General features: G+C 68.7%; 40 protein-coding genes and 1 pseudogene. 23 read left to right on the forward strand and 18 right to left on the reverse strand.

Features of this window, described 5'->3' with window-relative positions:
* Positions 1-194: 194 nt before the first annotated feature.
* From GPX89_RS42125 to GPX89_RS42155, 7 genes are all read left to right on the forward strand, one after another.
* Positions 195-677: a MarR family winged helix-turn-helix transcriptional regulator gene (locus GPX89_RS42125; protein WP_328602949.1), complete on the forward strand. Its 483-nt coding sequence runs from the start codon at positions 195-197 to the stop codon at positions 675-677.
* A 164-nt stretch (positions 678-841) separates the two neighbouring features.
* Positions 842-1,735, forward strand: a complete 894-nt coding sequence (locus GPX89_RS42130) for an STAS domain-containing protein (RefSeq protein WP_157393370.1) — start codon at positions 842-844, stop codon at positions 1,733-1,735.
* Between the two features lie 14 nt (positions 1,736-1,749).
* Positions 1,750-2,139 (forward strand): STAS domain-containing protein, encoded by a 390-nt coding sequence (locus GPX89_RS42135; RefSeq protein WP_157393371.1) that lies wholly within the window; start codon positions 1,750-1,752, stop codon positions 2,137-2,139.
* Positions 2,129-2,542: an ATP-binding protein gene (locus tag GPX89_RS42140; protein ID WP_328602950.1), complete on the forward strand. Its 414-nt coding sequence runs from the start codon at positions 2,129-2,131 to the stop codon at positions 2,540-2,542. Before GPX89_RS42135 ends, GPX89_RS42140 begins: the two co-directional genes overlap by 11 nt.
* Positions 2,535-3,188 (forward strand): SpoIIE family protein phosphatase, encoded by a 654-nt coding sequence (locus GPX89_RS42145; RefSeq protein WP_328602951.1) that lies wholly within the window; start codon positions 2,535-2,537, stop codon positions 3,186-3,188. The genes GPX89_RS42140 and GPX89_RS42145 overlap by 8 nt, the downstream gene beginning before the upstream one ends.
* 13 nt (positions 3,189-3,201) lie before the next feature.
* Positions 3,202-5,496 carry a SpoIIE family protein phosphatase gene (locus GPX89_RS42150; RefSeq protein WP_328602952.1) on the forward strand — a complete coding sequence of 765 codons (2,295 nt, stop codon included), beginning with the start codon at positions 3,202-3,204 and terminating at the stop codon, positions 5,494-5,496.
* Positions 5,497-5,693: 197 nt separating this feature from the next.
* Positions 5,694-6,023, forward strand: coding sequence for an STAS domain-containing protein (locus GPX89_RS42155; RefSeq protein WP_157393423.1), 330 nt, complete (start codon positions 5,694-5,696; stop codon positions 6,021-6,023).
* Positions 6,024-6,207: 184 nt separating this feature from the next.
* Here GPX89_RS42155 and GPX89_RS42160 read toward each other — a convergent pair whose 3' ends face one another.
* Complete coding sequence (locus GPX89_RS42160) at positions 6,208-7,245, reverse strand: LLM class F420-dependent oxidoreductase (RefSeq protein ID WP_157393372.1); 1,038 nt, start codon at positions 7,243-7,245, stop codon at positions 6,208-6,210.
* Between the two features lie 124 nt (positions 7,246-7,369).
* On the opposite strand from GPX89_RS42160, the gene GPX89_RS42165 reads away from it, so the two are divergent.
* Positions 7,370-8,008: a cyclodeaminase/cyclohydrolase family protein gene (locus GPX89_RS42165; protein WP_157393373.1), complete on the forward strand. Its 639-nt coding sequence runs from the start codon at positions 7,370-7,372 to the stop codon at positions 8,006-8,008.
* 204 nt (positions 8,009-8,212) lie between these two features.
* Positions 8,213-8,959: a L,D-transpeptidase gene (locus GPX89_RS42170; RefSeq protein ID WP_157393374.1), complete on the forward strand. Its 747-nt coding sequence runs from the start codon at positions 8,213-8,215 to the stop codon at positions 8,957-8,959.
* A 72-nt stretch (positions 8,960-9,031) separates the two neighbouring features.
* Here GPX89_RS42170 and GPX89_RS42175 read toward each other — a convergent pair whose 3' ends face one another.
* Positions 9,032-9,880 carry a bifunctional 5,10-methylenetetrahydrofolate dehydrogenase/5,10-methenyltetrahydrofolate cyclohydrolase gene (locus GPX89_RS42175; RefSeq protein WP_328602953.1) on the reverse strand — a complete coding sequence of 283 codons (849 nt, stop codon included), beginning with the start codon at positions 9,878-9,880 and terminating at the stop codon, positions 9,032-9,034.
* A 230-nt stretch (positions 9,881-10,110) separates the two neighbouring features.
* Between GPX89_RS42175 and GPX89_RS42180 the strand changes: the two genes are divergently transcribed.
* The 3 genes from GPX89_RS42180 to GPX89_RS42195 all read left to right on the forward strand — a co-directional run bounded on the left by GPX89_RS42180 (position 10,111) and on the right by GPX89_RS42195 (position 12,678).
* Positions 10,111-10,977 (forward strand): YdcF family protein, encoded by an 867-nt coding sequence (locus GPX89_RS42180; RefSeq protein WP_328602954.1) that lies wholly within the window; start codon positions 10,111-10,113, stop codon positions 10,975-10,977.
* A gap of 64 nt (positions 10,978-11,041) precedes the next feature.
* On the forward strand, positions 11,042-11,986 hold the full coding sequence (locus GPX89_RS45220; protein WP_328602955.1) for a methyltransferase: 945 nt from the start codon (positions 11,042-11,044) through the stop codon (positions 11,984-11,986).
* Positions 11,983-12,678: an HAD family hydrolase gene (locus GPX89_RS42195; RefSeq protein WP_157393375.1), complete on the forward strand. Its 696-nt coding sequence runs from the start codon at positions 11,983-11,985 to the stop codon at positions 12,676-12,678. Before GPX89_RS45220 ends, GPX89_RS42195 begins: the two co-directional genes overlap by 4 nt.
* 3 nt (positions 12,679-12,681) lie before the next feature.
* Here GPX89_RS42195 and GPX89_RS42200 read toward each other — a convergent pair whose 3' ends face one another.
* From GPX89_RS42200 to GPX89_RS42215, 4 genes are all read right to left on the reverse strand, one after another.
* Positions 12,682-13,182, reverse strand: coding sequence for a hypothetical protein (locus tag GPX89_RS42200; protein ID WP_157393376.1), 501 nt, complete (start codon positions 13,180-13,182; stop codon positions 12,682-12,684).
* Between the two features lie 24 nt (positions 13,183-13,206).
* A complete protein-coding gene (locus GPX89_RS42205) occupies positions 13,207-14,244 on the reverse strand; it encodes a hypothetical protein (protein WP_198347847.1) in 1,038 nt (345 codons plus the stop codon).
* 1,213 nt (positions 14,245-15,457) lie between these two features.
* Positions 15,458-16,663: an SPFH domain-containing protein gene (locus GPX89_RS42210; protein WP_157393377.1), complete on the reverse strand. Its 1,206-nt coding sequence runs from the start codon at positions 16,661-16,663 to the stop codon at positions 15,458-15,460.
* Positions 16,664-16,785: 122 nt separating this feature from the next.
* Entirely contained in the window at positions 16,786-18,021 is a 1,236-nt protein-coding gene (locus tag GPX89_RS42215; protein WP_235949320.1) for a glycosyltransferase 87 family protein, read from the reverse strand.
* A gap of 363 nt (positions 18,022-18,384) precedes the next feature.
* On the opposite strand from GPX89_RS42215, the gene GPX89_RS42220 reads away from it, so the two are divergent.
* On the forward strand, positions 18,385-19,125 hold the full coding sequence (locus tag GPX89_RS42220) for a TIGR00266 family protein (RefSeq protein ID WP_328602956.1): 741 nt from the start codon (positions 18,385-18,387) through the stop codon (positions 19,123-19,125).
* Positions 19,126-19,170: 45 nt separating this feature from the next.
* Here GPX89_RS42220 and GPX89_RS42225 read toward each other — a convergent pair whose 3' ends face one another.
* From GPX89_RS42225 to GPX89_RS42245, 5 genes and pseudogenes are all read right to left on the reverse strand, one after another.
* Entirely contained in the window at positions 19,171-19,923 is a 753-nt protein-coding gene (locus GPX89_RS42225; RefSeq protein ID WP_157393378.1) for a hypothetical protein, read from the reverse strand.
* Between the two features lie 195 nt (positions 19,924-20,118).
* Complete coding sequence (locus tag GPX89_RS42230) at positions 20,119-20,556, reverse strand: hypothetical protein (protein WP_157393379.1); 438 nt, start codon at positions 20,554-20,556, stop codon at positions 20,119-20,121.
* A gap of 135 nt (positions 20,557-20,691) precedes the next feature.
* On the reverse strand, positions 20,692-21,606 hold the full coding sequence (locus tag GPX89_RS42235) for a hypothetical protein (protein WP_157393380.1): 915 nt from the start codon (positions 21,604-21,606) through the stop codon (positions 20,692-20,694).
* 140 nt (positions 21,607-21,746) lie between these two features.
* Positions 21,747-22,106 (reverse strand): MmcQ/YjbR family DNA-binding protein, encoded by a 360-nt coding sequence (locus GPX89_RS42240; RefSeq protein ID WP_328602957.1) that lies wholly within the window; start codon positions 22,104-22,106, stop codon positions 21,747-21,749.
* A gap of 106 nt (positions 22,107-22,212) precedes the next feature.
* Positions 22,213-22,698: pseudogene (locus GPX89_RS42245) on the reverse strand (zinc-binding dehydrogenase); the annotation flags it as partial.
* Here GPX89_RS42245 and GPX89_RS42250 point away from each other — a divergent pair.
* A complete protein-coding gene (locus tag GPX89_RS42250) occupies positions 22,610-22,825 on the forward strand; it encodes a hypothetical protein (protein ID WP_235949359.1) in 216 nt (71 codons plus the stop codon). The pseudogene GPX89_RS42245 and the gene GPX89_RS42250 sit on opposite strands and share 89 nt — an antisense overlap.
* A gap of 102 nt (positions 22,826-22,927) precedes the next feature.
* On the opposite strand, the gene GPX89_RS42255 is transcribed toward GPX89_RS42250, so the two are convergent.
* Positions 22,928-23,755, reverse strand: coding sequence for an SDR family oxidoreductase (locus GPX89_RS42255; RefSeq protein WP_157393382.1), 828 nt, complete (start codon positions 23,753-23,755; stop codon positions 22,928-22,930).
* Positions 23,756-23,789: 34 nt separating this feature from the next.
* Positions 23,790-25,361, reverse strand: coding sequence for a succinic semialdehyde dehydrogenase (locus GPX89_RS42260; protein WP_157393383.1), 1,572 nt, complete (start codon positions 25,359-25,361; stop codon positions 23,790-23,792).
* Between the two features lie 78 nt (positions 25,362-25,439).
* Here GPX89_RS42260 and GPX89_RS42265 point away from each other — a divergent pair, with 78 nt between their 5' ends.
* Genes GPX89_RS42265 through GPX89_RS42275 form a run of 3 tightly spaced genes read left to right on the forward strand, consistent with a single transcriptional unit; the run spans position 25,440 to position 26,785 of the window.
* Positions 25,440-26,162 carry a TetR/AcrR family transcriptional regulator gene (locus GPX89_RS42265; protein ID WP_328602959.1) on the forward strand — a complete coding sequence of 241 codons (723 nt, stop codon included), beginning with the start codon at positions 25,440-25,442 and terminating at the stop codon, positions 26,160-26,162.
* Positions 26,163-26,211: 49 nt separating this feature from the next.
* Entirely contained in the window at positions 26,212-26,574 is a 363-nt protein-coding gene (locus GPX89_RS42270) for a cupin domain-containing protein (RefSeq protein WP_157393384.1), read from the forward strand.
* A gap of 13 nt (positions 26,575-26,587) precedes the next feature.
* Positions 26,588-26,785 carry a hypothetical protein gene (locus GPX89_RS42275; RefSeq protein ID WP_157393385.1) on the forward strand — a complete coding sequence of 66 codons (198 nt, stop codon included), beginning with the start codon at positions 26,588-26,590 and terminating at the stop codon, positions 26,783-26,785.
* 300 nt (positions 26,786-27,085) lie between these two features.
* On the opposite strand, the gene GPX89_RS42280 is transcribed toward GPX89_RS42275, so the two are convergent.
* The 5 genes from GPX89_RS42280 to recC form a co-directional block, all read right to left on the reverse strand.
* Positions 27,086-27,700, reverse strand: a complete 615-nt coding sequence (locus GPX89_RS42280; RefSeq protein WP_157393386.1) for a class I SAM-dependent methyltransferase — start codon at positions 27,698-27,700, stop codon at positions 27,086-27,088.
* A 72-nt stretch (positions 27,701-27,772) separates the two neighbouring features.
* Positions 27,773-29,236, reverse strand: coding sequence for a flavin-containing monooxygenase (locus tag GPX89_RS42285; protein WP_157393387.1), 1,464 nt, complete (start codon positions 29,234-29,236; stop codon positions 27,773-27,775).
* A gap of 67 nt (positions 29,237-29,303) precedes the next feature.
* Positions 29,304-31,196, reverse strand: a complete 1,893-nt coding sequence (recD, locus tag GPX89_RS42290; protein ID WP_328602960.1) for an exodeoxyribonuclease V subunit alpha — start codon at positions 31,194-31,196, stop codon at positions 29,304-29,306.
* The gene (locus tag GPX89_RS42295) at positions 31,193-34,795 is read right to left on the reverse strand and encodes a UvrD-helicase domain-containing protein (protein ID WP_157393388.1); all 3,603 of its coding nucleotides are present in this window, start codon (positions 34,793-34,795) and stop codon (positions 31,193-31,195) included. Before GPX89_RS42295 ends, recD begins: the two co-directional genes overlap by 4 nt.
* Before the next feature lie 121 nt (positions 34,796-34,916).
* Complete coding sequence (recC, locus tag GPX89_RS42300; protein ID WP_328602961.1) at positions 34,917-38,276, reverse strand: exodeoxyribonuclease V subunit gamma; 3,360 nt, start codon at positions 38,274-38,276, stop codon at positions 34,917-34,919.
* A gap of 503 nt (positions 38,277-38,779) precedes the next feature.
* On the opposite strand from recC, the gene GPX89_RS42305 reads away from it, so the two are divergent.
* From GPX89_RS42305 to GPX89_RS42330, 6 genes are all read left to right on the forward strand, one after another.
* Positions 38,780-39,676, forward strand: coding sequence for a serine hydrolase (locus GPX89_RS42305; RefSeq protein WP_328602962.1), 897 nt, complete (start codon positions 38,780-38,782; stop codon positions 39,674-39,676).
* Positions 39,677-39,845: 169 nt separating this feature from the next.
* Positions 39,846-41,294, forward strand: coding sequence for an NAD(P)/FAD-dependent oxidoreductase (locus GPX89_RS42310; protein WP_157393389.1), 1,449 nt, complete (start codon positions 39,846-39,848; stop codon positions 41,292-41,294).
* 165 nt (positions 41,295-41,459) lie between these two features.
* Positions 41,460-42,437, forward strand: coding sequence for a hypothetical protein (locus GPX89_RS42315; protein WP_157393390.1), 978 nt, complete (start codon positions 41,460-41,462; stop codon positions 42,435-42,437).
* Positions 42,438-42,620: 183 nt separating this feature from the next.
* Positions 42,621-43,400: a hypothetical protein gene (locus tag GPX89_RS42320; RefSeq protein WP_157393391.1), complete on the forward strand. Its 780-nt coding sequence runs from the start codon at positions 42,621-42,623 to the stop codon at positions 43,398-43,400.
* A 255-nt stretch (positions 43,401-43,655) separates the two neighbouring features.
* Positions 43,656-45,326 carry an APC family permease gene (locus GPX89_RS42325; RefSeq protein ID WP_157393392.1) on the forward strand — a complete coding sequence of 557 codons (1,671 nt, stop codon included), beginning with the start codon at positions 43,656-43,658 and terminating at the stop codon, positions 45,324-45,326.
* Positions 45,327-45,380: 54 nt separating this feature from the next.
* Positions 45,381-46,763, forward strand: coding sequence for an L-serine ammonia-lyase (locus GPX89_RS42330; protein ID WP_157393393.1), 1,383 nt, complete (start codon positions 45,381-45,383; stop codon positions 46,761-46,763).
* The last annotated feature ends 322 nt before the right edge of the window (positions 46,764-47,085 follow it).

The following is a 47,085-nucleotide window of genomic DNA, read 5'->3' on the forward strand; positions in this document are numbered from 1 at the left end:
GATCACTCCCCACGTTCGCTCATTTGCAATTGCATTCGAACATGTGCGATCCCGGGTAGCGGGCACCATGGGGCGAGAGGCCGTCGCCTCCAGGTACAGGTTGCACCTTCAACCGAGCAGGTGTTACCTGTGCATGATGCGCTTGTCGGCGGCGGGGAGGACCTAGCATGACATCGGAACCCGGGAGTGGAACTGTGGCCGAACCCCGTTGGCTCGATGATGTCGAGATGCGCGCGTGGCTGGGATATGTGTTCACCCGCGATCTCATCGCCGCCGCCGTCGGGCGTGACTCACTACGCGAATCCAATCTGACCTACGTCGAATACACCGTGCTGGCCCGGCTGGCCGACGCGCCCGACCATCGGCGCAGCTTCGCCGAACTCGCGGCGGTGCTGGAGTGGTCGCAGTCGCGGCTGTCGCATCAGATCACCCGGATGGAGAAGCGCGGGCTGGTGGCCCGGGAGTCGATTCCCGACGATGCCCGCCGCACCGCGGCCGTCCTCACCGAAAAGGGCGCGGCGGTCCTCGATTCCGCCGCCCCCTCGCATGTCGACAGTGTGCGCCGTCACATGGTCGATGTGCTGGATCGTGGCCAGCTCACCGCCCTGGCCGACATCTACGACACGCTGCTGGCCCATCACCGAAGACCGGAAACCCGCGGCGAGCACAGTGCTTGACATTCGGCACGTTCACCTTGGTTTGGTTTGGCACCCATCGGGTAGTGGGTAAGACTAGGCTCGGCACCGGCTTCCGACGGCGGTCGGCACCGAGCACACGGACGGTTATCCGGCCGTGGAAGTGAGCACCCGACCTGGCCTTAGCGAAAGGGGCAGGAATTTCCATGTCCGACGTGTCCATCGGTCTCTCGGCGGATTCCCTGCCCGCGGGTCCCGTCGACAACCTGCTGCCGCAGCTTGTCGAACACCTGCGGCAGAACCGCACCGAACTGCGCGAGGAGTGGGCCCGCCGCATCACCGATGCCCAGCTGCTGACCGCTATGACCCCCGAGGAAATCTTCTCGGAAGCCACCTCCGTCTACGACAACTACGTCGAGGTACTCGAGACCGGTAGCGTCGAAGCCCTGCAGACCTACGCGCGCGACCTTTCCGAACGCATCATCCCCCGGGGCGTCGAGACCGACGAGGTCGTCGGCATCGTGCTCCTGCTGCGAGACGTGCTGGCGCGCAGCCTCTTCGAGAAGTACCAGTCCGACTTCGAGCTGCTCAAGCTCGTGCTCGACGCCTACGAACCGGCCGCCAACCGCATCGCCAACACCGTGTCGGTGTCCTTCGTCCAGGAGCGCGAGCGCGTCATCCGCCAGCAGCAGGAGGCGATTCGCGAGCTGTCGACGCCGGTGCTGCAGGTGCGCGAGCAGCTGCTCATCCTGCCCATCATCGGTGTGCTGGACTCCCAGCGCGCCCGTCAGCTGACCGAGCAGTTGCTGCGCGCCATTCGCGCCAACCGCGCCAAGGTCGTCGTCATCGATATCACCGGTGTGCCCGCGATCGACTCCACGGTGGCCAACCACCTCGTGCAGACCGTCGACGCGTCCGGCCTCATGGGCGCCAATGTCATCATTACCGGCCTGTCGTCGGAGATCGCGCTTACCCTTGTCACCATCGGCCTGGATCTGTCGAAGATGAATGCCGTCGGTGACCTCCAGGGTGGCATCGAGGAAGCGGAGCGTTTGCTCGGCTACGAGGTGTCGCGCGTCACCGATCGCGACGGACGGTAATCAGGGCGGGGCAGATGCCGGTACCCATCCTCAAACAAGGCACATATCTGATCGCGTCGGTGCAGTCAGCGCTCACCGACGCCGATACCGAACGCCTGCAAGACGATTTGATGACCTACGTCAGCAGGTACCGTGCCCAGGGCATCATCGTCGATGTCACCGCAATCGACGTAATGGACTCCTTTGCCGCCAGATCGCTGCGTACCATCGCCCACATGACCAAGCTGCGCGGGGCGGAAACGGTCATTGTGGGCCTGCAACCCGAAGTCGCTTTCGCCATGGTGCAATTGGGACTTACCTTCGAGGACATGCACACCGCGCTGGATCTCGAAGAGGGTCTGTCGTGGCTGAACAAGAAGACCCAGAGTCGCAGCCAACGAGACGGTCGTGATCGTGGCCGCTGACGACGTGGTGATCGCGGTGAACGTGTCCAACGACATCGTGACCGCTCGGCAAGCGGGGCTGGAGTTGGCTGCCAAACTCGGCTTCTCGCTCTCCGATCGCACCATGATCGCGACGGCCATTTCCGAAGTGGCGCGCAATATCACGAGTTATGCGGGCACCGGGGAGATCCTCCTGGGCGTCCAGGATCGCGACGGCCGGCGCTCGATGGTGGTGCAGGCCAAGGACAATGGGCCCGGCATTCCAGACATTCCACGCGCCATGGAGGACGGCTTCTCCACCGGACGCGGTCTGGGACTGGGCCTTCCGGGCGCCAAGCGCCTGATGGACGGCATGCTGATCACTTCCCAGCCGGGGCACGGCACGCTCGTCGAAATGTGGAAGTGGGTGCCCACCGGTGCGTGAGGACGGTTTCATCGGCGCGGTCGAGTGGGCCGTCGCCGGTCGCGCACTACCCGGGCAACGAGTTTCGGGTGACCGGTCGGTCGTTCTGGATGCGGGCGGCGGCTCGGTGCTCTTCGCCGTGCTCGACGGCCTGGGCCACGGCGCGGCCGCCGCGGACGCCTCGGATCGGGCCGCGCAGGTGTTGTCCGAGAACCGCGCCGAGCCACTGGATGTGCTGTTGCTGCTGTGCCATCGGGCCATGTCCGACACGCGCGGCGCGGCGGTCTCGCTGGCGCTGTTCGACTCTCGCGACCGCGTGCACTGGCTCGGCGTCGGCAATGTCGAATCCCGCATCGTCGCAGCCGCTCCCGGCAAACCGGCCGTTCGGGCCACGGCCTTGCTCTCGGGCGGGATCGTCGGCTATCTGCTGCCGCCGAACCTGCAGCCGCAGACCGTGCCGGTGCGTCCCGGCGATCTGCTGCTGATGTCGACCGACGGCATCACCAGCAATTTCACCGACTCCATCGACCTGGGCAAGCCCACCGCGGAGATCACCTCCGAGATCCTGGCACGCCACGCCAAGGACACCGACGACTCGCTCGTGCTGGCCGCCCGGCATCGCGGGCATTCCCATTCCTCCCAGCCGATTCCGACGGTGAAGCCATGAGTGAGACAACGGCGTGAGTGCGGTACTGGCCGCTTTCCGCGAGGCGTACGCCGCCGCGCTACGGCTGCACCTGCGCGCACCCAACCAGAACACCCTCGCCGAAGGCTACGAGCTCGGACGGCGCGCGCTGGTCGAGGGCGTGAGCATTCTCGATCTCACCGAACACCACTTCCGGCTGCTCGAACACGACGGCATCATGCCCGCGCCCGACGGCACCGACCGCTCCGAGGCGGCGCTGGAATTCCTGCTGCAGACCATGGCGGCACTGGACGTGGCCACCCGCGGCTTCCTCGACGGCACCCGCCGCTACGAGCAACAGCGTTCACGGGCAGACGATCTCGAAGGCCGCGACGCCTTCCGCACCGCGCTGGTGGAGTCGCTGCAGGACGGATTCTTCGTCGTCGACTCCCAAGGCACGCTGATCGAGGTGAATTCGGCGTTCGGCGCGCTGACCGGCTATGGGCCCGACGGCATTCCGTACGCGCTCCCCCACCCGTGGACCGCGCCCGAGGCGCCGCGCTACCCGGACCTGGGCACCGATGCCGCCCGCTTCGTCATGCCCATCCGCCACCGGGACGGGCGGCGGCTGTGGCTGGCGGTCTCGACCAGCTCACTGGTGAAACCCGAGGACGGCGAACGCATTTTCGTCGGCACGCTGCGCGACGTCACCGCCGAGCACGACGCGCAGGCCCGCGACCAGGCGGTGTCGCGGCTGGCCACCGAGGTGGGCGCGGCCACCAGCGTGGTCGAGGTGCTCACCGTCGGTCTCGAGGAGCTGCGGCGGGCGGTCGGGGCCGAGGCGGCGGTCGTCTCGGTCTGGCCCAACCGGCACACCGGGCCGGAACTCTATGTCTCCGAAGACAACCCGTACACCGGCGCGGGCGTCGCACCCCACGACACCCAGCCGATTCCGCTGCCCGGGCACGACAACGGCCGCGAGTCCCGGCAGGTGCTCGACGCGCGGGCGCGGGCCTTACTGGATCGTGCTCGGCTGCAGCCCGGCCGGACCATGTTCGCCATCCCGGAAGGGGTGACCAGTTCCGAGGGCATCGTCGCGCCGCTGGGCGAGAGCGGCGACTCGGCGCTGTGGCTGCGTTTCGCCGCGCCCCGCGTGATCACTCCCGGTGACTGGGCGCTGTTCTCGCTGCTGGTCGGGCATCTGAGCCTGGCCGTGCAGCGCGCACGGAACTTCGATCAGGCCCGCTCCACCTCGCTGACCCTGCAGCGCGCCATGCTCGGGCCGATCGAACTGCCGCCGCGCTTCGCGGTGCACTACGAGCCCGCGCTGCCGCCGCTCGAGATCGGCGGCGACTGGTACGACGTGGTCCGCCTCGAGGACGGCACCATCGGCGTGGTCGTCGGCGACTGCGTCGGCCGTGGCCTGTCCGCCGCCGTCGTCATGGGCCAATTGCGCACCGCCGCACGGGCACTGCTGCTGCGCGGCGCGGGCCCGGCACAGTTGCTGGCCGAACTCGACACCGTCGCCTCCCGCATTCCCGGAGCCATGTGCACCACGGTGTGCGCGGCCATCCTGGACCCCGTGCGCGGATTGGTGCGCTACTCCAATGCCGGGCACATGCCGCCGGTCCTCGCCGAACCCGGCAAACGCGGGCGGCTGCTCGAGGGCGGTCGCGCGTTTCCCTTGGCCACCTTCGATATTCCGCGCCGCCCCGAGGCCACCACCGCCATGGCCCCCGGCTCCACGCTGGTGTTGTTCACCGACGGCCTGGTCGAACAGCGCAATGTGGACATCGCCGACCGCTTCGACGAACTGGGCGACGAATTGGCCCGCGTCGCCGCGCAATTGCCGCGCGAGGTCGCCGATTCGGTGCTCTCACGGCTGCGGCCCGCGGGCGGCTACGACGACGACGTCGCCATGGTCGTCTACCGGCAGCCGCCCAAGACCCTGCGCCTGGAGGTGCCCGCCGAAGCCCGTGAGCTGTCCGGTCTTCGGCGCGCCCTGCGCACCTGGCTCTCGGCGGCCGCGGTCCCGCACGACACGGCCGTGGACCTGGTGTCGGCCGCGAACGAGGCCTGCAGCAACAGCATCGAGCACGCGTACCTCGGCAGCGAGCCCGGCCGCGTCCGCCTCACCGCGGACTGCGGCGTGGACACCCTGACCATCGAGGTGAGCGATACCGGCGCCTGGCGGCCGCTGCCGGCGGATCCGGGCCATCGCGGGCGCGGCATCGCCATGATGCGCGCGCTCACCGATCATCTCGACATCGACTCCTCCGGACCGGGCACCCGGGTACGGATGTCGGTGCGACTACTGGCCGTTTCATTTTCAGCGGCCGGGCGCATGTGAATTCGGGCCCGCCGGCGCACCCGCGGCGGGCGGTTTCGGAATCCTCCGAAAGAGTGCGGTAGCTGGGAGTTTCGCTATAACGCCGACTACCGAACCAATACCGATCTGGCAGACGATGCAGCACGAACGGACGGATCATGGCAGATTTAACAAACGTGACCAACACTTCCGGAGACGGCTATCCCTTCGCCGAGTCGATGACCACCTCGGTCACCCAGCACGACACGGCAACCGTGCTCACCGTGGCCGGTGAGGTCGATCTGGCGACGGCCCCCGCACTCGAGAACGCGATAGACGCGGCCCTGACCGCCAAACCCGCCGCCTTGGTGATCGACCTGTCCGAGGTGAGCTTCCTGGCCTCGGCGGGCATGGCGACCCTGGTCGCCGTGCACAAGCGGGCCGGTGACACCCGCATCGCGGTGGTCGCCGACGGGCCCGCCACCAGCCGCCAGCTCAAGATGACCAGCCTGGACCAAGTGTTCTCGCTGCACTCCACGCTGGATCAGGCGCTGTCCGCGCTGGGCTGAAAGACCTATCCCCGGCCCGGCACTTGTCGGACCGGGGATTTTTCTGCCGCAGCAACTGATCTCGTAAGCTCCGGGTAACTCGTCGGGGACGACCAGAATCGGTTCGGCACCCAACCGCCGGCACGCGTGCGTGATCGGCAACGGCTCTCAGCCGGGCGCCGAAGTCACGGGGAGGCGGGGGAGCTCAGATCAGCTCGCGCAGCTGCTCGATGAGCTTCACGCGCTCGGCCGGGGTGGCGGCCATCGGGACCACGTTCAGGGCCGTGACACCGGCCTCCTTGAACGCGGCGACACGCTCCTTGACGAAGCCCGCCGAACCGATCAGGCAGACATCGCGCACCAGATCGTCCGGAACGGCCTTGGCGGCGGCGTCCTTCTCGCCCTTCAGATACAGCTCCTGGATGCGGTCGGCCTCCGCGCCGTAGCCGTACTTGGTGGCCAGGGTGTGGTAGAAGTTCTTGCCCTTCGCGCCCATGCCGCCGATGTAGAGGGCCAGGTGCGGCTTGACCCATTCGCGCAGGCCCTCGACATTGTCGCCGATGGCCAGCGCCGGTCCGGCGAAGATCTCGAGGTCGCCGCGGGCCGGATCACGCTTGGCCAGACCGGCTTTCACCGATTCGCCCCACACCGAGTCGGCCTTCTCCGGCAGGAAGAAGATCGGCTGCCAGCCCTCGGCCAGCTCGGCGGCCAGCTCGACGTTCTTCGGGCCGAGCGCGGCCAGCAGCACCGGGATGTTCTCGCGCACAGGGTGATTGATCAGCTTGAGCGGCTTGCCCAGGCCGGTGCCCTTACCCTCGGGCAGCGGCACCTGGTAGTACTTGCCGTTGTATTCGAGCTTCTCGCGCTTCCACACCTTGCGGCAGATCTCGAGCGCCTCGCGGGTGCGACCGATCGGGGCATCGTAGGGCACGCCGTGGAAGCCCTCGATCACCTGCGGGCCCGAGGCGCCCAGGCCCAGGATGAAGCGGCCGTCGGAGACGTAGTCCAGGCCCGCCGCGGTCATGGCGGTCAGGGTGGGCGTGCGGGTGTAGAGCTGCAGGATGCCGGAAGCCAGCTGCACCCGTTCGGTCTTCGCGGCCAGGTAGCCGAGCGCGCTCACCGCGTCGAACGAGTACGCCTCGGGCACGAACACGATGTCGAGGCCGGCCCGCTCGAGGTCGGCGACCTCGGCGGCGATCTCCTTGAAGCCGTCGGTGTAATTGATCGACAGTCCGATACGCATGCCCGGACCTTACCCAACTAATTGAATAGGTCGGCGGGTGGGTTGCCTCACCGGGCCTCGCGGTCGCTAGGGTAGGCGGCGAAATCACTCGAATTCCCGGTACTGCCAACGGAGGCCATCACTCATGACTCAGGACGCCACCAGCTTCGGTGACTCGACACTGCGGGGGTACCTGGATGAGCTGGCCGCCAAGGTGCCCGCCCCCGGCGGCGGCGCGGTCGCCGCGCTGCACGCGGCCCAGGGCGCGGCGCTGGTGGCCATGGTCGCGCGCTACACCACCCGCGCCAAGGACGCCGACAACCGCCCGGTGATCGACCGCATCATCGCCGCCGCCGACGCCGCCCGCGAACGCTCACTGGCGCTGGCCGACGCCGACGCCGCGGCCTTCACCGGTGTCGGCAACGCCTACAAGCTGCCCAAGGAGACCGAGACCGAGCAGGCCGCCCGCGCCGAGGCCATCACCGCCGCCCTCCTGCAGGCCGCCCGCGTGCCCGCCGCCGTGGTCGCCGAGGCCGACGAAATCGTCTCCCTCGCAACCGAACTGCTGCCCATCGGCAACCCGAACGTGGTCACCGACATCGGCGCGGCCGCCGACTGCGCCCGCTCGGCCGCAGGCAGCTCGCAACTGAACATCGCCATCAACGTCGCTTCCCTCGACGGCACGGCCGGCGCCGAATTCGCCCCCGTGCTGAAGCAGATCGAGGAAGTCATCGCCCGCGCCGACGCCCTGCACAACGACGTGGTCGCGGCCATCACCCGCTGAGTAGACGAAACAGTCTGCCCTGTACCCCGTTCCGTTATGGAGCGGGGTACAGCCCTTTTCAGGGCCACTACCTGGCGACACGAACTTTCGCATAGCGCCCACGCCGTGACAATGGTTACGAACCGGGAACATTTCCGAATGGGACAGATGATCAAGTCATAGGCTGAGGAACCCAGGCCCACACCCTCTCGAAGGGATGGAACGATGCGGAAAGCGATTCGCTATCTGTTCGTCGCAAGCTTCGTCGCGGCGGCAGCCGCTTTCGGAACCGGAGCCGCCGGTGCGGCAGTGACGGCGCCGAGTCTCCCAGCGGTACAGGCGATCACGCCGAGTTCAGGTCAGAAGGTCGGCATCGCGGCCCCGGTGACCATCCAGTTCGCGTCCGCGGTCACCGATCGTGCGAAGGCCGAGCGCACGGTCGATGTCCGGGCCGGGAATTCCCTCGCCGGACACTTCACCTGGCTCGACGACCGGCAATTGATGTGGCAGGCCGATAAATTCCTGCCCGTCTCGTCGCCGATCACAGTCCTCGCCGGACGCCAGACCCTCAAGTTCGAGACCAATGGCGGCACCACCGCCGACGCGGACATGTCGGCGCACACGTTCACCGTGTGGATCAACGGCGTCGCGCGCACCATGCCCGCCTCCATGGGCAAACCGGGGCGTGAGACGCCGGTCGGCACCTTCCCGGTGCTGTCACGCGAGCGCTCGGTCACCTTCGACTCCCGCACCATCGGTATCCCGCTGAGCGATCCCGAGGGCTACCTGATCACCGGCGAGTTCGCCGAGCGGCTCACCTGGGGTGGCGTGTACGTCCACTCCGCGCCATGGTCGGTCGATTCGCAGGGCAATGCGAACGTCAGCCACGGCTGCATCAACCTCGCCCCGGCCGACGCCGAGTGGTACTACGACAACGTCTCCATCGGAGACCCCGTCACCACCCATTGGTGAATTCACCAAAAAGGGCTCCCACCATGGTGGGAGCCCTTTTCTCGACAGCGGTCAGCGAGTTCTCGACAGCGGTCAGCGCGCGGCTTCGGCGGCCTGGACCACGTGGCGCATGAGCAGCGCGGTGGTGACCGGGCCGATGCCGCCGGGGACCGGGCTCAGGGCCGCGGCCTTTCCGGTGACCGATTCGGCGTTCACGTCGCCGGTGATATTGCCGTTCTCGTCCTCGTTGGTGCCGACGTCGAGGACGACCGCGCCCTCGGCGATGTGGTCACCGGTGATGAGGCCCGCGCGGCCGACCGCGGCGACCACGACATCGGCCGGGGTGGTGACGGCCGCGAGGTCGGCGGTGCGGGAGTGGGCGATGGTGACCGTCGCGTTCTCGGCGAGCAGGAGCTGAAGCAGCGGCTTGCCCACGATGTTGGAGCGGCCCACGACGGTGACCAGACGGCCCGCCAGCGGAACCTGATGGAACTTGGCCAGTTCCACGACCGCCTCGGAGGTGGCGGGCGGGAAGCCCGGCAGGCCCGAGGCGAGCAGACCCAGTGAGAGCGGGCTGACACCGTCGACGTCCTTGGCGGCGACGATGGCCGAGCTGACGTCGTCGAGGCCGACGCCCTTGGGCAGCGGGGTCTGCAGCATGATGCCGTCGACGGCCGGGTCGGCCGACAGTTCGGTGAGCTTGGCGCGGATTTCCTCGGCGGTGGCGTCGACGCCGAGATCGACGTTCTCGCAGGCGATTCCGAGGCGCTCGGCGGCGCGGTTGAGGGACTTCACGTACCAGACGCTGGCCGGGGCGTCGTTCGCGATCACCAGCGCCAGACGGGGGGCGGTGCCCTTCTCGGTCAGCGCGGCGGCGCGCTGCTTGGTGTCGGCGTTGAGGTTGGCGGCGAGTTCCTTGCCGATGAGCGAAGTCGTATCCACGGGAGCAAAGCCTATCGCGCGACCGGAAAGCCACTTCGCACCGCACACCCCGCCCCGCGCGCGTTCCCCGCTGTGATGCGGATCAAACCCGCGAAATCTGTTCGGCAAATACCCGACAACGGCGGTGGTCAGTCGTATCGTTTCCACATTCGGTTCTGAGCCAATAACCAGCAAATTGCATAGATAGCCAGCAACAGCAATGCGTCACACCCTCCGAAAGGTCGACAGCAGTGCAGATCGCCAGGCGTTTCCCCACTTTGCTCGCGGCAGCGGCCGCGGCGCTCACCATTCTCTCCACCGCCACCGCCACCGCGCACGCGGATCCCGGCGCCCTCTACAACTCGGCGCAGGACAACTTCACCAGCGGCAACGAGGCGGCCGGGCTGGCCGACCTGCGCCAATTGCTCGCCGAGTCACCCGATGACGCGCAGGCGCTGTCGCTGCAGGCGATCTGGTCGGACTACACCGGGGATCTGATCACCCGCGAGGTGGCGTTGAACCGGCTCAACGGGATCGACGGCAAGCTGGCCGACGGAACCCGGAACCTGTTCCGTGCCATCGGTGCCGCGGTCGGCACGCTGCCCAATCCGATTCCGGCCATCGCGGGGCCGCAGACCGGCATCGCGGTCCTCGGCTACGGTCTGCTGCCCGACGGGGCCATGCGTCCCGAATTGGTGAACCGGCTGCAGGCGGCCTGGCTGCAGGCGATCGCCTCCCCGATGTCGCCGATCCTGGTCACCGGCGGCAATCCGCAGAACGGCATCACCGAGGCGGCGGCCATGCAGGGCTGGCTGGTCGGCCACGGCATCCCCGCCAGCCGCATCCTCGCCGACCACCGGGCCGGATCCACGGTGCAGAACGCGCTCTTCGGCGTCCAGATGCTCAAGGACGCGGGCGCGACCAGCGCGATCGTGGTGACCTCCCCCAACCACATTCGACGCGCCGTCGCCGACTTCATCGTCGCGGGCATCCCCGTCGTCGGGGCGACCACCTCCCTGGAACAGCTGGTCTCCCAGCTCCCGCCCCCGGCCCGCAACAGCCAGCGCGGCATCTACCTCGACACCAGCCGCACCCTGCGCCTGCCCGCCGAACGCTGATCCGCTCCCCCACGCCCGGACCCTGCCCGAATCGGGCAGCCGTCCGGGCGTGCACAATGACGCGGTGAGCTCCGCCGACACCGACACCTTGGTCGCCCGCCTGCGCGCGGCGGGCTGTGTGTTCGCCGAAGACGAGGCTGCCCTGCTCCTGAGCGCCACCGCGGATCCGGACCACCTGGAATCGCTTGTCACACAGCGCCTTGCCGGGTTCCCGCTCGAACATCTCCTGGGCTGGGCCGAATTCCGCGGATTGCGTGTCGCGGTCGCACCAGGAGTCTTCGTGCCGCGCCAGCGCACCGGTTTCCTGGTCGAGCAGGCGATCGCGCTGGGTCGCGCTTCCGCCGAAGGACTCGCGGAGAACGCCACAGCAGATGCGGCCTCCGGGACGACGACAGATGTCGCCGCGACGTTGCGGTCATCGTCATCGTCATCGTCATCGTCATCGTCATCGTCATCGTCATCGTCATCGTCATCGTCATCGTCATCGAAGCGTTCGATCATCGCGCTCGATATGTGCTGCGGCTGTGGGGCGTTGGGGCTGGCCTTCACGAAAGAATTGGCGGCAGCGGGGATCCGGGCCGACTTATGGGCGGCCGATATCGAGCCCGCCGCCATCGCGTGTGCCCGCGAGAATCTCGAGCCGTTGGGCGGGAGGGTTTTCGAGGGCGATCTGTTCGAGGCGGTGCCCGTGGAGTTGTATGGGCGAGTCGATGTGCTGCTGGCGAATACGCCGTATGTACCGTCCGAGGAGATCGCGTGGATGCCGCCCGAGGCGCGGGATCATGAGCCGCGGCGGGCGCTCGATGGTGGGGTCGACGGGTTGGATGTGTTGCGGCGGATCGCGGCCGTGGCCGGTGAATGGCTCGCTCCCGGTGGGCATCTGCTCGTGGAGGAGAGTGAGGAGCAGGCGCCGGTGGCGGCGGAGATCATGCGGGCGGGCGGGTTGGCGGCGCGGATCGCGGAAGACGAGGAGTTGGGGGCGACAGTGGTGATCGGAACGCGGGCATGAGCATTCGGGGAGTGTTGTTCGATGTCGATGACACGCTCATCGACTATTCGGGGACGGCGCGAATCGGGATTCTGAAGCATCTTGCGACCGAGGGGATCCTGGATCTTTTCGAGTCGCCCGACGCGGCGGTGGCCCTGTGGCGCGGGATCGAGGACGAGGAGTATCCGCGATTCCTGAGCGGGGAGCTGACCTTCAAAGGGCAGCAGCTGGCGCGGACCCAGCGGTTCCTGGCCTATCTCGGGGTCGGCTGCGACGATCCGGTCGCCTGGTTCGCTCGCTATGCGGCACACCGGGATACGGCGTGGACGGCGTTCCCCGATGCCGCGCCCCTGCTGCGCGCCCTCGACGGTCGCACCCGGGTGGGTGTGGTGTCGAATGCCTCGAAGCCGTATCAGACCGTCAAGCTGCGCACAGTCGGGCTGCTGCCCCACTTCGGCGAGGACATTCTCTGCTCGGACGAATTCGGTGCGGCCAAGCCGGATCCGGCGATCTTCCTGGCCGGATGCGAGATGCTCGGGTTGCCGCCGGAGCACGTCGCCTATGTCGGCGATCGCTACGACTGGGACGCGCTCGGGGCCAGAGACGCCGGGCTGCGGTCGTATTGGCTGGTCCGGGAGGGATCCGGCATCGCAGCCGATGCCGGGATCACCGTCATTCGTTCACTGGCGGAACTGGATTCGCCCGCCGGGTGAGGCTCAGCTCGCCTCCAGGGACTTGCGGATCTGGGCCTCGATCTCGAGTTGCGCCCGCGCCGCGGTGAGTCCGGCGGTCACGTCGGCGGCGGTGCGCTGGGTGGCGGCCGAGACGTACTGCGCGACAGCCGCTTCGATGGTCTCGACACCCTGGGTGGCGGTGGCGCGCTGCCCGTCGCGGGCGGCGGCGGGCAGGGCGGCGATGGCCACCAGGCGGTCGTCCCAGGCCAGGGCGGCCTGCTCGAGTTCGGCGCGCAGCACGATGGTGGTGCCGTCGTCGAGGGAGTTGGCCGTGCGCAGGGTGGTCATGGCGTCACGCAGGCGGCGGTGCAGGCGCGGCTCCAGGTCGTGCGAACCCGCCCAGGAGGCGGGGGCGCGGCTCGCGGTGCCGGGGACGACCTGGTTGGCGGCCGTCGTCGCGGACTTCTGGCGCGCGGAGAGCAGCATGATCCCGCCCGCCGCGGCGGCCAGCAGGATCAGCACGATCAGCACGAAAACCAGCACGGTCAGCTCACTTTCGACGGTCGATCAACGATGGGTGGTCGGATGCGGTGGGGCGACGGTGCTGTGGCCCGGCCCGGTCGGATGCGCGGGAGTGTGATGGCCGCGCGAGGCGGCGTATACGCCGATGATCACCGCGATGATCGCGAGCACCGCCATGATCGCGGCGGCGATCTTCACCTTGCTCCACGGCCGGTCGCCGGACACCTGACCGGTGAGACCGTTGATGTACACCTGGTAGGTCGTGTTCATGTACACGACCGTCAGCAGCCAGATCGGCAGCAGCAGATGCTTGTACGCCAGCCAGTTCCACGACGTCTCGAGCTGGTGGATGCGCTGCTCGTCGCCGCCGATATCCCGGTGGACGCTGGACTCGATGGCGGACTCCATCCGCTGCCGAGCCTCCGGGAACGACTCCTCGGCGTCCTTGTCATAAGTCCGCGACAGGTGTCCCGCCACATATTCCGGTGAATACGCGCGCGCCTGCTCGATCGGCCACGGCTCCAGCGCGCGAATCCGCGCGCGGACCATATTGTCGTTGGCCAGCACGGGCAGATCGGCGAAGTCGTTGGCGACCTCGCCCTGCACGTAACTCCACCGGGTTCGCGTCTCGTAGACCGGATCGCCGTCCGAATCCGTGCCGACGCGCACCTGGTAGTGGTCACCGCGCTCGCCCTGATACCAGCTCCGGGTGTCCGCGTCATAGGTGAAATACGCGGTGTACAAACTGGAAAAGGCTCCGATCCGCCGATACTTCTTGAAGTTCGACGGCGCGAACCACCGCTTGGCCACCCACTTCTCGACCAGCTCCCGCGCCTGCTTCTCCCCCACCTGGAACGGCACCAGCCCGTCCACGGGCAACCGCGCGGGCGCATTGTGCACATCGTCGCGCTGGATCGGAGTAGCGCAATACGGGCACTTGGTCGCGGTCAAACTACCGTTGAACCCGGTGGTGCCGCCACAGTTCTGACACTTGACCTCCCACTCCCCCGTCACCTGCGGCCCGCTCGCCCCGGCCTGCACCGCCCGCAACTCCGCAATGGCAGGCCCCAACTCCCGAGCCACCACCGGCTCGTTCGGCGCACTGATCGCCGACCGATTCCCGCAGTGCGGACACAACAAATCCTGCCCCACCGGATCGAACATCAACTGCCCACCACAAGCCGAACACGGATACGTCCGAGTCATCTCCGTGCTGTGCAGCATGGCCCGATCCGGCGCCCCCGCCCCCTGCTGCGGCGCAACGCTTTCCACAGGCGCTTCCCCGAACCCAGCCCCGGGCACGATCACCGGAGCCACGATCACCGGCTGCGGCACACCTCCCACCGGCTGCCCCGGCGCGAACCCACCGGGCAACGGCGGCGGCGTCGCCCCGCGCTGCGGCATCGGCGGAGCGCCGACGGAGCCGGCAGCCGGAAGCGGCGGCGGCACAAGCATTCCCGCCCCGCCGCCCGGACGCTGGCCCTGTGGCGGGAGCGGCGGCGGACTACCTTGCCCGGGTCCTGCGTTCGGAAGCGGCGGCGGCACACCGACTCCGGGAGCGGGCGGGGTGGGTGCGTAGTTGGCCAGCGGCTGAGAGGACGGGCGCAGCGGCATCGGCGGGGGGCCGGGGCGGTCCGGCGCACCGGGCGACTGCGGTGGAACTGACGTGCCGGGGAACTGCGGTGGGGTTGCGCCGCGCTGCGGCATCCCGGTCGGGCCGGTGGACGGAAGTGGCGGCGGGACACTCATTCCCGCGCCGGAGCCCAGTGGCGGAGCGCCGAAGTTCTGTGCCGGTGGAGGCGGCGTGCCCGGCTGTGGCGGGACGCTGCCCTGGGCGGCGGGGTACGGCGGGGCCCACCGGTTCGGGTCGGCTGTTCGCTGCGCGGCCGGGTCATTTCCGGGCAGGGGTGGCGGGCCGGAGTGCTGCTGCGGTGGCTGGTTGTCGTTCATCGGGGCTCACTCGGTGCGGCGTACTCGACGGTTACGCCATTGGTGTGGAGGGACTTTGGGACGCCCCGAGGGGTCGGGCGTGGGAGGCGGGGGCGGACTCGCCCGCGGGTGACGTGCAGGGCGACGCCGCAGCGGGGTGTGTACGGGTGACGTCGTGCCGGGGTGCGGGCACCGCGTCGGCACGACGGATCCACGCATCGGGGCGGGCAGATCGGGGCAGGCGGCAACGCCGGTGGCGCGGGCGAGGGAGTGGCGGCAGCGGGAGGGGCTGCGGGGGTTCGTTTCTCACGATCGTCACTCGTCTCGGCGCGCTACCGGGCCGGTTGGGGCGGACGCCGCCGGGCCGTTACTGCGGGGGCAGGGGCGGCGGGGTGCCCGGGAGCGGGGGCGGGGTGGCGAACAGGGGCTGCAGGGCCGGGACGGTGGCGGCGGGCTGCCAGCCGGGCATGCCTTCGCTCCAGACGTTGGTGTCGCGGGTCAGCTGGCCGGACGAGACGTATTGGCGCAGTTGGTCGATCGGGAACGGGCCCGCGGCCTGACCGCCGTTGTCGAAGTGGAACTGCTGCTGGCCGGGCATCGGCGGCGGGGCCTGCTGCGGGGCGGGCTGCTGGTTGTAGCCGGGCTGCTGGGACTGGGCGAAGCCGGTCTGGGCGGGCTGCTGGGGCTGAGCGTAGGAGCCCTGCATGGCGCCGGCCATCTGGCCGCCGAGCACCACGCCCATGCCTGCCTGCATGGCCGCGCCCATGCCTCCACCCCCAGGGTTCTGGGCCGCGGCGAGCATGGCGTCGGCCGCCTGCATCTGCTGATAGCGGTTGAGATCCACGTTGTTCATGAAGCTGCCCGCCTCGACACCGCGCGCGACGCCGCGGGTCATGGCCTGCTGGATCTCCTCCGGCAGCGAGATGGTGAGGGTGACGCCCTCGATGCCGATACCGAAGCCCGAGAGGCGCTGGCCGACGAATTCGCGCAGCTTGTCGGAGACCTCGACCTGGCGGCCCTGAAGATCGATGGCGCCCAGGCCGGTTCCCAGCACCATGTCCGAGAAGCCCAGCGCCACATTGCCGCGCAGCTGCTCGCTCAGCGCGTCGGCGTCGACCTCACCGTTGGTGCCGATCATCTGGCGCAGGAACACCTCGAGGTCGGTGACCCGCACATTGGCGGTGCCGTTGGCGCGGATCTGCACCATGCCGAAGTCGCGGTCGCGGATGGTGACGGGCTGCGGTGTGCCCCAGCGCAGATCGGTGACCGGACGGGTGTTGATGAAGTACACCTCGGACCGGAACGGCGAGTTGAAGCCGTGCCGCCACCCCTGCAGGGTCGACATGATCGGCATGTTCTCGGTGGTCAGCGTGTAATGCCCGGGCCCGTACTTGTCGGCGAGCTGCCCGCGGTAGACGAAGACGGCCTGCTGCCCCTCCCGGACGATCAGCTCCGCGCCGTTCTTGATCTCGTTGTCGTAGCGGGGAAACCGCCACGCGAGCGTCGTACGAGTGTCGTCCAACCATTCGATGATGTCGACGAATTCGCCGCGGATCATGTCGAACAGGCCCATTAAGTTCTCTTTCCTCCCTCGGGGGCGCAGCGCCCCGCCCCGGCCGAGTATGGCACAGGGCCGCGAACGTGCGCGGTCACCGTCACGTGGCTATCGAGCAAACCACAGGGAGTGTTAATGATTCATGAACGAGCGGACCGTCGGGTGCTGAACAGGAACAACGCCACCAACAGCACGCTGAACCAGACATAGGTGTTGCCAATGATGTGCTGCAAAGGCGTCCAATGCGTTTCGCGATGTTCGCCGTCGGGGAGGTAGTTCTGGGGACCGATCACGAAGACGGCGGTAGTGACGGCGGTCACCGCGTACCAGCCCGCCGCGGTCCGACCGGACAGCTGGGTCGCGTAGCCGAGCATCGCCAGCAGGGCGGGAGCGATCCAGATCCAGTGGTGGGACCAGGAAATCGGGGACACCAGCAGGGTGAAGACGGCGTTGATCGCCAGGGCCAGGGGCGGGAAGTCGATCGCGCGGCGCATGGCGGGCACCACGAGCGCCAGCAGCGCGGCGCTCAGGATCAGCCACAGGATGGTGAGCAGCGGCTTGTGGACGTCGAGGCGGGCGAGCACCGCCTGGATCGACTGGTTGGTGTGGAACGCCGAGCCGCTGAGCCCCGACACGTTGCCCAAACCGCCGAACCAGTACTTCATCGACGAGCCGGGCAGCACGGCGAAGGCGATCGCGGTCGCCACGGCGCCGGTGATCGCGGCCGTGACCGCGGCCTTGTAGTCACGCCGGATCAGGAAGTAGAGCACGAACGCGGCCGGTGTCAGCTTCACCGCGGCCGCGATGCCGATCAGCATGCCGCGCCGCCAGCGCGGCTTCTCGGCCAGGCAGTCGGCGACCACCAGCACCATCAGCAGCAGATTGACCTGACCGAAGTCCAGCGTCGAATGCGCGGGCTCGAGCAGCAGGCCCAGCGGCGTGGCGCACGCGGTCACCCACAGGGCCAGCCGCTGGCGGCTCTCCCCCGGCCAGGCCCGCCGCGCCACCAGGTAGAAGGAGATCGCGAGCGCGGCGACCGAGGTCACGAAGAACGCGGCGCGCGCCACATGCCAGGGCAGGAACGCGAACGGCGACAGCACCAGGGCGGCGAAGGGCGGATAGATGAACGGCAGCCCGATCCCGATGGTGGTCTGTGGCAGTTGGCCGTACATATCGCCGCCGTGCCACATGGTCTGCACGCCGATCCGGTACACCTGTAGGTCGATGAACCCGCCCGTGATCTGTTTGAACGGCCACACGGGCAACATCAGGCACAGCGCGGTGAACGCGATACAGGTCGCGGGAACCAGCCACATCACCCGCCCAAAACGGCGGTCAAGCGACTTCGGCGCAGCAAGAGCGGTAGAACCAGTCATCCGCGACCACTTTATCGGTGTCCGTCCCGCGACACGCACCCGCACCGAAACTTGCCGCCGATACAGGTCGGAGCCGCCGCTCAACGGGTGGTTCGGGTTCCGGGCGACGGGAGACGACCGGATCCACACGGTCGACCTCGAGACGGAGGGCGAGTTCGACTCCCCCTGCGATCACTGCGCCGCGTCCCCGCGCACGCCGACACTCCGCCGCGGTAGGCCCACCGCCGGAGGCCGGATCAGCCGTCCTCGATTCGCCCACGCGCGCTTGATATTCCACCACCGCTCGCTGGGAACGACCGCTGCGCAAAGACTCCGGTCGCCGTATGCTCACTCCGCATCGATCGGGATCGACGGGGAGTAGTAGTGCAGGCGAATATCAAGGGCAGCACAATGCCGGTGCTGGAACTGCAACTGGGGCCTGGGGAATCGGTCATCACGCCACACGGCGAACTGTCCTGGATGTCGCCGAACGTCACGATGACGCAGACCACCAGCGCTGCCGGCGGCGGCGGATTCATGAACTCCCTCAAGCGCGTCGCGGGCGGCGGCGGGCTGTTCATGACCCAGTACCAGGCCACCAACGGCCCCGGCCTGGTCGCCTTCGCCAGCAAGGTGCCCGGCCATATCGTGCCGGTCGACATCCACCCCCAGCGCAGCATCCTGGTGCACCGCCACGGCTGGCTGGCCAGCACTCCCGGTGTGAATGTCAGTGTCGCCCTGCAGCAGTCGATCCGCAGCGGCCTCTTCGGCGGTGACGGCTTCCGTCTCCAGCGTCTGGAAGGCCAGGGCCGGGCCTGGATCGAACTCTCCGGCGAACTCACCCGCTACAACCTCGGACCCGGCCAAACCATGCTGGTGCATCCCGGCCACGTCGGCATGTTCGACCAAACCGTGCAATTCACCATGACCACGGTCCCGGGCATCCGCAACAAGATCTTCGGCGGCGACGGCTTCTTCCTCGTGGCCCTCACCGGCCCCGGCGAAATCTGCCTCCAGAGCATGCCCCTGCCCAACCTCGCCCACGCGCTGCTCCCCTACATCGGCGCCGAATCCGGCAGTGCGGGCGCGGCGGGCGGCGTCGTCGGCGCCATGCTCCGCGGCTGACGCCGGCTCGCCGTCTCTCATCTCATCCGGACGAATCCAGGAGGTTCACTCTCCACGGAGCGAACCGGACTGGTGACCGGCGGTACGGTGTGTGGGCCGACGGCGACGCGGCCGCCGCAGCGCCGGAGCAACTCCGCGCCGTCGCGCCGGTGTGGCCGCCGGCGGCTCCGCCTGACGGCGCAGGCGCTCACGCATGAGGTTGTAGTGCAGTCGGTCGACGGTGTCGGTGAAGGCATAAAGCTCGGTGGCTATGGCATCGAACGACTCCGGCTCGGCGGCCAGCGTCCGCTCGAATTTCGCGCGTGCGGTCCGATACTTGGGGCCGTCGATCTCATATTTCTCGGCGAACTCGTCCGCGACGTCGAGCAGTGCGGCACTCTCGGAGCGCATATCCGCCACATGTTCGTCCCACACCGCCGGATCGATCGGATCGTCGCTCCACAACGCCGCGGCGAATCGGTCGTAGGCCTCGAATTCGGGTTTGCCGAGCGCATGCGCCTCGTGCGAGTCGAGCAACCCGAATGCCTGCCGGGCCGATCGAATGGCACTGCTCCACTCTTGCGCCACCGGCTCGTGCATGAGCCGCGCGTGGTGGCGCTCGCGGATCCAGTTGAACACCACCGCCACCACAAGACCGCCGGTGGCGAATCCGACCACACTGCTGAGCAGATCGACGCTGATCGGGTGTCGCTGCAACCAATCCAATTGCCGCTGCTCGAGATACATACTCAACGCGAAGGACAGAACGGCGGTCGCGAACAGCACACGCAACAGGGCCGGTGGCGCCTTTTGCTCCATGGTGCCTCCTCCCTTCAGACCACGTGAACGATAACCCGGAGCGAACCTCCCCGCAGGGAGCACGAACAGGCCCACCGCGGCAAACTCGGCATTCCATTGCGTTGATGAGGACGAGATAGCCTCTGCGCGTTGATCTTCCGATGGGCCATCCGGCCGTTGCGACCGTTGAGTTCGGTACCGCCGCTATGCCTCTCGTCAGGCGGATGTAGAAGGCCCGCGATTGCCGAAGCCATCACTCTTGGTGGCGTGCTTGGCGCGAAGGGCCTCGAGTTGGGCGGACTTGGCGGCGGCCATGCGTTCCCGGGTAGCGGCACTACGCCGCGGAGACGGGGCAGGGGCTGGGCGGCGGCGGGGAATGCCCGGGCGGGGCGAGGTGGGGCGCCGGGGCGCGGGGGCTTCGGCGGTGCGCACGGCATCGGCCAGCAGGCTGATCGGAAGGATGAAGACCCAGAAGAAGATTCGGTACTCGCCGCTCTGGAAGAACACGGCCAAGTAGATGCCGTAGCCGAGGAACGCGGTGCCGATGAGAACGTTGACGACGCGGCGGCCGGGGTGCAGTCCGGAGGCCGCCAACGCCACGCTGATCACGACGATTCCGCTGACGAACAGCATCACCACATAGAAGCCGAACACGTATTTCCCCCACCACAAGCAGATAGAACGATGTTCAACCTAGATCACCGGCGCTGGGACCTCCAACCCGAAACGTCCTGCCAACCCTGGCCCGGTGTCAGGCCCCGCTGTCGCGCTCGATGCGGGGTGGTCCGCTCAGATATCGGGAGTCAATTGCTTGCGGGCGCGTTCGACGCGGCGTTCGACACCGTCGAGGTGTTTCTGCGCATGCTGCAGGGCCTCGCGCGTCGAACGCTCTGTGGCGGCGGTGAATCGGTGGCGGTGTTCGGCTTCGGTCAGTTCGGCGCGCAGGGCTTGGATGCGGTTGTCGAGGTCGGCGAGATCGGCGGCGGCGGTGTCGTGGTCAGACCGGGCGGAAGCTACGGCGGCGCGGGCGGATTCGACTTCGGCGAGCATCTCCTCGAGCTCGCGCCGTACCTCGGCCTGCGGATCGGGGGTGGGCCCGTCGGCGGATGTGGAATCGGCGCGGCGACGAGTCCGCGCCGTGGATTGCCCGGCACGATCCTCGGTGGGATCGGTTGTGGTCGAGCGCGTTCCGAGGTCGTGGCGCTCATCGCTGGGAACCGCGGTCAGTGCGGCGGGGCCGAATCCCTCGTAAGTGGCTGCGGCGGTGAGGGTTCCGGAGCGCAGCTCCTCGGCGACCGACTGATCCGCCAGGGCCGCCTGCAGACTCGCGCCGATATCGCGCAGGACGGGTTCGGTCAGGCGCTGACCCCGGTCCGCGGCCAGTTCGGCAGCCTTGCGGGTGACGGCGTTGACCACCTTCTGCCGCTGCGTGGTGAGCGCGCGCAGCTGTTCGGCCGACAGCCGGCGCTGGGCATCGCGCAGAGCATCACCCACCTCCAACAGGGCACGAACGTCATCGCTCGCCTCACGGGACAGCAGATTCAGCGCCCACGCCGCGACCGTCGGCCGCCGGAGCTTGCCGATAGCGGCGGCCAGCGCCTTGTCCCCGGCATCGCGGGCCTCCCGCACCCGCTCGGTGCGGACGGCCACGAACTCGGCGGGCGCGAGCCCGTAGAGTTCGGCCACAACCTGGTCGAGCGTCATGCCGCCCTAGCCTACGGGCACACCCGCCACCCACCCCGCAGGATGCCACGCAGCAGGTCGCGGAGCTGGGCGGACAGCGCCTCGGCGTCCTCGGTCATGTGGAGGTAGTGCTTGCGGGCGATCCCGTGGAATGCCGAGCATCAACCCGGACCGTGGGGATGCGCGAGATCGTAGGCGCGGGAGAGTTTCTGGGGGACGACCATGCGCCAGGCATCGACGACGAATTCACGGGCCTCGATCGGGTCCAGTGCGGCGAGGTCGGCGTGGATCCAGTTGAAGCGCATGTCCGATGCGGACGGCAGCTGGAATTTGTGCGGCGAGCTCGCGACGAGCGCCGCCCTCTCCTCCTTGGGGAACGCGAAGCCCATCACGGTCTCGTCGAGGGAGAACGCCACGTAGACGATCTGCTTGACGCGAAACTTCAACCTGCCGCGCACATAGACCTGATACGAGCGCTCCAACTCGGCACCCAGTGGACGGACGTCCTCGATCACAGCCACGGCAGAAGTCCTTCGTTCTCGGACGATCGCTCCCTCAGGTGCCGCCATCGTCCCTGCGGCGCAGGTTGATTCGCCGCGTCGGCAAGTCTGCCACGGACGTGCGACGTCAGGTTCGAACCAGCAGCACCCGGCGCCCGCGGGTGTGTTCGGCCTGGCTGTCGGGGTGCGCCGACGCGGCCTCGGTCAGGGCATATGACCGGTCGACCGGGATATGGAGTCGGCCCTGGGCGATGAGATCGACGGCCGCGGCGAGCGCTTCGGGCATGCTGCCGCCGACACCGGCGAAGCGGATGCCGAGCATCGGCGCCTCGAGGTCGGCGATGGTGATCACCTTGTCCGGGTCTCCCGTCAGGTCGAGGAGTCCGCGAATGACCCCCGCACCGTTGAGGTCGAGGGCGGCGTCGACCGGTCCGAGTCGACGCACGCGCTCCTCCCAGCCCGCGTCGTAGGTGATCGCGGTGGCGCCCAGGCTTCGCACGTAGTCCTGGTTCGCGGGTCCGGCGGTGCCGATCACCTTGATCCCCCGTGCGCGGGCGATCTGCAACACCGCCGACCCGACTCCGCCCGCCGCGTCGCTGACCAGCACCACCTGCCGGGCGATCGCGCGATTCGTGATCGACGCCTACTCGCTGGCCCGGGAGGCAGCCGACCCCCAGGCCGCCGTCGGCGAGATCTTCCGGATGATCGAGGCAGCCTGGGCGGCCAAGTCGCTCACTTGAACAGCACAGCGCTGCCTGTCGGGTGGGTTGCGAGCATGCGACAGAGCCGCAGGCCGGTGACCTGCGGCTCTGTCGTGCTGTGGCGTCCGAGGACTCGAAAAGCTACTTGCGGCCGGTGAATTCGTCCATGGAGTGGTAGACGCCGACGGTGTTGAGGTAGAAGTCCCGGACCTTGAGGGGTAGGAGGCCCGAGATGGCCCGGTTCAGGCGCGACGTCCAGGGGAGGACGACGAGGGCCGAGCCCTTCTTCATCTCGGTCCAGGAGGTGTCGACGACTTCCTCCTGCTCCAGGATCGGGGTGAACCAGAAACCCTTGGCGCCGTCGAACATTCCGGTGTTGATGTAGGTGGGGCACACCGTCGTGAACTTCACGTGCTCGTTGCCGGACTGTTCGAGTTCCAGGCGCACCGAATCCGACCAGCCCAGGGCCGCCCACTTGGAGGCGGCGTAGACGCTCATGCGCGGGTTGGCGACCAGACCGGCCGAAGACGCGATATTGAGCACGCGGCCCTCGCCGTTCTTGTTCGCGACCATGGCGGGCAGGAATTCGAGGGTGATGTACATGGGGGCGAGGGAGTTGATGGCCATCGTCTTGTCGATGTCGGCCTTGTTGGTGGTCTCCCAGAAGTAGCCGTTGCCACGGACGATGCCGGCGTTGTTGACCAGCACGTCGATGTCGCCGACCTCGGCGCGTACGGCCGCGCCCGCTTCGGCGATGGCGTCGCGGTCCGAGACGTCCACCACGTAGTGGTGAATCTTGCTCGCGCCCTGGGCCGCCAGTTCGGCCGCGGTTTCCTTCAGCGCGGTCTCGTTGATGTCCCACAGCACCACGTCGGCGGCCTGCTCGGCCACCGCCCGCTGCGCGAAGGACTTGCCCAGGCCCATGGCCGCGCCGGTGACCAGGACCTTCTTGCCCGCTACCGTCTTCATACCCCTCTGTACCCCTGTCGAATGGACGGCGGAATCACTTCTGCCGCAGTGTCTTCATGACGCCCAGGTAGAGCGTCATGGTCTTGGCCCACAACTGTTCCGACATGCCCGGCAGCGGCGCGATGGGCAGGCCCCGCTGCACCGCGATGGTCTGGGTGTCGATGTATTTCAGCAGGCCCTCGGGTCCGTGACGACGACCCGTGCCGGAGATTCCCAATCCGCCCGAGGGCGCGGCGACCGAACCCCAGGCGGCGATGAAGCCCTCGTTCACGTTCACTGATCCGGCGCGGACGCGGGCGGCGACCTCACGGCCGCGGGTGACGTCGCGGCTCCAGACGCTGGCGTTGAGACCGTAGGCGGTGTCGTTGGCCTGGTCGACGGCTTCGTCGTCGCTGTGCACACGGTAGAGCGAGACGACCGGTCCGAAGGTTTCTTCGCGGTAGACGGTCATGCCCTCGCGCACGCCCTCGAGGACGGTCGGCTCGTAGAAGTAGGGGCCCAGGTCCGGGCGCGCCTTGCCACCGGCGAGGACCTTCGCGCCCTTGGCGACCGCGTCGTCGACATGCTTGCTCACGGTGTCGATCTGACGCGGGAAGGTCAGCGAGCCGATCTCGTAGCTGAAGTCGAGGGTCTTGCCGAGCGCGAGTTCCTTGGTGTGGCCCACGAATTCGGTGACGAACTGGTCGTACACCTTGTCGTGCACGTAGATTCGCTCGATCGATTCGCACAGCTGCCCGGCCGAGGCGAAGCAGGCCCGCACCGCGATCTTGGCGGCGGCCGAGACATCGGCGTCCTCGAGCACCAGCAGCGGATTCTTGCCGCCGAGTTCGAGCGAGTAGCCGATGAGTCGCTCACCGGCCTGCTGGGCGATGGTGCGCCCGGTGGCGCTGGACCCGGTGTAGTCGACGTAGTCGGCGCGGGCGATGACCTCGGTGCCGACCACCGCGCCGCGTCCCAGCACGGCCTGCCACAGGCCCTTGGGCAGGCCCGCGCGCTCGGCGACGTCGATGGCCCACAGCAGCGTCAGCGCGGTCTGGTTGTCCGGCCGCCCGATGACGGCATTGCCCGCGAGCAGCGCGGGCAGCGCGTCGGACGCGCCCAGGGCCAGCGGGTAGTTCCACGGCGAGATGACCGCGACCACGCCCTTGGGCCGGTTGCGCACCTCGACCTGAGTCAGCAGCGGCATCACTCCGCGCGGCTTGCGGTGGGCCAGAATCGATTTGGCCTCGGCCGCGTAGAACCGGGTGTTCACCGCGACGTCGGAGACCTCGTCGAAGGCGTGCACGCGGGACTTGCCGGTCTCGAGCTGGATGATGTCGAGGATGGCCTCCTGCTCGGAGAGCACCAGATCGTGAATGCGGCGCAGCAGCGCGGCCCGCTCCCCGACCGGCACCTTCGCCCACTTCTCCTGCGCGGTGCGCGCGGTGGCGAAGGCGGCCTCGATATCGGCGACCGAGGACTGCGGCAGGTCGACGATCTTGGCTCCGGTGGCGGGCGCGAACACCTCCACCGAGGGCGCACCGCCCGCGACGGCATGGCCGAGCAGCTGCCCGACCAGGTCAAAAGGCAGCGCATCGGCGGCGGCGAGCTGCGGGGCAGTCGTCATTGGTCGCCCTCTCGAAGAGTGGAGTCGGTATTTAGTGAACATCGGTGTTACATGAACACTGATGTTAGATTAATGGACGTGACGCACACCATGTCAAGCCCTCCCGCGGGAAGTGGCACGCCCGCCCGTCGCGGCCGACCGCCGCAGACGGAGCAGCAGGCCGACCAGGTGCGCGCCCGCATCGTGCTGGCAACCGCGGAAGTCTTCGCCGAACAGGGTTCACGCGGGCTGAGCGTGGCCCGCATCATCGAGAAGGCCGGGCTGGCGCGGCCCACCTTCTACCGCTACTTCGCGAATGCGACCGAGCCGCTGCACGCGGTGCTCACCATCTCCAACGAGGACCTGGTCGGCGGAATTCGCGCCGCGCTGGACCGCACCGAGCAACCGGTCGAGCTGGGCATCAACCTGATCGAGGCCTATCTGCACTGGGCGGGCGGGCACGGGCCGATGCTGGCCCCGCTCTTCGCCGAACTGCACGATCCGGGCTCGCCGGTGTCGGCCTACCGCGAAGAGGCGATCGCGGACATTCGGATGCTGGTGCGCGCCAAGGTCGTCGCCCTCGGCCGCCCGGCCCCCACGGACCTGGACCTCGACACCTCGCTGCAGATCTGCGAATTCGTCGTCTACCGCATCTCCGCCGCCGCCCCGCACGGCGAACCGGACCAGGAGACCATCGACGCGGCCAGGCTCACCATGATTCGCGGCGTGCTGGCCATGCTCGGTATTCGCGACGACATCGAGTACGCCCTGACGATTCCGGGGCTCTTCGAATCCGGTGAGCCGGATCAATCGAATTCCTAACCGTGCCAAGCGGTTAGCTATATATGATCATCGCCACTAGGCTCGAGGCATGCCGGAAACCACTCCGCCCCTATCTTTCTCGGCCGTCACCCGCACCGTCATCATGGATGCCCCGGTGACCCCGGCCAAGCTCACGGACCGCATCCAGACCCGCCGCATCTGCATGCCCGCGGGCGCCGCCGCGGGTCTGCACACCCACAACGGCCCGGTCGTCGGGAGCATTGTGTCCGGCTCGGTGGCCTACCGGATCGAGGGCGAGCAGCAGGTCGTCCTGCGACCCGGCGACGTGTTCTTCGAACCGGAGGCCGTCCGCATCGCTCAGTTCGACGCCCTCGACGAGGATGTGGTCTTCCTCGGCCACTTCCTGCTCGCGTCCGGCCAGGAGGCCGCTATCGACTTCCCGGCCGAGTAGTCACCGGCCGGGTGTGGCGACCACCTGGCTGACGGCGGTAGCCGGAACGCTCGTGGTCGCTCCGCTCGCCGACGCCTTCGGTGTCGTCGTGGGCGCGGTGGTCGTGGATGTCGAGCCGGCGGTGGGCACGTCGATCACATCCGGCATCTGTCCGCCGTTGAGCATCGGCACCGTCGTCGTGGCAGGTGGTGTGAGCGGAGTGTTCCGGTGACCTCCACATCCCGCAACCGCGGCTCCCACCACCGCAATCGTCACAACCGTGATCAGGTGCTTGCGCACGTCTCCAACCTTCCCAATGGAATCGGCCGCAGCCGTACGCCCCGCTACGCCCGAGGGCGCGTGATCCCGGTCCGCACACACTGCGCTACTTCGAAACTGACAAGTCGGGCAGGTGAATCCGCACCGGCCACACCAATTCTGGCGCATTCACAGCGACATTCGATAACCGAAGATCAACTGCGGCACTCTCGGTCCGGAACGTGGCACAACCACGGGGGTCGGAGGGGCGGGATCAGGCCCGGTGGGAGAAGACCGCCACCAGGAAATCGGAGTCCTCGGCGAAGGGGCGCAGGTCCCAGGTGGAGAGCCGCAGATCGACCGCGAGTCCGGCGTTTTCGGCGTCCGCCAGGAACTCGGCGAACTCGTAGCCGCGCTCGGCGCCGAAGCCGGTGACCAGTCGACCCGACGGCGCGAGGTGGCGGGCGAAGTTGGCCAGCACCGCGCCCCGGGTGGCCGGGGCCAGGAAGGTCATCACATTGCCCGCGCAGACGATGACGTCGAAGTCGGCCGCGACCCCGCGCGACGGCAGGTCCAGTTCGGCGAGGTCACCGACCAGCCAGGTCGGCCCCGGATAATCCTGTTCGGCGGCTGCGATCAGCACCGGATCGACGTCCACCCCGACCACGGTGTGCCCGACTCCGTGCAGATAGCCGCCGACGCGACCGGGACCGCACCCCGCGTCGAGGATCCGACTCCCCCGCCCGACCATGGCGTCGATCATCCGGGCCTCGCCCACGATGTCGTCGCCCGCCGCCGCCATGGCCCGGAACCGCTCCACGTACCAGGTCGAATGCGCGGGGTTGTCGGCGGTGATCTCCTCCCACTGGCTGGGGGTGCGTCCGCTCATGGAAGGTTCCTCCTCGCTCGGTGCTACCTCCGGTCCACTCTGTCACCCCCCGTGGCCCTCGTGATCATGGGGTCAGCTCGCCCGGGCCCGATCGAAACGCATGGCGGGGTCGTCGATCTTGCCGTACCGCAGTTTCGGAAGGTCGCGCAGATAGTTCATGTGCAGCTTCCACGGGGCCCGGTCGCCCTGTTTGGGAAGAATGTCCAAGGCGCGGAGGACGTAGCCGGGTTCGAAGTTCAGGAACGGGGCGGTGCCGACGGAGGGGTCACGGACCGGAGTGGCCCTGACGTAGCCGTGGGCGTCCATATGGCGGAGCAGGCGAACGACATACTCGCACACCAGGTCCGCCTTGAGCGTCCACGAGGCGTTGGTGTAGCCGATGACGAAAGCGAAGTTCGGGACGTCGGACAGCATCATGGCCTTGTAGGACATGGTCTCGGGCAGGTGGACCTTGCGGCTGTCCACCACCAGCTCGACCCCGCCGAAGGGGACGAGATTCAAACCCGTTGCGGTGATGATGATGTCGGCGTCGAGCTCGCGACCGGACTCCAGGCGCAGGCCGTTCTCGGTGAACGTGTCGATGCGGTCGGTGACCAGCTCCAGCTGTCCCTTCCTGATGGCGCGGAACAGATCCCCATTGGGCGACAGGCACAGTCGCTGATCCCAGGGCTTGTAGCTGGGCGTGAAATGAGTGTCGATGTCATACCCCTTGGGCAGCCACCGCTCCTGCCAGCCGCGGATCCACGCCCGCATCCGCTTCGGATACCGTTGCGAGAGTTGATACATCAGCGTGCTGAGGCCGACATTCTTGGCGCGGGCCAGCGCATAGGCGGTGCGGGCGGGCAGGAATTTGCGAGCCCGATCGGCGAACCCGTCACGCGCGGGCATGGAGATGATGTACGACGGCGAGCGCTGCAGCATCGTCACGTGCGCACCCTGCTCGACCAGCGCGGGACCGAGGGTCACCGCCGTGGCCCCCGACCCGATGACGACAACCCGCTTGCCCTCCACCTCGACCCGCCCCGGCCAGTGCTGCGGGTGGATGATGGGGCCCGGAAAGCGTTCCGTACCTGCGAAATCCGGCGTGTAACCCTCGTCGTAGCGGTAGTACCCCGAGCAACTGAACAGGAAGTTCGCCGTCATCACCACGGTTTCCCCGCCATGATCGACGGTCACCGTCCACCGATTGTCCGCCGACGACCACTCCGCCCGAACCACCTTGTGCCGGTACCGAATGTGCTCGTCGATCCCGTTCTCGACAGCGGTATCCCGCACGTACGCCAGAATCGAATCCCCGTCGGCGATCGCCTTCTCCCCCAGCCACGGCTTGAACCGATACCCGAGCGTGAACATATCCGAATCCGACCGAATCCCCGGATACCGAAACAGATCCCAGGTCCCCCCGAGATCCTCCCGCATCTCCAGGATCGCGTAGGTCCGCGCCGGGAATGCGCGCTGCAGATGGTAGGCGGCGTCGATACCGGACAATCCGGCCCCGACAATCAGCACATCGACGTGCTCGGACGCAGTAGCCATAGCCCCAGCGTATAGATCGCCGATGGGATTCGGCGACGACTCCGGTGCGATATCGACGCTGTGGAGTTCAGTCGCGGTTGCGGAGGCCGCTGGCTCGGAGGACTCGGCGGGCTATGGCGGAGCGGATGGAGTCTTCGGTGCCGAGGATGCGGACGTGGCGGCGGGCTCGGGTGATGGCGGTGTAGAGGAGTTCTCGGGTCAGGAGGGTGGATTCGGGGCCGGGGAGGACTACGGAGACGGTGTCGTATTGGCTGCCCTGGCTGCGGTGGATGGTCATGGCGTAGACGGTGGTGACGCCGGGGAATTGGGTGGGGTGGACGAGGTAGGGGTCGGTGCCTCGCTGGAGGGCGGCGCGGAGGGTGCCGTCGGGCATGCGGATGATGACGCCGGTGTCGCCGTTGTAGATGCGGGCCTCGTGGTCGTTGGCGGTGACGAGGAGGGGTTGGCCCGGGTACCAGTGTCCGGCACCGGGATCGGTGGTGATGCCGGCGGCGGTGACCCAGCCGGCGGCGAGGCGGTCCCAGCGTTCGACGCCGTAGGGGCCCTGGCGGTGGGCGCACAGGAGGCGGTGGGATTCGAGGGCGGTGAGGGCCGCGGTCGCGTCGCCCGCGAGGGCCGCCTCGGTGGCGTCGCGGGAGGCGCGCAGGACGTCGGCGCGGACTTCGGTGATGTCGTCGGGCGCGTAGAGGGACAGTTCGTCGCCGCCGTCGGCAAGCAGGGACAGAGCCGTGTCGGCGTCTCCGGCGCGAATGGCGACGGCCAGTTCGGCGATGCGGCCGCCGAAGCGGCGGCCGCGGGTGAGGCGGACGATGCCGCCGCGCAGGCGTTCGCGCTCACGACCCGACAGGGCGTCGGGATGGGCGGCGGTGGCGGCGAGGTCGCCGCCCAGGATGCGGTCCAGCGCCGGATTCGCTTGCCCGGGAACCGGTCCCGCCACCAGGTCGGCGAGTACGGCGCCCGCGTCGACCGAGGCCAGCTGGTCGGGGTCGCCGACCAGGATGAGGCGGGCGTCGGCGCGGACGGCGGGCAGCAGGCGGCTCATCATGGTCAGCGACACCATGGAGGTCTCGTCGACCACGATCACGTCGTAGGGCAGGCGGTTGAATTCGTTGTGTTTGAACCGGCCCGCGCCGCCGCGCTGCCAGCCCAGCAGCCGGTGCAGGGTGGCGGCGGTGAGTTCGGGCAGACCGATGTCACCGGCCTGCTCGCGCACCGATTCCTGCATGCGCGCGGCGGCCTTGCCGGTGGGGGCGGCCAGGGCGATGCGCAGGGCGGGCGCGCCGGGCACGGCCTGCTGATGGGCCACCAGCAGCGCGAGCAGCCGGGCGATGGTGTGGGTCTTGCCGGTGCCGGGCCCGCCCGCGACCACGGTGGTCCACTGGGTGGCGGCCAGCGCGGTCGCCAGCCGCTGCCGGTCGGGTGGTTCGCCGGGGCCGCTCTGGTCGGGGAAGAGCCGATCCAGTTCGCGCCGAACCAGTTCCGCGTCGACCATGGGATGGGTCTCCGCCCGTTCGGTCAGCACGCGGCGGATGGTTTCCTCCTGCCGGTAGTACCGGTCGAGGTAGAGCAGCGGACCGGCGTCGGCCCCGCCGGGCGGGTCGATCAGCCGCAGGGGACGCAACGGTCCGGCGGGGCTGCCCGTGACCAGCGGGCTGATCCGCAGTGCGGCGATGACGGATTCGACCTCCGGCCAAGGCAATGTGGCCGGGTCGATGGCCGACTCCTCGGTGCCCTCGGCGTCCACGCCGATCTCGTGCATGCGCCGCACTTCCAGGCACACCGAACCCGACCGCACCGCGCGCACGGCCAGCGCGGTCGCGAAAACGACCGCGTCCGAACGCTCGCCGCCGAGCCGTGACAGCCGCAGCGCCACGTGCACGTCGGCCGCCGACAGCACACCGGCGGCATTGAACACCTGCAGCAGCCCGGTTCCGCGCTGCGCCAGTTGAATCGAGGTCACCGGCCCAGCACCTCCGTATCCCCGGCGAGCAACGCCGAGAGTTCGACGATCAGGTTCGCGGGCGGCATCCAGTCGAAAACGCCCGCCCCGTCCGGGGTTTCGGGTCCGACCATGCCGCGTACGAACAGATAACGGATGCCGCCCAGATGCTGGGCGGGATCGTATCCGGGCAGCCGCCAGCGCAGATACCGGTGCAGGGCAACCGAATACAGGATGGCCTGCAGCGGATAGTGCGAGCGCATCATCTCCGCGCCCATGCGCTCGCGGGTGTAGTGGGCGACGGTGAGGTCGCCGGTGCCGAGCCGGTTGGTCTTGTAGTCGACGACGAGGAACCGCGGCCCGGTGGTGCGCAGAACGGCGTCGATACTGCCGGTGAGGAACCCGCGCAGCGGGGTGTCGTCGAGGTGGGCCAGTTGATCGGCGTAGGGCTCGAAGATGTCCCCGGCGGGCACGTGGCGACGCCACAGGTCGGCGATGCGCGGGACGGTCACCCGTTCACCGACGGGACTGTCGCCACCGGCGAGGGGCAGTTCGAAATCGAGTTCGCTCAAGCGGTCCCGGGTCGCGAAGTCGGCGAGGGTCCCGCATCCGATGGGCGTGTGCATGACCGCCAGCAGCGCGCCCGACAGCACGTCGGGGTCGGCGTCGAACATCTGCTCGCCGACCGCGTGCAGGCAGCGGGCGCGGATCTCGGCGGCCAGGTCGGGGGCGTCGGTGTCGACGTACTCCAGCACCTCGTGCACCAGGGTGCCGAATTCCGCGCCGTAGGGCAGCGAGTTCATCAGCGACGGCATCGCTCCGGCGAATGCGTCGAGATCGTCCGCCAGCACCGACGGGGTGGCCGGTTCGTCGGCGACGCCGCCGCCCTCGGGCAGGTCGACGGCGGGCAGGGCGTCGTGCGCGCCCGCGGTCAACGCCGAATAGGAGGTGCGCCGCCACGCCTGATCGAGATGCCGGTCGAAGTGCGCGACCGCCAAAGGTTCGGCGTCGGTGGCGGTGTCGTCCACGGGCAGGCGCGCTCGGGTGACCTCCCGCACCGGTTCGATGGCGATCATTCCGCCCTCGGCGGTGGCCGCCCAGTCCCGAATCCGTTCCAGCACCACCGAATCCGCGGGTACCGGCACCTTGTCGGCGACGGCCGGGCTGCCGGGCTCACGGCCCAGCAGCATGCGGTGCAACGGCGCGGTCTGGGTGTCGTAGGACGGGGCCCACCAGGCGATCACCTGGGCGCCCGCGCGCGTCAATGCCACATACAGCAGGCGCAGTTCCTCGGCCTGCTCCTCGGCCTCGGCGCGCAGGCGGCGGGAGCTGTACCCGGGAGCGTCGGGCCCGCCCACATCCAGGACGCGACGACCCTGCTCGTCATGGAACAGCAGGGTCGGCGGGTTGCGCAGTTTGGCCGCGTCCCATGCGAAAGGCAGGTACACGACCGGGAATTCGAGGCCCTTGCTGGCGTGCACGGTGGCGATCTGCACGGCCGCCGCGTCCCGGTCGAGGCGGCGGCTGCGGTTGGCCACGCTGGCCGCGGACGGGTCGCGGACGCGGTCGGCCAGCCAGCGGGTCAGCGCGGACAGGCCCAAACCCTCACGCAGCGCCGCATCGTCGAGCAGTTGCGCGATCTGCCGCAGGTCGGTGAGCTGTCGTTCGCCGCCTTCCAATGCGAGCAGGCGCGGGGCCAGTTTCGTTTCGGCGGCGAGCTTCTCGGCGACGGCGGCGAAACCGGCACGGGCGAACAGTCGCGCCGAGTCCCGCAGTTCGGCGCTGAGCCGACCCACCAGATCGGCTCCCCCGGCGTCGATCTCCTCGGCGCTCAGACCGAGCAGCGCCGTTCCGGCGGCCAGGCGCACCCGGTCGGCGCGGTGCGGCTGCTCGAGCGCGTGCAGCACCCACAGCCATTCCGTCGCTGCCGGTGTCCCGAAAACGCTTGCGCCACCGGCCAGGACGGAGGCGACACCGGCGGTTTCCAGCTCGGTGCGCACCATCTCCAACTGGTTGCGATTGCGGACCAGCACGGCGATATCGCCGGGCCCGATGGGCCTTTCGTCGGGCGTGCCCGCGTTGATGCGCACCCCCGATTCGAGCAGGCCGACGATATCGGCGGCCACATCGATGGCGACCCGCTCCCGCTGCCGCCCCACGGTCGGATACCCGGACTTGTTGAGCGATCCGGCACCGCTGCGCGGCAGGCACCGCAACCGCAGCGGCGTCACCCGCTCCGGCGCACCCGACAGCCGCGAGAACGGCCGCGTCGCCGCCACCCGGTGCACGGTGATCTCCTTGTGTCCCAACGCCGCACCCCCCTGCAGGTGCTCGAGCGCCGCCAGCAGCCCGGCGTCGCTGCGCCGGTTGGTGGTGAGCTCCCGCTTGCTGTCGGCATGGGCGACCGCGTCCAGGTAGCTGAGCACCTCGGCCCCGCGGAACGCGTAGATCGCCTGCTTCGGATCCCCGACCAGCACCAGTGTCGCGTGCCCGTGGAAGGCCCGCCGCAGAATGTCCCACTGCAGCGGATCGGTGTCCTGGAACTCGTCGACCAACGCCACCCGGTACCGGTCCCGAATCCGCTGACAGGCCCGCGGCCCGTGCTCGGGATCGGCCAGCACGCCGTGCAACAGCACCAGCAGGTCGTCGAAGTCCCGCAACCCCGAAAGTCGTTTCCGCCGAGCCGTTTCCGCTCGCGCGGCCTCCGCGAAGCTCACCCGCTCCGCCGCCGGGTCATCCTCGCCCTCGGGCTCAGGCAGCAGCATCGCGTGCGGATCCCCCACCGCCGCCATGGCCAGCCGCTGCGCGTCCGCGGGCCCGAACGGCGCGCCACCGCGCGCGTACCGGCTCAGATACAGATCATCGGCCACCGTCGATACGACGTCCTCGATCCCCTCGACCAGCCGCACCCCCGGATCCTGCTCCCCGGCCAGCCCGAGCTCGTCCAGCATCCGCTGACAGAAACTGTGCGTCGTCGCGATGGTCCCCGCGTCGAAATCCGACAGCGCCGCCAGCAACCGTTCCCGCCGAGCCGCGATCTCCCCCGGATTCCCTTGCGCCAGATGCCGAATCAACTCGTCCCCCGACGCCAGCGCCCGCTCCGGATCCCCCAGCGCCGTCGCCACCCCCACGAACCGGTCCCGAGTCCGCTCCCGAAGCTCCTGCGTGGCAGCCCGGCTGAAGGTCACCAGCAACAACTCCGAGACATCCACCCCCAGCTCGGCCACGAACCGCACCGCCAACCCCACAATGGCGTACGTCTTCCCGGTCCCCGCACTCGCCTCGAGCACGGTCGTCCCGGTCGGCAACGGCCCCGTCAACTCGAATCGAGTCTCCGAATCCACCGCGCCGGAGGCGCCTGCCGCCGCCCCGATCGATACGGGGTCGACCGGACTGTCGGCACTCGGCTCGGCCTCCCAGAGTCCGTCACCGCCCGCCGAATCCGGCTGCGGTGTCGTGGATTCGGTGGGGAGTTCGAACAGATCCGGGGCTTCGGGGTCTGGAGCGGTGGGTTCTCGGCGGCGCGGTTCGCCCGCGGGGGCGTCGCCGCGGCGGCGGGCGCGAGTGGCCGGTCGAGGGGCAAGGGCCGGATCGGTCAGGGAGAACAGGTCGTCGGTCATGGGCGGCTTCCTCCGTCAGCGCCGCGCGTCTCCGGCAGGGACGCGCGCGGGCGGGTTCCGGCGCCGTGGGGGCCGGAATGACGGAGTGGAATGCCGGGCAGGGGTGTCCTCCTCGGGGTGGTCATGGCTGGCCTTGATTCTCGTTGGTGAGCAACGGATTCCACAGACGGCGCGCCAGTTCGCCGAAGCGGGTGGGTTCGGATTCGACGCCGGGGAGGGCGGGGGCGGCGGCCTCGGTGAGCTGGTGGAAGCGGGCGGTCGGGCCCAGGATGTGGCGCAGGTAGCGGTCGGTGTGTTCGCCGAAGCGGCCGTCGAATTCCTGTTCGGCCGAGAACAGGGCGTCCTCGGGGCTGGCGCCGGCGAGGCGGCGTTCGGCATAGACGCAGGTGGCGGCCGGGGCGATGGGGAGGGGCTCGCTGAGGCCCTCGTCGCGCAGCGCCACCAGGTCGCGCAGGATGCTGCGCGACAGGGGCGCGGTGGGGGCGGTGAGGGTGGACTGCCAGGCGGGCCGGTTGTGTTTGCCACGGCCGATGGTCAGGGCGCGCCAGCTCTGATGGGTGCCGGTCGAGGCCAGCGCGAGCAGCCGGATCCAGGCCGCCATGCGGTGTTTGGGTGCCAGGCGCGAGTAGGTGGTGCGCAGCAGCGCGTCGTCGTGGACGTCGGGGACGGTGCCGGTGAGGCGGCGGCCGTCACCCAGGTCGACGGCGATATCGATGGTGCGGGAGGGGATTTCGTGTAGTGGGCGGGCAACGCGGACCAGCTGGTCGACCGTGCTCTCCACCTCGTCGAGCACGGCCGCGCCCAGCGCGAACGGCGGCAGGGTGCCGCGCCGCCACTCCGCCGCGCGCAGCACATTGGGGTCGGCGCCGGTCAGGCGCGCGGTCAGCATGCGCTCGCCCATGTTCCATTTGGTCAGGCCGTCGAGCTCGATGGGGAGGCGGTCGGCGATCTCCTCCTCTTCCTCGGGCACCCGAATTCCCAAGCGCTGCCACAGGAACGCGCGCACCGGATGTTCGGCGAAGGCCACCAGATCCGACAGCTCGACATCCCCGCGCTCACCACCCGGCAACGGGGCGGGCAGGAACAGCGGGCGCGGCTGCGGCGCACGCCCGGCGGCCTGGGCACCGGCCAGTGCCACGGCATCGAAGCTGAACGGCGCGTCGATCCGGAAGTTGCGACGGTCGAAGGGCTGCAACGGATGTCGCGTGATCACCCGGCCCACGGCGGCCGCGCCGACGTGCGCGCGCACGGTGTCGAGCAGCTCCGCGAGCGGAATCGCGGGCGGCCGGTGCGCACCCGAGACCGGATCGGATCCGGTGTGCAGCAGCACGAGTCGCTCCCCGGCGGCCATGATGGCGTCCAGCAGCAGCTGCCGGTCCTCGCTGCGCGGATCGCGGTCGCCGGGCAGGCGATGCCGGGCCAGCGCGTCGTCGCCGTCCACGCCGCCGGTGCGCGGGAACACCTCGTCGTCCAGGCCCAGCAGCACCACCACCCGGTGCGGTACCGAGCGCATCGGCACCATGGTGCACACGGTCAGCTCCCCGGTACGGAAGTTGGCGCGCGAGGGCCGTCCGGCCAGCCGAGCGGTCAGCAGTGCGCCGATATCGGTGAGCCGCAGGGGAATCCGTCCGGCGGGCTCCAGTGCCGTGGTGAGCTCGCGCCGCGCCTGCACCCCCATCCACCCCTGGGTGACGGGCACGTCGGTGAGCAGGTCGAGCGCCCGCCCGAGCACCGCCGCCCACTCCGCGGCCGGGCGCGCCGAGCCGGCGGGTTCTTCCAGCGTGGACCCGCGCAGATCCCGCAGGCACACCGCCAGCCGGTCCACGAATTCCGCGAACCGCCCCGACAGGTCGATGTCATTGCTGTCCACATCGTCGAGCGGCAGCACCAGATCCAGCCAGTCCTCACTGGATTCACCGGCCGCGACGCCCAGCAGGATGCGATCCACCGCCGCGTTGAGCGTGTTCTGCGCGAAGTCCCCGAGTCCGAAGGCCTGCCGCTGCCGCTGCCCGATCCCCCAGCGCGCGCCGGTCTCGGTGGACCATTCGCGCAGCCGCTCGATATCGTCGTCGTCGAATCCGCAGCGCAGCCGAACCGGTTCGGCCGCACACAGATCCAGTACCTCGGTCACCGTGACGCGCCCGTCGGCCATACCCAGTAGCGTCCCGATCACGGCCAGCAGCGGGTTGACCGCCCGCTGTGCCCGGTCGGCCAGCCGCACCCGCAGGCCGTGGGCCGGATGCCCGGGTTCGGCCCCCGAGGGCGGGTTGGGGGACGCGGGCGCTGCCCACTGCCCGAAGGCCGCGCGCACCAGCGGCGCGTAGCTCTCCACATCGGGGCACATGACGATGACGTCGCGCGGCTCCAATGTCGGGTCGGCGGCGAACAATCCGAGCAGCGCGTCCCGCAGCACCTCGACCTGCCGCGACGGCCCGTGGCACGAGTGCACGGCCACGGTCCCGTCGGCCAGTGCCGCCTCGGGCATGAGCGACCAGCGATCCTGCCGGACCGCCGCCTGCAGCTCGGAGAGCAGTGTGCGCGCCCCTCCCGTCTCCGGGCGCGGGTGATAGGTGTCGATATGGTCGTAACCCGAGAGCCGCTGCTGCAGTTCCCGCACATCCCGGCCCAGCGCCGACAGCAGCGGATGCCGCACCCGCACACCGGAATTCGGGATCACCTCGGCGTCGGCAAGTTTGGTCCACAGGGCCGGGCTGGGATGCACCAGCCACAGGTGCACCTGCCGCCCCAGCGACAACGCCGCGAGCACCTCGAGCTGATCGGTGGTCAGCCGGGTCACCCCGAACAGTGAAATCCGTTCCGGCAGCGACACGATCGAGGGCTCGGCCCGCAGCCGCGCGCAGGCCGCGCCCAGCCGCTCGGCCGGACTCGGCACCCCGACCACCCCGCGCAGCCGCCGCCACAGCATGGGCTGCCAGATCAGATCCGGGGGCAGCTCGTTGCCCGCGCCGTCACTGTCGCGGCCGTCGGCCCAGTCGGTGATCATGGACGGTCGTTGCGCCGCATAGCTGTCGAACAGTCCCGCGATGCGCGCCGCGGTCGCGTACCGCCGCCCGACCCGGTACCCGCCTTGATCGCCGTTGCCCAGATGCCGGGCCAGCACGGCGGCCCACGACTGGTCGAGCACCTCGTCGAGCACGGGCAACAAAGTCCAGACCAGTCGCTCCGGTGACCACGGATCCTGTTCCGGATCCACCCCGGTCGCCTCGGCCAGCACCGCCGACACCAAGGCCGCCGGATCCGCGAAATCGATATTGGCCGCAATGCCATCGGTGCCCGGGAGACCGCCCGCGCCCGTGCCCACGCCGAGCACTGTCGCCAGCCGCTGCTCGAGCCAGCGCTCGATCCCCTTGGCGGGGACGGCCACAACTTCCGGGGTGAACGGATCGCCGAGCGGATCGGCGAGCAGCTCGGCCAGCGCGTCGGCAAGCGTGTCCGCTCGTTCGGCCCGGTGAATGTGCACGAGCTGTGTTTATACAGTCGGCGAACGACATGCAAACACCACCCCTCCCGGCTCGCCGGGTGACGCCTGCCACACGCCCGATATTTGCTAGGGCGCGTCACTCTGAAATTCGAGTGTGCTATGCGACAGTGCCTTTCGGGGAGGGCGGTGGTTTTGTCTTCGAAAGGCTGGTTCGCGTCGATGTCTGCGTCGGTGATTCCCCTGGTGCCCAGAGCCGGGTTCACGGTTCGCCGGGTGGGAGAACGGTGGGAGCTCGTCAACTCCCGACATTACGGACGCGGAGTGGTCCTGCAGAGTTGGCCGCGCGAGCGGCACACCGAGGCATTCGAGCACTGCTATCGACTCAACGGCCGCAGTATCGAAGAGCTGCGAGCGGCATTCCACTGACGAGCACCCACAGCGCGAGCCCGAAACTCGGTGCGACAGTGTCGATTCGATAACAGAAGCCCCGATGTCCTGCAAGAGGTGCGTTTCGGGCATTGTCCCCTCTATTGTGTGTCCTCGTGCGTTCCCCCAAGGCCCGGCGCGTGGCCTCCTCCGCTTGTGTCCTCGCTGCCGCGGCCCTGATTCCGGCCGCCCCGGCTTTCGTTCCCCTCGCGGGCGCCACGCCCGTGAATGCGACAGAGCCCTTGCACACCCAGGGCCCGATCTCCGGTTTCGACGCCGATATGAGCAGCCGTATCGCCGCGGTCGACAATTACCTCACCACCCGTCCCGGCGTCACCGGTTATGTGATGCGCGACCGCGTCACCGGCGGCATTTATCGGAATGCGAACGCCGACACCAGCTTCTGGACCGCCTCCACCATCAAGCTCGCAATCGCGGAGGATCTGCTGAACCGCGCCCGCGTCGGCGCCATCCAGCTCGGCCCCGACGACCGCGCGCTGATGGAGTCCATGCTGGCAACCTCCAACGACAATGCCGCCGACATCCTCTGGAACAAGTTCGCCGGCTTCGACCGCATGTCGTTCAACAACGCCTTCCGCGCCAACGGCATGACCGGCCTGGTCCCGTTCCCGCCGACCACCTCCCTCGAACAGGTCAAGATGTTCCCCGACTGGGGCTTCCAGCAGTGCGCCCCCGCCGACCTGGACCGGCTCATGGACAACGTGCTCACCCGCATGCACCCCGACGACCGCGCCTACCTGCTCGACCGCATGCGCCACGTGGACACCAACCAGCACTGGGGCGTCTGGGGCGCGGGCGCGGCCATGAACCCGGGCCTGAAGAACGGCTGGTCCGACGAGCAGGGCGGCTGGGTGGTCAACTCGGTCGGCTTCGCGGGTCCCGGTGAGCGCTACACCCTCGCCATCATGACCGAGCAGGGCGATCAGGGCGGCTACGCCGACGGCGCCGAAACCACCACCCACGTGGCCCAATTGCTGTTCCAGGGGCGCTGACACGGCGTTTCCCGCAATCCTCGAGGACCGACCGCTGATCTTGTATCTTTTAGAGGTTGTCTAAAAGGTCTGTTTTCGGTCGGTCCTGATTGGTCTGCGCTACTCACACTGCACTACCGTTACGGGTGAGTTGTCGTAGTTTCACCGTCTGGCGAGGAGCAGGAACTAGATGAACGCCGAGAAATCCGTCGCACAGCGCCATCGGGTGGTGGTGATCGGGTCCGGGTTCGGTGGACTGTTCGCCTGTAAGCACCTGCGCAAGGCCGATGTCGACATCACTCTCATCTCCAAGACCTCCACCCACCTGTTCCAGCCGCTGCTGTACCAGGTGGCCACCGGCATCCTGTCGGTCGGCGAGATCGCGCCCGCCACCCGCATCGTGCTGCGCAAGCAGGAGAATGTGCGGGTCATCATGGGCGACGTCAACGACATCGACATCGAGGGCGGCACCGTCACCTCGCGCCTGCTCAACCAGGACTACGTGACCCCGTTCGACAGCCTGATCGTGGCCGCGGGCGCGCAGCAGTCGTACTTCGGCAACGACCACTTCGCCACGTACGCGCCCGGCATGAAGACCATCGACGACGCTCTCGAACTGCGCGCCCGCATCCTGGGCTCGTTCGAAGAGGCGGAACTGGCCTCCGACCAGGAGACCCGCGACCGGTTCATGACCTTCGTGGTCGTCGGCGCCGGCCCCACCGGCGTCGAATTGGCCGGGCAGATCGCCGAACTCGCCGACCGCACCCTCGACGGCACCTTCCGCAATATCGACACCCGTGACGCGCGCGTCATCCTCGTCGAGGGCGCGGGCGCGGTGCTCGCGCCGATGGGCCCCAAGCTCGGCAAGAAGGCCCAGCAGCGCCTCGAGAAGATGGGTGTGGAGATCCAGCTCAACGCCATCGTCACCAATGTGGACGCGCGCGGCGTGACCATCAAGGACCCCGACGGCACCGAGCGCCGCATCGAATCCGCCTGCAAGGTATGGTCGGCCGGTGTGCAGGCCAGCTCGCTGGGCAAGATCCTGGCCGACAAGTCCAAGGGCACCGAGACCGACCGCGCCGGTCGCGTCATCGTCGAGCCCGACCTGACCGTCAAGGGCTACCCGAACGTCTTCGTGGTCGGCGACCTCATGTCGGTGCCGGGCGTGCCCGGGCAGGCCCAGGGCGCGATCCAGGGCGGCACCTACGCCGCGAAGAACATCAAGGCCGAGGTCGAGGGCAAGCAGAAGGTCGAGGACCGCAAGCCCTTCAAGTACTTCGACAAGGGCTCGATGGCCACCGTGTCGCGGTTCAACGCGGTGTGCCAGGTGGGCAAGCTCGAGTTCAGCGGCTTCGTCGCGTGGCTGGCGTGGCTGGGTCTGCACCTGTGGTACCTGGTCGGCTTCCGCTCCCGTTTCGTCACCGTGCTCGAATGGTTCGTCTCCTTCCTGGGCCGCCACCGCGGTCAGATGGCGGCCACCGAGCAGTGGGTGTTCGCGCGGCTGGCCCTGGAAGCGCTCGACGATCCCACCGAGGCGGCGCAGCTCGCCAAACAGATCGGCGTCGAATCCGCTTCCGCGAACGGCAAATCCGTGGCGAATGATCAACCGGGCAAATCCACGGAGCAGCGCGCGGGCTGAGCCCGCACCTACCGTGCGGTCTCGATAGTGGCCTGACCGGGCGGCGTGTCCCGACCAATCCGGCACACCGGCCGGATCCGAATGTTCGACATCCGTTGACATTCGGGAGAAAGGTCATTCATGGGCAAACGCCAACCGGTCGATTTGGTTCGCGAATCGAGTTCCGTGCGAAAGCGTCTGGGCTCCTTGGCGGTCGCGGGCGCGCTGCCGCTGGTCGCCGCCCTCGCCACCGCAGGAACCAGTGCGGCCGAACCGGTTTCGAACGATGAAAACCAACCGGCCGTTGTAGACAACCAGCCCGCCGCCACCCAGCCCGGCGGCACCGACGCGCAACCGGGCGTCGTGGTGGACACGCCGTTCGGCAAGTTCCAGGTGCCGATGCCGCAGGGCGCGGCCAACGGGGCACGCGCCTACCTCGACGCCACCGCCGCTGAAGCCGAGGGCACCCCCGCGGCCGACGCGACACCCGCCGACACGCTCGACCCGGCCGAGGCCGACGCGCTCGCACCCGCCCCGCAGCCGGCACCCGTGCGCGTGGGCCGCAACTCCACCACCGGCGTGCGGGACATCCCCAACGCGCCGCTGGCCCCGGTGGATCAGAGCAAGCTGCACCAGCCGGACCCGATGGCCGCGCCGGACGTCGCGCCCATCGCCGCCCCCGCGGGCAAGCTGCGCTTCGGCGACACCCAGGTCGACATTCCGGCCTGGATGCAGCCCGATCAGGCGGCCCAGGTGAACGCGCTGGCCGCGGGCGCCGAGGCCGAGCTGGCCCGCACCTACGACTCGGCCGGCTTCGAGCCGAGCCGTTCGGACCGCATGGCCGCCCAGACCGTCGGCACCGCGGCCGTCGGTGCGGCGGTGGGAGTGGGCGTCGCGGCCCCGCTCGAGATCGCGGGCGGTGTCATGGGCGGATTCATCGGCGCGATGGCGGGCACGCCGTTCGCGCCGGCGGGCTGGGTCTTCGGCCCGGCCGTGGGCGCGACCGCGGCCGCCTCGCTCATCGCGGTGCCCGCGGCCACCGTGGGCGCGGTCGTCGGCGGTGCGGTGGGCGCGGTGAACGGGTATCTGGCTCCGGCCACCCCGGCGGCGCAGGTCGACGAGCCTGCCCCCGCGGTTGCCGATGAGGCAGCAACCCAAGGGTGATGGCCGCTCTATCGAGGCCGGAATCTCTCACCAGGGATTCCGGCCTTTCCGCTGTCCGGTTACCGGCCAGTTGGCTAATTTTCAGTTATGACAACGATTTTCGATCGTCCGATTCCCCACCAATCCGGGCTGACCGGTGGGTTCGAATGTCGAGCGTCGATGTTCCCCTGAAGAAAGGTCAGCATGGCCGCAGGTAAGCACCGAGCACTGAACCCCCACCGCAACAAGGTCGGAAACGTGGTGGCGGCAGGCGCGGTCCCGCTAGTTTTGGCGATTGTCGGATCGGGTGCAGCCAATGCCGCCCCGGCCGATGTCGCTCCCACGGCGCAGCACGACGATGCGCCCAAGGCCCAGTGGCCCGCCGCTGATGCCCCGAACGTGAGTCCCTATGAGGGCCTGCACATTCCGGGCGACACAAAGAGCTCCATCCAGTGGTCGCGTCAGGCCCCGGACAAGAGCTACCTGGCCCCCGTCGGCGTGCTGCACCCGCCCGTCCCGGTTCCGGCCGTGCCGCCGATCGCCCCGCCGCCCGGCATGTTCCGGTTCGGCGATGTGCAGGTCCCGGCTCCCGACTGGATCGACAAAGAGCAGGCGATCCAGATCAATGACAACTCCGCGCAGATCGAGGCGAACCTCGCCACCTTCCTCGACTCGATCGGCATGGAGCGCTCCAGGTCCGACCGCATCGCCGGGCAGACCATCGGCACCGCCGCCATGGGCGCTGTCGCCGGAGCCGCCACCGCCGCCCCGATCGAGCTCACCTCCGCCGTCGTCGGCGGTGCGCTGGGTCTCGTCGTCGGCGCCGGTTTCGTTCCGGTCGGTCTGGTCGCCGGTCCCGCCCTCGGTGCCGCAGCCGGTGCCGCGGTCATCGCCGTTCCCGCGGCCGTCGCGGGCGCCGCGGTCGGTGCCGTTGTGGGCGCGGTGAATTCGTTCAACGCACCACCCCGCGTCGTCGGCGACTGATAGCCCCCTGAAATCCCTTCGACGACAGCCGCTTCAGTGAGCAGATGTGCGGTCGCGGTGGGAACCGGCGGTGAGGTCCGGTTCCCGCCGCGTACGCGATCGCGGCGCGCGGACGATGTGTTGCGGATCATGTGCTGAGCGCCCAATATGTGATCTGCATGGCGTGCGGCAACAGCATTGACGTCATGCAATAGCGATGCTACTGAGGACATTTGTCCGTTCAACCGGGCCAGTTTGCTACGTAGTGTCCAAGGCATGGACATACCTTCCGCGAACCGCAAGGGGCTGAGTCTCTTCGCCCTGATCATGATTGGCATTGGTTCGATCTTCGGATCGGGCTGGCTCTTCGGAGCCGGACAGGCCGCCCAGGTCGCCGGGCCGGCCGCAATCATCGCCTGGGTGATCGGTGCGGTTTTCATAGGGCTGATCGCCATGTCCTACGCGGAAGTCGGTGCGGCCTACCCGTTCCCCGGATCCATGGCCCGCTTCGGTTCCATCTCGCACGGCCCGGTGCTCGGATTCATTACGGGCTGGGCGGTTTGGATCGCCGTCGCCGCGCTGATTCCGATCGAGTCCATCGCGAGCACGCAGTACATGTCGTCGTGGAGCTTCTCCTGGGCACAGGGCCTGATGGAGGACGGCTCGCTGACCTTCGCGGGCATGGGCATGGCGTTCGTGCTGACCGTGGCGCTGTGGCTGTGCTGCTACTGGTCCGTCGGCTTGCTCGCCCGGGTGAACAACCTGCTGACCGCGGTCAAGTTCGGTATCCCGGTGCTGGCCATCGTCTCGCTGATCGCTTCCGGTTTCCACACCGAGAACTTCCACGGCTACGGCGGTTTCGCGCCGAACGGGTGGGCCTCGGTGCTGACCGCGGTGAGTACCTGCGGTGTCGTGTTCGCCTTCAACGGTTTCCAGGCAGTGGTGAATCTCGGTGGCGCGGCGAAGAATCCGGGCAAGGCCATTCCGGCCGCGCTGGTCGGCGCGCTGTCGATCGGTCTGGTCATCTACATGCTGCTGCAGGTCGCCTTCATCGGTGCGGTGCCGCCGGAGCAGCTGGCCGAACACGGTTGGGTCGGAATCAATTTCAACTCGCCGTTCGTCGACATCGCCAAGATCCTGATGCTGGGCTGGCTGGTGATCATGCTCCAGTTCGGCGCGTTCATCTCGCCGTCCGGCGCGAACATCGCGAACGTGGCCTCGGCCTCGTACATGGTGCAGAACCTCGCCGAGACCGGCTTCTTCCCGAAGAAGCTCGCCGAATCGCACCCCCGCTACGGCACCGCGCGCCCGGCCATGTGGCTGAACCTCGCCTTCTCGCTGATCCTGCTGCTGACCGTCGGCCACAGCTGGCATGCGCTGGCCGGCATCGTCTCCGCGGCCATGGTCATCTCCTACCTGATCGGCCCCATCGCGGTCGGCGTGTTCCGCAAGACCAAGCCCGAACTGCCGCGGCCCTTCCGGCTCCCGCTCGCGAATGTGATCACCCCGCTGGCCTTCACCCTCGCCGCGTGCGCGCTGTACTGGACGCACTGGCCCAACACCGGCCGCATCGTGTTCATCACGCTGCTGTCCGTGCCGATCGCGGTGGCCGTGCTGTGGCGTCGCGGTGAGCGCAGCATCGCCCAGCAGCTGGCTCCGGCCTGGTGGATGATCGCCTTCCTGATCTTCATGGCGACCGTGTCCGCCCTGGGTTCGCCCGATTTCGGTGGCAGCGGCCTGATTCCGGGCGGCGTGGACATCACGCTGGTCGCCGCGGCCGCACTCGCCACCTACTACTGGGCGGTCCGCGCCGGTGTGAAGGCGCACGAGTCGGGTCTGCCCGGCCCGGATCCGGTGCTCGACGCCGTGCCCGAGAGCGACGACGAGATCGTTCCGCTCGACGACATCCTCGGCACCGAGCGCGACCGCAACCTCCAGCACGCCTGAGCTGCTCGGTTCGACAGCACAGCCCCCATCCACGTCCTAGCAGAAGGTCCAGTCATGGCCATCTCGGTCTTCGATTTCTTCTCCATCGGTATCGGCCCCTCCTCCTCGCACACTGTCGGCCCGATGCGCGCGGCGCAGTTCTTCGCCAACCGCCTGAAGGAAGACGGCCTGCTGTCCCAGACCGCCTCGGTCCGCGTCGAATTGTTCGGTTCGCTCGGCGCGACGGGCCGCGGGCACGCCACGCCCAAGGCGGTCCTGCTCGGACTGGAGGGGCACTCCCCCAGCACCATCGACCCCGATGTCGCCGACGCCGACGTGGCGCGCATCCGCCGCACCAAGCGGCTGCGGCTGCTGGGCACCGAAATCGGTGATACGCACGAGATTCCGTTCGATGAGCCGACCCAGCTCATCCTGCACATGCGCCGGGCGCTGCCCTACCACGCCAACGCCATGACGCTGTTCGCCTACGACCGCGACGGAATCCCGTTGCTGGAGAAGACGTACTACTCGGTCGGCGGCGGGTTCGTGGTCGACGAGGACTCGGTGTGCGCCGATCCCGACAACGACGACACCACCCAGCTCGCCTACCCGTTCCACACCGGTGCGCAGCTGCTGAAGTTCGCTCGCGAGACCGGACTCTCGATCTCCTCGCTCATGCTGGAGAACGAGAAGGCCTGGCGCAGTGAGGAGGAGATCCGCGCCGGGCTCCTGGAGATCTGGAAGGTCATGCAGGAGTGCATCACCCGCGGGCTGAATCGTGAGGGGATTCTGCCCGGCGGGCTGGAGGTACGCCGCCGCGCCGCCACCTCGGCCCGGCAGTTGCGCGCCGAGGGCGACCCGATGATGCACCGCACCGAGTGGACCACCATCTACGCGATGGCCGTCAACGAGGAGAACGCGGCCGGCGGGCGCGTCGTCACCGCGCCGACCAATGGCGCGGCCGGTGTGCTGCCCGCGGTGCTCTCGCACTACGTGAACTTCGTGCCGGGCGCGGACGAGGAGGGCATCATCCGATTCCTGCTCACCGCGGGCGCGATCGGCATGCTGATCAAGGAGAACGCGTCGCTCTCCGGCGCCGAGGTGGGCTGCCAGGGTGAGGTCGGTTCCGCGTGCTCGATGGCCGCGGGCGCGTTCGCCGAGGCCATCGGCGGCACTCCCGAGCAGGTCGAGAACGCCGCCGAGATCGGCATGGAACACAACCTGGGCCTGACCTGCGATCCGGTCGGCGGACTGGTGCAGATCCCGTGCATCGAACGCAACGGTATGGCCGCGGTCAAGGCCGTCACCGCCGCGCGGATGGCCATGCGCGGCGACGGCAGCCACAAGGTGTCCCTCGACGACGTCATCAAAACGATGAAGGAGACCGGCGCGGACATGAGCGTCAAGTACAAGGAGACGGCGCGCGGCGGGCTGGCCGTCAACCTCACCGAGTGCTGAAAGCCGTTCGGCCACAGCCGACGACAACCGGGCGGTACGCGCACAGCGTGCCGCCCGGCAGCGTTCTACCCCAAGGCCGAACGGTCAACCCACGAGCAAACGCACGATCCGCGCGAAACAGCATGCCGCCCGGCAGCGTTCTACCCCGAGACCGAACGGTCAACCCACGAGCAAACGCACGATCCGCGCGAAACAGCATGCCGCCCAGCAGCGTTCTACCCCGAGACCGAACGGTCAACCCACGAGCAAACGCACGATCCGCGCGAAACAGCATGCCGCCCAGCAGCGTTCTACCCCGAGACCGAACGGTCAACCCACGAGC

Origin of the sequence: Nocardia terrae, assembly GCF_009760405.1 — a bacterium.
GTDB lineage: Bacteria > Actinomycetota > Actinomycetes > Mycobacteriales > Mycobacteriaceae > Nocardia > Nocardia terrae.

Bases quoted from the DNA above. Each gene is read 5' to 3' on its own strand.
- GPX89_RS42310 (WP_157393389.1), top strand. From the start codon at position 39,846: ATGAACGCCGAGAAATCCGTCGCACAGCGCCATCGGGTGGTGGTGATC.
- GPX89_RS42325 (WP_157393392.1), top strand. From the start codon at position 43,656: ATGGACATACCTTCCGCGAACCGCAAGGGGCTGAGTCTCTTCGCCCTG.
- GPX89_RS42320 (WP_157393391.1), top strand. From the start codon at position 42,621: ATGGCCGCAGGTAAGCACCGAGCACTGAACCCCCACCGCAACAAGGTC.
- GPX89_RS42225 (WP_157393378.1), bottom strand. From the start codon at position 19,923: ATGGAGCAAAAGGCGCCACCGGCCCTGTTGCGTGTGCTGTTCGCGACC.
- GPX89_RS42235 (WP_157393380.1), bottom strand. From the start codon at position 21,606: ATGACGCTCGACCAGGTTGTGGCCGAACTCTACGGGCTCGCGCCCGCC.
- GPX89_RS42210 (WP_157393377.1), bottom strand. From the start codon at position 16,663: ATGGGCCTGTTCGACATGATCCGCGGCGAATTCGTCGACATCATCGAA.
- GPX89_RS42255 (WP_157393382.1), bottom strand. From the start codon at position 23,755: ATGAAGACGGTAGCGGGCAAGAAGGTCCTGGTCACCGGCGCGGCCATG.
- GPX89_RS42130 (WP_157393370.1), top strand. From the start codon at position 842: ATGTCCGACGTGTCCATCGGTCTCTCGGCGGATTCCCTGCCCGCGGGT.
- GPX89_RS42155 (WP_157393423.1), top strand. From the start codon at position 5,694: ATGACCACCTCGGTCACCCAGCACGACACGGCAACCGTGCTCACCGTG.
- GPX89_RS42170 (WP_157393374.1), top strand. From the start codon at position 8,213: ATGCGGAAAGCGATTCGCTATCTGTTCGTCGCAAGCTTCGTCGCGGCG.
- GPX89_RS42215 (WP_235949320.1), bottom strand. From the start codon at position 18,021: ATGACTGGTTCTACCGCTCTTGCTGCGCCGAAGTCGCTTGACCGCCGT.
- GPX89_RS42160 (WP_157393372.1), bottom strand. From the start codon at position 7,245: ATGCGTATCGGACTGTCGATCAATTACACCGACGGCTTCAAGGAGATC.
- GPX89_RS42195 (WP_157393375.1), top strand. From the start codon at position 11,983: ATGAGCATTCGGGGAGTGTTGTTCGATGTCGATGACACGCTCATCGAC.
- GPX89_RS42280 (WP_157393386.1), bottom strand. From the start codon at position 27,700: ATGAGCGGACGCACCCCCAGCCAGTGGGAGGAGATCACCGCCGACAAC.
- GPX89_RS42285 (WP_157393387.1), bottom strand. From the start codon at position 29,236: ATGGCTACTGCGTCCGAGCACGTCGATGTGCTGATTGTCGGGGCCGGA.
- GPX89_RS42165 (WP_157393373.1), top strand. From the start codon at position 7,370: ATGACTCAGGACGCCACCAGCTTCGGTGACTCGACACTGCGGGGGTAC.
- GPX89_RS42295 (WP_157393388.1), bottom strand. From the start codon at position 34,795: ATGACCGACGACCTGTTCTCCCTGACCGATCCGGCCCTTGCCCCTCGA.
- GPX89_RS42270 (WP_157393384.1), top strand. From the start codon at position 26,212: ATGCCGGAAACCACTCCGCCCCTATCTTTCTCGGCCGTCACCCGCACC.
- GPX89_RS42260 (WP_157393383.1), bottom strand. From the start codon at position 25,361: ATGACGACTGCCCCGCAGCTCGCCGCCGCCGATGCGCTGCCTTTTGAC.
- GPX89_RS42135 (WP_157393371.1), top strand. From the start codon at position 1,750: ATGCCGGTACCCATCCTCAAACAAGGCACATATCTGATCGCGTCGGTG.
- GPX89_RS42330 (WP_157393393.1), top strand. From the start codon at position 45,381: ATGGCCATCTCGGTCTTCGATTTCTTCTCCATCGGTATCGGCCCCTCC.